At 73.6% G+C, this 56,233-nt stretch carries 52 protein-coding genes, 1 tRNA gene, 1 other RNA gene and 4 pseudogenes (1 of these 58 only partly in view); 18 read left to right on the top strand and 40 right to left on the bottom strand.

What is annotated here, in order from left to right; translation table 11 throughout:
- Positions 1-749: 749 nt before the first annotated feature.
- From AC0OLQ_RS06425 to AC0OLQ_RS06395, 7 genes are all read right to left on the bottom strand, one after another.
- The gene (locus tag AC0OLQ_RS06425) at positions 750-2,702 is read right to left on the bottom strand and encodes a vWA domain-containing protein (RefSeq protein WP_357337581.1); all 1,953 of its coding nucleotides are present in this window, start codon (positions 2,700-2,702) and stop codon (positions 750-752) included.
- 2 nt (positions 2,703-2,704) lie between these two features.
- Entirely contained in the window at positions 2,705-4,141 is a 1,437-nt protein-coding gene (locus tag AC0OLQ_RS06420) for a magnesium chelatase ATPase subunit I (protein WP_484530576.1), read from the bottom strand.
- A gap of 57 nt (positions 4,142-4,198) precedes the next feature.
- Positions 4,199-5,284 carry a hypothetical protein gene (locus tag AC0OLQ_RS06415; RefSeq protein WP_484530575.1) on the bottom strand — a complete coding sequence of 362 codons (1,086 nt, stop codon included), beginning with the start codon at positions 5,282-5,284 and terminating at the stop codon, positions 4,199-4,201.
- An 80-nt stretch (positions 5,285-5,364) separates the two neighbouring features.
- Positions 5,365-6,015: a response regulator gene (locus tag AC0OLQ_RS06410; protein ID WP_484530574.1), complete on the bottom strand. Its 651-nt coding sequence runs from the start codon at positions 6,013-6,015 to the stop codon at positions 5,365-5,367.
- Entirely contained in the window at positions 6,012-7,262 is a 1,251-nt protein-coding gene (locus AC0OLQ_RS06405) for a sensor histidine kinase (protein ID WP_484530573.1), read from the bottom strand. The genes AC0OLQ_RS06410 and AC0OLQ_RS06405 overlap by 4 nt, the downstream gene beginning before the upstream one ends.
- A 57-nt stretch (positions 7,263-7,319) precedes the next feature.
- Positions 7,320-7,817 carry a hemerythrin domain-containing protein gene (locus AC0OLQ_RS06400; RefSeq protein ID WP_484532286.1) on the bottom strand — a complete coding sequence of 166 codons (498 nt, stop codon included), beginning with the start codon at positions 7,815-7,817 and terminating at the stop codon, positions 7,320-7,322.
- 5 nt (positions 7,818-7,822) lie between these two features.
- Positions 7,823-8,791 carry an aldo/keto reductase gene (locus AC0OLQ_RS06395; RefSeq protein WP_484530572.1) on the bottom strand — a complete coding sequence of 323 codons (969 nt, stop codon included), beginning with the start codon at positions 8,789-8,791 and terminating at the stop codon, positions 7,823-7,825.
- A 113-nt stretch (positions 8,792-8,904) separates the two neighbouring features.
- On the opposite strand from AC0OLQ_RS06395, the gene mgrA reads away from it, so the two are divergent.
- The gene (gene mgrA, locus AC0OLQ_RS06390; RefSeq protein ID WP_484530571.1) at positions 8,905-9,894 is read left to right on the top strand and encodes an L-glyceraldehyde 3-phosphate reductase; all 990 of its coding nucleotides are present in this window, start codon (positions 8,905-8,907) and stop codon (positions 9,892-9,894) included.
- A gap of 10 nt (positions 9,895-9,904) precedes the next feature.
- Here mgrA and AC0OLQ_RS06385 read toward each other — a convergent pair whose 3' ends face one another.
- Complete coding sequence (locus AC0OLQ_RS06385) at positions 9,905-10,075, bottom strand: hypothetical protein (RefSeq protein ID WP_484530570.1); 171 nt, start codon at positions 10,073-10,075, stop codon at positions 9,905-9,907.
- Between AC0OLQ_RS06385 and AC0OLQ_RS06380 the strand changes: the two genes are divergently transcribed.
- Complete coding sequence (locus tag AC0OLQ_RS06380) at positions 10,065-10,265, top strand: hypothetical protein (RefSeq protein ID WP_484530569.1); 201 nt, start codon at positions 10,065-10,067, stop codon at positions 10,263-10,265. The genes AC0OLQ_RS06385 and AC0OLQ_RS06380 overlap by 11 nt on opposite strands.
- 41 nt (positions 10,266-10,306) lie before the next feature.
- Here the strand turns inward: AC0OLQ_RS06380 and AC0OLQ_RS06375 are convergent.
- The 8 genes and pseudogenes from AC0OLQ_RS06375 to AC0OLQ_RS06340 all read right to left on the bottom strand — a co-directional run.
- A pseudogene (locus AC0OLQ_RS06375) lies at positions 10,307-10,558 on the bottom strand (lytic polysaccharide monooxygenase); the annotation flags it as partial.
- A 51-nt stretch (positions 10,559-10,609) separates the two neighbouring features.
- Positions 10,610-11,413 carry an RNA-guided endonuclease InsQ/TnpB family protein gene (locus AC0OLQ_RS06370; protein ID WP_484532285.1) on the bottom strand — a complete coding sequence of 268 codons (804 nt, stop codon included), beginning with the start codon at positions 11,411-11,413 and terminating at the stop codon, positions 10,610-10,612.
- Positions 11,299-11,988 (bottom strand): helix-turn-helix domain-containing protein, encoded by a 690-nt coding sequence (locus AC0OLQ_RS06365; protein WP_484530568.1) that lies wholly within the window; start codon positions 11,986-11,988, stop codon positions 11,299-11,301. Before AC0OLQ_RS06365 ends, AC0OLQ_RS06370 begins: the two co-directional genes overlap by 115 nt.
- Entirely contained in the window at positions 11,985-12,563 is a 579-nt protein-coding gene (locus AC0OLQ_RS06360; protein ID WP_484530567.1) for an IS607 family transposase, read from the bottom strand. The genes AC0OLQ_RS06365 and AC0OLQ_RS06360 overlap by 4 nt, the downstream gene beginning before the upstream one ends.
- 28 nt (positions 12,564-12,591) lie before the next feature.
- A complete protein-coding gene (locus AC0OLQ_RS06355; RefSeq protein ID WP_484530566.1) occupies positions 12,592-12,870 on the bottom strand; it encodes a lytic polysaccharide monooxygenase in 279 nt (92 codons plus the stop codon).
- Between the two features lie 133 nt (positions 12,871-13,003).
- Positions 13,004-13,735, bottom strand: a complete 732-nt coding sequence (locus tag AC0OLQ_RS06350; protein WP_484530565.1) for a zinc ribbon domain-containing protein — start codon at positions 13,733-13,735, stop codon at positions 13,004-13,006.
- Positions 13,681-14,256 (bottom strand): hypothetical protein, encoded by a 576-nt coding sequence (locus AC0OLQ_RS06345; RefSeq protein ID WP_484530564.1) that lies wholly within the window; start codon positions 14,254-14,256, stop codon positions 13,681-13,683. Before AC0OLQ_RS06345 ends, AC0OLQ_RS06350 begins: the two co-directional genes overlap by 55 nt.
- Positions 14,253-14,870 (bottom strand): IS607 family transposase, encoded by a 618-nt coding sequence (locus AC0OLQ_RS06340; protein ID WP_484530563.1) that lies wholly within the window; start codon positions 14,868-14,870, stop codon positions 14,253-14,255. Before AC0OLQ_RS06340 ends, AC0OLQ_RS06345 begins: the two co-directional genes overlap by 4 nt.
- A gap of 216 nt (positions 14,871-15,086) precedes the next feature.
- On the opposite strand from AC0OLQ_RS06340, the gene AC0OLQ_RS06335 reads away from it, so the two are divergent.
- Complete coding sequence (locus AC0OLQ_RS06335; RefSeq protein WP_484530562.1) at positions 15,087-17,249, top strand: DUF4153 domain-containing protein; 2,163 nt, start codon at positions 15,087-15,089, stop codon at positions 17,247-17,249.
- A 158-nt stretch (positions 17,250-17,407) separates the two neighbouring features.
- On the top strand, positions 17,408-18,475 hold the full coding sequence (locus AC0OLQ_RS06330; protein ID WP_484530561.1) for a glycerophosphodiester phosphodiesterase family protein: 1,068 nt from the start codon (positions 17,408-17,410) through the stop codon (positions 18,473-18,475).
- Between the two features lie 53 nt (positions 18,476-18,528).
- Here the strand turns inward: AC0OLQ_RS06330 and AC0OLQ_RS06325 are convergent, their stop codons facing one another.
- Positions 18,529-18,870, bottom strand: a complete 342-nt coding sequence (locus AC0OLQ_RS06325; RefSeq protein WP_484530560.1) for a VOC family protein — start codon at positions 18,868-18,870, stop codon at positions 18,529-18,531.
- 64 nt (positions 18,871-18,934) lie between these two features.
- Between AC0OLQ_RS06325 and AC0OLQ_RS06320 the strand changes: the two are divergent.
- A pseudogene (locus AC0OLQ_RS06320) lies at positions 18,935-19,315 on the top strand (DUF4184 family protein); the annotation flags it as partial.
- Between the two features lie 315 nt (positions 19,316-19,630).
- Here the strand turns inward: AC0OLQ_RS06320 and AC0OLQ_RS06315 are convergent.
- The 3 genes from AC0OLQ_RS06315 to AC0OLQ_RS06305 all read right to left on the bottom strand — a co-directional run bounded on the left by AC0OLQ_RS06315 (position 19,631) and on the right by AC0OLQ_RS06305 (position 21,265).
- On the bottom strand, positions 19,631-20,116 hold the full coding sequence (locus tag AC0OLQ_RS06315; protein WP_484532284.1) for a hypothetical protein: 486 nt from the start codon (positions 20,114-20,116) through the stop codon (positions 19,631-19,633).
- A 395-nt stretch (positions 20,117-20,511) separates the two neighbouring features.
- Positions 20,512-20,584, bottom strand: a tRNA-Ala gene (locus AC0OLQ_RS06310).
- Between the two features lie 90 nt (positions 20,585-20,674).
- Complete coding sequence (locus tag AC0OLQ_RS06305) at positions 20,675-21,265, bottom strand: YqgE/AlgH family protein (RefSeq protein WP_357337517.1); 591 nt, start codon at positions 21,263-21,265, stop codon at positions 20,675-20,677.
- A 131-nt stretch (positions 21,266-21,396) separates the two neighbouring features.
- Between AC0OLQ_RS06305 and AC0OLQ_RS06300 the strand changes: the two genes are divergently transcribed.
- Complete coding sequence (locus AC0OLQ_RS06300) at positions 21,397-22,200, top strand: S-methyl-5'-thioadenosine phosphorylase (RefSeq protein ID WP_484530559.1); 804 nt, start codon at positions 21,397-21,399, stop codon at positions 22,198-22,200.
- Positions 22,201-22,309: 109 nt separating this feature from the next.
- The gene (gene mdlC, locus AC0OLQ_RS06295; protein WP_484530558.1) at positions 22,310-23,905 is read left to right on the top strand and encodes a benzoylformate decarboxylase; all 1,596 of its coding nucleotides are present in this window, start codon (positions 22,310-22,312) and stop codon (positions 23,903-23,905) included.
- Positions 23,906-23,908: 3 nt separating this feature from the next.
- On the opposite strand, the gene AC0OLQ_RS06290 is transcribed toward mdlC, so the two are convergent.
- The 10 genes from AC0OLQ_RS06290 to pruA all read right to left on the bottom strand — a co-directional run bounded on the left by AC0OLQ_RS06290 (position 23,909) and on the right by pruA (position 32,641).
- Positions 23,909-24,889 (bottom strand): hypothetical protein, encoded by a 981-nt coding sequence (locus AC0OLQ_RS06290; protein ID WP_484530557.1) that lies wholly within the window; start codon positions 24,887-24,889, stop codon positions 23,909-23,911.
- Between the two features lie 38 nt (positions 24,890-24,927).
- Entirely contained in the window at positions 24,928-25,380 is a 453-nt protein-coding gene (locus tag AC0OLQ_RS06285) for a hypothetical protein (RefSeq protein WP_484530556.1), read from the bottom strand.
- 118 nt (positions 25,381-25,498) lie between these two features.
- Positions 25,499-26,176 carry a hypothetical protein gene (locus tag AC0OLQ_RS06280; protein ID WP_484530555.1) on the bottom strand — a complete coding sequence of 226 codons (678 nt, stop codon included), beginning with the start codon at positions 26,174-26,176 and terminating at the stop codon, positions 25,499-25,501.
- Between the two features lie 84 nt (positions 26,177-26,260).
- Positions 26,261-26,636: a transfer-messenger RNA gene (gene ssrA, locus AC0OLQ_RS06275) on the bottom strand.
- Positions 26,637-26,740: 104 nt separating this feature from the next.
- On the bottom strand, positions 26,741-27,220 hold the full coding sequence (gene smpB / locus AC0OLQ_RS06270; protein WP_148431525.1) for an SsrA-binding protein SmpB: 480 nt from the start codon (positions 27,218-27,220) through the stop codon (positions 26,741-26,743).
- A gap of 136 nt (positions 27,221-27,356) precedes the next feature.
- Entirely contained in the window at positions 27,357-28,232 is an 876-nt protein-coding gene (gene ftsX, locus AC0OLQ_RS06265; RefSeq protein WP_484530554.1) for a permease-like cell division protein FtsX, read from the bottom strand.
- Between the two features lie 65 nt (positions 28,233-28,297).
- Positions 28,298-28,978, bottom strand: coding sequence for a cell division ATP-binding protein FtsE (gene ftsE, locus AC0OLQ_RS06260; RefSeq protein ID WP_262286553.1), 681 nt, complete (start codon positions 28,976-28,978; stop codon positions 28,298-28,300).
- 118 nt (positions 28,979-29,096) lie between these two features.
- Positions 29,097-30,218 carry a peptide chain release factor 2 gene (gene prfB, locus AC0OLQ_RS06255; protein ID WP_357337484.1) on the bottom strand — a complete coding sequence of 374 codons (1,122 nt, stop codon included), beginning with the start codon at positions 30,216-30,218 and terminating at the stop codon, positions 29,097-29,099.
- 101 nt (positions 30,219-30,319) lie between these two features.
- Entirely contained in the window at positions 30,320-30,835 is a 516-nt protein-coding gene (locus AC0OLQ_RS06250; protein ID WP_484530553.1) for a PadR family transcriptional regulator, read from the bottom strand.
- A 177-nt stretch (positions 30,836-31,012) separates the two neighbouring features.
- On the bottom strand, positions 31,013-32,641 hold the full coding sequence (gene pruA, locus AC0OLQ_RS06245) for an L-glutamate gamma-semialdehyde dehydrogenase (protein WP_484530552.1): 1,629 nt from the start codon (positions 32,639-32,641) through the stop codon (positions 31,013-31,015).
- A 427-nt stretch (positions 32,642-33,068) separates the two neighbouring features.
- Here pruA and AC0OLQ_RS06240 point away from each other — a divergent pair, with 427 nt between their 5' ends.
- Positions 33,069-34,091, top strand: a complete 1,023-nt coding sequence (locus AC0OLQ_RS06240; RefSeq protein WP_484530551.1) for a hypothetical protein — start codon at positions 33,069-33,071, stop codon at positions 34,089-34,091.
- Between the two features lie 12 nt (positions 34,092-34,103).
- On the opposite strand, the gene AC0OLQ_RS06235 is transcribed toward AC0OLQ_RS06240, so the two are convergent.
- Complete coding sequence (locus AC0OLQ_RS06235) at positions 34,104-34,613, bottom strand: DUF6912 family protein (protein ID WP_484530550.1); 510 nt, start codon at positions 34,611-34,613, stop codon at positions 34,104-34,106.
- A 207-nt stretch (positions 34,614-34,820) separates the two neighbouring features.
- Between AC0OLQ_RS06235 and AC0OLQ_RS06230 the strand changes: the two genes are divergently transcribed.
- Positions 34,821-35,048: a helix-turn-helix transcriptional regulator gene (locus AC0OLQ_RS06230; protein ID WP_484530549.1), complete on the top strand. Its 228-nt coding sequence runs from the start codon at positions 34,821-34,823 to the stop codon at positions 35,046-35,048.
- Between the two features lie 101 nt (positions 35,049-35,149).
- Positions 35,150-35,774: pseudogene (locus AC0OLQ_RS06225) on the top strand (Rv3235 family protein).
- Between the two features lie 172 nt (positions 35,775-35,946).
- Here the strand turns inward: AC0OLQ_RS06225 and secA are convergent.
- Entirely contained in the window at positions 35,947-38,853 is a 2,907-nt protein-coding gene (gene secA / locus AC0OLQ_RS06220; protein WP_484530548.1) for a preprotein translocase subunit SecA, read from the bottom strand.
- 160 nt (positions 38,854-39,013) lie between these two features.
- On the opposite strand from secA, the gene AC0OLQ_RS06215 reads away from it, so the two are divergent.
- Positions 39,014-40,180 carry a GNAT family N-acetyltransferase gene (locus AC0OLQ_RS06215; RefSeq protein ID WP_484530547.1) on the top strand — a complete coding sequence of 389 codons (1,167 nt, stop codon included), beginning with the start codon at positions 39,014-39,016 and terminating at the stop codon, positions 40,178-40,180.
- Positions 40,177-41,283, top strand: coding sequence for a GNAT family N-acetyltransferase (locus AC0OLQ_RS06210; protein WP_484530546.1), 1,107 nt, complete (start codon positions 40,177-40,179; stop codon positions 41,281-41,283). The genes AC0OLQ_RS06215 and AC0OLQ_RS06210 overlap by 4 nt, the downstream gene beginning before the upstream one ends.
- Positions 41,284-41,353: 70 nt before the next feature.
- Here AC0OLQ_RS06210 and hpf read toward each other — a convergent pair whose 3' ends face one another.
- The 5 genes and pseudogenes from hpf to mtrA form a co-directional block, all read right to left on the bottom strand.
- A complete protein-coding gene (gene hpf, locus AC0OLQ_RS06205; RefSeq protein ID WP_484530545.1) occupies positions 41,354-41,998 on the bottom strand; it encodes a ribosome hibernation-promoting factor, HPF/YfiA family in 645 nt (214 codons plus the stop codon).
- A gap of 250 nt (positions 41,999-42,248) precedes the next feature.
- A pseudogene (locus AC0OLQ_RS06200) lies at positions 42,249-42,901 on the bottom strand (ComF family protein).
- 49 nt (positions 42,902-42,950) lie between these two features.
- Positions 42,951-44,744 (bottom strand): LpqB family beta-propeller domain-containing protein, encoded by a 1,794-nt coding sequence (locus tag AC0OLQ_RS06195; RefSeq protein WP_484532283.1) that lies wholly within the window; start codon positions 44,742-44,744, stop codon positions 42,951-42,953.
- Positions 44,745-44,800: 56 nt separating this feature from the next.
- Entirely contained in the window at positions 44,801-46,552 is a 1,752-nt protein-coding gene (gene mtrB / locus AC0OLQ_RS06190; RefSeq protein ID WP_484530544.1) for an MtrAB system histidine kinase MtrB, read from the bottom strand.
- 13 nt (positions 46,553-46,565) lie between these two features.
- Positions 46,566-47,255 (bottom strand): MtrAB system response regulator MtrA, encoded by a 690-nt coding sequence (mtrA, locus tag AC0OLQ_RS06185; protein ID WP_046564340.1) that lies wholly within the window; start codon positions 47,253-47,255, stop codon positions 46,566-46,568.
- Between the two features lie 211 nt (positions 47,256-47,466).
- Here mtrA and AC0OLQ_RS06180 point away from each other — a divergent pair, with 211 nt between their 5' ends.
- The 5 genes from AC0OLQ_RS06180 to AC0OLQ_RS06160 are packed head-to-tail and all read left to right on the top strand — an operon-like array spanning position 47,467 to position 52,535.
- The gene (locus AC0OLQ_RS06180; protein WP_484530543.1) at positions 47,467-48,306 is read left to right on the top strand and encodes a hypothetical protein; all 840 of its coding nucleotides are present in this window, start codon (positions 47,467-47,469) and stop codon (positions 48,304-48,306) included.
- Positions 48,303-48,959, top strand: coding sequence for a DUF4129 domain-containing protein (locus tag AC0OLQ_RS06175; protein ID WP_484530542.1), 657 nt, complete (start codon positions 48,303-48,305; stop codon positions 48,957-48,959). The genes AC0OLQ_RS06180 and AC0OLQ_RS06175 overlap by 4 nt, the downstream gene beginning before the upstream one ends.
- Positions 48,956-50,242, top strand: coding sequence for a DUF4350 domain-containing protein (locus tag AC0OLQ_RS06170; protein WP_484530541.1), 1,287 nt, complete (start codon positions 48,956-48,958; stop codon positions 50,240-50,242). The genes AC0OLQ_RS06175 and AC0OLQ_RS06170 overlap by 4 nt, the downstream gene beginning before the upstream one ends.
- Before the next feature lie 11 nt (positions 50,243-50,253).
- A complete protein-coding gene (locus tag AC0OLQ_RS06165; RefSeq protein ID WP_484532282.1) occupies positions 50,254-51,228 on the top strand; it encodes an AAA family ATPase in 975 nt (324 codons plus the stop codon).
- On the top strand, positions 51,225-52,535 hold the full coding sequence (locus AC0OLQ_RS06160) for a DUF58 domain-containing protein (protein WP_484530540.1): 1,311 nt from the start codon (positions 51,225-51,227) through the stop codon (positions 52,533-52,535). Before AC0OLQ_RS06165 ends, AC0OLQ_RS06160 begins: the two co-directional genes overlap by 4 nt.
- Here AC0OLQ_RS06160 and AC0OLQ_RS06155 read toward each other — a convergent pair.
- The gene (locus AC0OLQ_RS06155; protein ID WP_484530539.1) at positions 52,513-53,466 is read right to left on the bottom strand and encodes a stage II sporulation protein M; all 954 of its coding nucleotides are present in this window, start codon (positions 53,464-53,466) and stop codon (positions 52,513-52,515) included. The genes AC0OLQ_RS06160 and AC0OLQ_RS06155 overlap by 23 nt on opposite strands.
- Before the next feature lie 35 nt (positions 53,467-53,501).
- Here AC0OLQ_RS06155 and AC0OLQ_RS06150 point away from each other — a divergent pair, with 35 nt between their 5' ends.
- Positions 53,502-54,485: an RDD family protein gene (locus tag AC0OLQ_RS06150; protein WP_484530538.1), complete on the top strand. Its 984-nt coding sequence runs from the start codon at positions 53,502-53,504 to the stop codon at positions 54,483-54,485.
- Positions 54,486-54,494: 9 nt separating this feature from the next.
- Here AC0OLQ_RS06150 and efeB read toward each other — a convergent pair whose 3' ends face one another.
- The gene (gene efeB / locus AC0OLQ_RS06145; protein WP_484530537.1) at positions 54,495-55,796 is read right to left on the bottom strand and encodes an iron uptake transporter deferrochelatase/peroxidase subunit; all 1,302 of its coding nucleotides are present in this window, start codon (positions 55,794-55,796) and stop codon (positions 54,495-54,497) included.
- A gap of 24 nt (positions 55,797-55,820) precedes the next feature.
- On the bottom strand, positions 55,821-56,233 hold the final stretch of the coding sequence (gene efeO, locus AC0OLQ_RS06140) for an iron uptake system protein EfeO (RefSeq protein ID WP_484530536.1). 718 nt of this gene lie beyond the right edge of the window; the window shows 413 of its 1,131 coding nt (coding positions 719-1,131); its start codon lies off the right edge, out of view; its stop codon occupies positions 55,821-55,823.

Raw genomic sequence — 56,233 nt, 5'->3', positions numbered from 1 at the left:
GGGGATCATCCAGCGCGCGGGGCCGGGGGGCCGCTTCGTCGCGCCGGGACCATGTACAACGACCGGCCGCCCAACCATCATTCCGGGCTCAGCGCACCCACCTCGGCGGGCAGCCCCGGGGGGGCCGGTCACCCTGTCGGGCGGGGCGTCTTCCTCAGCCGTTCACCCGGATACAACGACCCCCGCCCGCCCGCCATTCCGCCGCCAGGGTGCCGCCGACCACCCCACGAACCGGACACCCCGCCCAGACCGATCCCGTCGGTGGAACGCTATGGAGGTCACCGGGCCCCGGAGACATACATGGCATTCCACTCACCGCCGAGGCGCGGGCGGGAACCGGACATACACCCCAGACCGCGGTCGACCCCTGGCCTGCCAGCTCGGCAACGGCCCCGCCGACCGGGCGGCCGGGCGTGATCGACTCCAGATCGCCGAGGTGGGGGCATTAGGCACGCGCTGATACCGCCACCTCGGCGAGCAGGAGTGGATCAAGCAGCCATGGCGCGGAGGCCCCGGCTAGGTGGCGGTGTGCGCCCACCCGGACACCCCCACCACGCCGAGCAGGAGTGGATCAAGCAGCCGTGCGGCGCGGAGGCGTCCCCGCCAAGTGGCGGTGTCCGGCCCACCCGGACACACACCACGCCGAGCCGGAGTCGATCAAGCAGCCGTGGCGCGGAGGCCCCGGCCAGGTGGCGGTGTCCGGCTCACCCGGACACCGCCACCATTCCGAGCCGGAGTGGATCAAGCGGTCAGCGGGGGCCGCGGCGGGCGCGGAGGTAGTCGGAGACGACGTACTCGCCCAGGTCGTCGAGGTCTGGGGTGAACATCCGGCCCTTGGAGCGGCGGGCCACCGCGTCCACGAAGCGGCGCAGGCCCGGGTCGTCGCCGAGCATGAACAGGTTGAGCGTGGCGCCGTACCGGGTCAGCTTGTCCACCTCGCGGATGGTCGCCTCGATGGTTTCCGGCAGCGGCGGCCAGTGGAAGTACGCCTCGCCGTCCTCCGGGTCGAGGTGAGCGGTGGGCTCGCCGTCGGTGACCACCAGCACCACCGGCTCGGCGCCCGGGTGCCGGCGCAGGTGCCGCCCGGCCAGCCGCAACGCGTGCTGGAGGTTGGTGCCCTGCTCCATGTCCGGCTCCACCGCGGCCAGCTCCTGCTGGGTCAGCGGCATGGCCTCCCGGCCGAACCCGACGATCTGGAGGGCGTCCTGCGGGAAGCGGGTCGCCATCAGGTGCGACAGGGCCAGCGCGGTCTGCTTCATCGGCCCCCAGCGCCCCTGGGAGATCATCGAGTACGACAGGTCGACGCAGAGGGCCACGGCCGCCGACGCCCGCCGCTCGGTCTCCATCACCTCGAAGTCCTCGACCGCGAGCTGCACCGGCACCCCGGGGCCGGCGCGGCGGACCGCGCGGGTGAGGGTGCGCACCACGTCGATGGGCTGCTCGTCGCCGTACTCCCACTGCCGGGAGGCGCCGCTCACCTCGCCGGCCGCGCCCGCGGAGCGCAGGTCGTGCTGGCCGCGCGGGCCGGCGGTCAGGTCGGCGAAGACCCGGCGCAGGGCGGTCCCGGCGAGCCGGCGTAGCGCCTTCGGGCTGAGCGTCAGCCCCTCGGCGTCCCGGGTCACCCAGCCCTGCCGGCGCAGCTCGCGTTCCAGCTCCCGCAGCCGGCGTACGTCGTCGGCGGCGTCCCGGCCCAGCGTCCGGGCGACCGCGTCGACGTCGACGTCGTCCAGGGTGGCGCCGGGGTGGTCCTGGTCGAGGGAGTCGAGCAGCTCGTCCAGCTCGGCGATCTCGCCGAGCGCGCCGGTGGCCTCGCCGTAGCCGAGCGGCTGGTCGCCGCGGACCCGCTCGCCGCGCTGCCAGTTCAGGTCGGGGCGCAGCGACCGCAGGTGGGCGTCGAGCTGGGACAGCTCCCCGGCCAACTGCTCGCCGAGGGACTGGCGCATCAGCCCGGCCAGCTCCTCGCGCTGCCGGTCGGAGAGCGACCGCATCAGCCGCTCCCCGGCCGCCGAGCGCCGGGCCAGCACGTCGACCAGCTCGTCGACGTCCTTCGGCCGCTCCGGGAAGAACTCGCCGTGCCGGCGCATGAACTCGGCGAACGCGTCGGTGGTGTCCTCCGACCGGGCATGCCGGGCGAGCAGGTCGTTGAGGTCGCGCATCATCTCGGCGAGCTGCCGCTGGGTGGCCGGGTCGGCGGCGGCCCGCGCCGCGTCGCGCAGGCCGGCGAAGCGCTGCTCCAGCACGTCGCCGCGTAGCCCGTCGAGGATCCGCTGGTAGCTCTGCCGCGCCTCGTCGCTGGCCCAGTCGTAGCCGGACAGCTCCTCGACGGCCCGGGCGGTCGAGCGGGGCAGGTTGTCCAGCACCGCCTCGGCGAACCGGGCGTCGTCGCCGTCCCGCCCACGCAGCTCCTCCCGCTCGGCGGCGAGGGCCTGGTCGAGCAGCGCCTGGGCGCGGGTCACCGCGCCGTCCAGGTCGCCCCGGCGCAGCGCCTCCCGGCGCAGCCGGCGGGCCCGGGCGGCCAGGTCGTCCAGGCCGCCCCGCCCCTGCGGTCCGCGCCGCAGCAGGTCGCGCAGCGACTCTCGCAGGCTGCCGCCGGCGAGGACCTCCGCGCCGACCGCGTCCACCGCGGCGCGTACGTCGTACGGCGGGGCGAGCGGGTCGGGCCCGCCGCGCCACTGCCCGTACCGGAACCGGTTGCCGGCCATGGTCAGCCCCGGCCGCCGTAGACGGTGCGCCCGGACTCGGTGACGTCCTTGCCCAGGCGGCGGGTGAGGTGCAGCCCTTCCAGGACGAACTCGATGCCGGCGGCGGCCTCCGCGGGGGTGGGCGCGTCGCCGAGGCCGAGCCGGTCGAGCACCTTGGCCAGCCCGGGCACGGTGCCGACCTGGCGGAGCAGTTCGGCCGAGGAGACCAGCTCGCCGGTCTCGATCTCGCCGCCCTCGGCGACCAGCGCGGTGAACCCGGAGAGGTCCAGCCCGGCCAGCCGGTCCCGGAACGCCTCGGCGGTGGCGGTCCGCAGCAGGTGGCCGAGGACCTCGATCTCCCGCCCCTCCTCACCGCTCTCGAACTCGACCTTGCCGCGCAGGGTGGAGGTCACCGAGACGGCGTCGCCGACCCGGGCGACCGGAGCCTCCTGGGCGGAGGTGGCCAGCAGGCCGGCGCGGCGCAGCGCGGCGGCGGCGACGGTCTCGGCGGCGGCGATGGCGAACCGGGCGGAGACACCGGAGCGCGGGTCCACGGACGGCGACTCGCGGACGGCGCGGGCGAACCGGGCGAGCACCTCCAGCACGTGCTCGGGGACGGTGGCGACCAGGTCGGCCTCCTGCCGGATCAGGGCCAGCTCCAGCTCCAGGTCGAGCGGGTAGTGGGTACGGATCTCCGCGCCGAAGCGGTCCTTGAGCGGGGTGATGATCCGGCCCCGGTTGGTGTAGTCCTCCGGGTTGGCGCTGGCCACCAGGAGCAGGTCCAGCGGCAGCCGGAGCTGGTAGCCGCGGACCTGAATGTCCCGCTCCTCCAGCACGTTGAGCAGCGCCACCTGGATCCGTTCGGCCAGGTCGGGCAGCTCGTTGACGGCGAAGACGCCCCGGTTGGTGCGGGGCACGAGTCCGAAGTGGATGGTCTCCGGGTCGCCGAGGGTACGCCCTTGGGCGAGCCGGATCGGGTCGACGTCCCCGATCAGGTCGCCGACGCTGGTGTCCGGGGTGGCGAGCTTCTCGCCGTACCGCATGGAGCGGTGCAGCCAGCCGATCGGCAGGTCGTCGCCGCGCTCGGCGACCAGGGCGCGGGACGCCGGGGTGAGCGGGTGCATCGGGTGCTCGTTGAGTACCGAGCCGGGGATCACCGGGGTCCACTCGTCGAGCAGCGCGCCGAGCGAGCGGATCAGCCGGGTCTTGCCCTGGCCGCGCTCGCCGAGCAGCACCATGTCGTGGCCGGCGAGCAGGGCCCGCTCGACCTCGGGCAGCACCGTGTCCTCGTAGCCGACGATGCCGGGGAAGCGCTCCTCGCCGGCGCGCATCCGGGCGAGGAGGTTGTCGCGGAGTTCCTGCTTGACCGTGCGGTAGTCGTGGCCGGAGGCCCGCAGCTCGCCGAGCGTGCCGGGCAGGTCGGCGGGCGGGACCGGGGGAACCTGGTTGGGCGCAGTCACCCGACCAACGCTATCTCGGCCGGGTGACCGCGCGCCGCCTTCCGGACGGCCGGACCGTCACGGACGGGGGTCGGGCCGCCCGCAGCGGGCGCAGGCGCCCCGCCGCCGCAGGTGGTACGCCAGGGTCGCGGCCCCGAGCGCGACGCCCCAGAGGGGCCAGAGCAGCATCGGCGCCGAGGCGAGGCTGAACCCGCCGGTCATCCGCCAGAAGTCGGGGTTGCTTATCAGCCCGAGCGTGGCCGCCGTCACCGACACCGCGACCAGCGTCGCCGGGGCGACCGCCAGCCTGATCGGGACCCGCCGGCCGGCCAGTCCCACCATCCAGCGGGGGAACCGCTCGCCCCAGGGGCGGACCAGCCCGAGGGTGAGGATCGCCCCGACGGTGGCGAATCCGCCCAGCCCTGCCCCGGCCCAGACCAGCCCGGTCTCCTGCATCTCGGCGAGGAAGTCCCGGGAGATGCCCAGCGGGATGCCGGCCGCCCAGGCGAACCGGGTGAGGGCGTAGCAGAAGGGGATGACGGCGGCGGTGTAGGCGGCCCAGCGCCCCCAGCGGGCGGCCGACGCGGGTGAGGTCCAGCCCCGTTCGTCGTCGTCCCGCCCGCAGGCCGAGCAGGTACCGGCGGTCCGCCGCTGCCAGAGCAGCAGCGCCCCGGCCAGCAGGAGGCCGCCGACGAGCGCGGCGCACCGGGCGGCCAGCGGCCAGTCGAAGACCTGCCCGTAGTCGACCGGCGGCCAGCCGAACGGTGCGCCGATGATCAGCATCGGCAGGTAGCCGAGCACGACCAGCACCCGGGCGTCCGGGACGACCACGGTCAGCGCGAAGGCGACCGCCCAGCCGTAGCCGAGCAGCAGCGTGCGGGGCAGGCCGGGCCGGCGTACCGTCGCCGGGCCGCTCATGGCGAGGGCCGCGACCGCCGCGAGCAGCAGCACCCCGGCGAAGAGTGGGGCGCCGACGTCCACCGGCACCAGCCGGAGCAGGCTGACGTCGCCGCCGTGCGGGTCGTTGGCGCCGAACGGGTAGCCGGCGCCGGTCAGCGTCGAGACCAGGGCGAGCACGCCCCAGCCGCCGAGCCAGGCCGCGGCGAGCGGGGCGGCCAGATCGAGCCGCGTCCGGGCGGCCCGAGGGGTTGGGGAAACGGTCATTGTCGTCATGCCCTCAGCCTCAGCCGGCCGGGCCCTGGATCCCTCCCGCGCCGGGGTGGACCGCCTCCCCCAGGGAGCGATCAGCCGGTCGGCACCACGAAACCCGACTCGTACGCGGCGATCACCGCCTGGGTTCGGTCGCGCACGCCCAGCTTGGCCAGCACGTTGCCGACGTGCGTCTTGACCGTCTCCACGCCGACCACCAGCCGGTCGGCGATCTCCGGGTTGGACAGCCCGGCGGCCATCAGCCGCAGCACCTCGCCCTCCCGCTCGGTGAGCCGGGCCGCCCGCAGCCCGTCGGAGCCCCGGCCGCCGTACGCGCCGGCGAGCCGGCGGATCGCCGCCGGGAACAGCAGCGACTCGCCGGCCGCCACCACCCGGATCGCCTCCACCACCTCGGCCGGGCGGGCCCGCTTGAGCAGGAAGCCGCTGGCGCCGGCGCGCAACGCCTCGTAGACGTACTCGTCGTTGGCGAACGTGGTGACCACCAGGACCCGGGGCGGGTCGGCGGAGGCGGCCAGCAGCCGCCGGGTGGCCTGGATGCCGTCGATGGCGGGCATCCGGACGTCCATGAGCACCACCCGCGGGCGCAGCTTCGCCACCAGCGGCGGCACCTCGGCGCCGTCCGCGGCCTCGCCGACCACCCGCAGGTCCCGCTGGGCGTCCACGATCGCCCGCAGGCCGACCCGGATCAGCTCGTCGTCGTCGACGATCAGCACGTCGATGGTCACCCGGTCTCCCCCCTCGGCGCCGGCAGGGTGGCCCGGACCCGCCAGCGGTCGCCCTCCGGGCCGGCGGTGAACTGCCCGCCGAGCAGCAGCACCCGCTCCCGCATGCCGTCCAGGCCGCGCCCGCCGCCACCCGGCCCGGTGGTGCCGCGCAGCCCGTTGACCAGCTCGATCTCCAGACCTCCATCGGGTACGGCCACCCGCAGTTGCACCGGCCCCCGGCCGTGCCGGGCCGCGTTGGTCAGCCCCTCCTGCACGATCCGGTAGCCCTCCCGGGACACCACGGCGGGCAGGTCGGCCAGCGCCCCGCTGACCCGGGACTCCACGGCCAGCCCGGCGGCCCGGGTGTCGGCGACCAGCCGGTCCAGCCCGTCCAGGGTGGCCTGCGGCGCGGTGGGTGCGGGCGCCCGCCCGTCCTCGGTCTCCCGGAGCAGCCCGAGCATGTGGTCCAGGTCGTCCATCGCGCGGCGGCTGGTCTCCTCGATGGCGCGCAGCGCCCGCCGGGTGAAGTCCGGGTCGGTGTCGAGCAGCTCGCGGGCGGCGCCGGCCTGGAGGGTCGCCACGGTCAACGCGTGCCCCACCGAGTCGTGCAGCTCGCGGGCCAGCCGGTTGCGCTCGGCCAGCCGGGCGGACCGGGCCTCGAGGGCGGCGATCCGCTCGGCCTGCGCCGGGCCGAGCAGCACCGGGGCCATCGAGGCGGCGAGCGCGCCCAGCCCGGCGACCGCGTAGCCGAGCGCGACCAGCAGGGCCAGCCCGGCCAGTCCCGCCGTGACCGGGCGGCCCGGGTCGAACGGGCCGAAGCGGTCGCCGGGGGCGGCGCCGGTGTCCACGCCGACCAGCCCGGCGAGGAAGACCAGCGCCATGGGGAACGCGCTGATCGCCGCGAACAGCAGCAGCGCACCGGTGAGCAGGTGCAGCGCGATCCAGAGCGCGGCACGCAACCGGGTCTCCCGGTCGATCCGGTGGCCCGGGGCGGGCTCGGGCAGGTCGGCCGCGAGCAGCGCCCGGGCGGCGGCGATCTCCAGCGCCCGGCTGCCGGCCAGAAACACCGGCACGGCGGCGAGCACGGCGGCCACCAGCAGCAGCCCGACACCGACCGGGCGGGGCACGTCGCCGGTGCCGAGCAGTTGCGCGAACGCCGCGGCGAGCAGCGCGTACGGCAGGGCGAGCACCCCGCCGAGGAGCAGGAACACGGCGCGCCGCCAGGTGCTCCCGCGCACCAGCGGCGCCAGCACGACCGGGACCGTCACCCGGTCATTCTGCCGCCGCTAGCGGTCCACCGACTCCCCCGCAACGGGGAGATCGGGTCAGCGGTGCTCCTGGACGTACTTCTCCGGGTCCTTGTCGCGGAAGGGCAGGTTGCGCCCGTTCTTGTGCTCGCCGTAGAACCTCAGCCAGCGCGCCCCCAGCTCGGCCCGCAGCTCGACGCCGGCGTGCCGGCGGAAGTCGGGCAGCGCCTCGTCCTCCTCCTCGGCCAGGTGCTCGCTGTTCTCCCGGCGGGCCCGCCCGACCGCCGCCCACCAGGCGTCCGAGCCGACCTCGTGCAGCTTCGACTCGGCGATGGCGTCGCGGATCTTGTTGTGGTCGCCGATGGCGTCCTCGGTCTCCTCCGCGCCGTCGTCGCCGTGCTTGACGAGGTGCGGATAGAGGATCGCCTCCTCCGCCTCGGCGTGGATGTCCAGGTGCAGGGCCAGCGCCTCCCAGATGGCCAGCAGTTCGGCCGGGTCGCGGGCATCGTCGAGGCGGGCGAAGCCGCGGCGGAAGGCGGCGTGGTCGTCGAGGATCAGTGCGGTGATGTCGTCCATGGTGGTCACTTCCCGATGCGGGCGCGGATCATCTTGGGTACGGCGGCCAGCCCGGTGAGCGGGCGGAACGCGTGGGCGGCGGTGACCAGCGCGGCGTACTCGTCGTCGGCCAGGTCGATCTCGGCGGCGGCCGCGTTGCGCTCCATCTGCTCCACCCCCGACGCGCCCGGGATGGCCACCACGGAGGGGTGGCGGAGCAGGTACGCCAGGGCGATCTGGCTGGGAGTTGCGTCGTGCGCGTCGGCCACCTCGCGCAGGGTGGCGATCAGTTCGGTGCCGCGGTCCAGGTTCTCCGGCAGGAAGTACGGGTTGGCCCGCCGGACCGCCCCGGCGGGCGGGTTCCTGGCGTCGTACCGGCCGGAGAGGAAGCCCTGCCCCAGCGGGCTGTACGCGATGACGATCCGGCCGGCCTGCTCCGCGTACGGGATCAGGTCCTTCTCGGGGCCGCGGTCGACCATGCTGTAGCGGACCTGGTTGCTGAGCACCCGGCGGCCCAGCGCGGCCTCGGCGAAGCGCCAGCGGCGCAGGCTGTAGTTGCTGACCCCGACCTCGCCGACCAGTCCGACGTCCTGGAGCGCGCGCATCCCCCGCATGGTGGTGGTGTCGGCGACCACCGGGTTGGGCTGGTGCACCTGGTAGAGGTCGATGCCCGTGACGCCGAGCCGGGCGGCCGAGGCGACCGCCCGCTGCTGCACCACCGGGGCGAGCGGCAGCACCGGAAAGACCTTGCTGGCCACCACGACCTTGGCCCGGTCGTCGCCGAGCGCCGCGCCGAGGATGCGCTCGCTGCGGCCGAAGCCGTAGATCTCGGCGGTGTCGAAGAGGGTGACGCCCAGGTCGAGCGCCCGACGGACGATCTGGGCCGCCCGGCGTTCGTAGTCGGGGCCGTAGCCCCACTCGCGCGAGCCGAACTGCCACGTGCCGAGGCCGATCTTGGAGATGGGCTTGGCGGTGTCGAGCGGGACGTAGCGCATGGACTCGAAGCTACCCAAGCCGGCGGAGCGGCACGCCCGTTCCGGCGGGCACCGGCCGGGAGCCGCCACCTCCGCTCCGACCCGGGCGCCGGCCCGCGACTAGGGTCGAGGACGTGACCTACCTCGCCAGCGAAGACCGTTACGACTCGATGATCTACCGGCGCAGCGGCCGGAGCGGCCTGCGCCTGCCCGCCATCTCGCTCGGGCTGTGGCACAACTTCGGGCCGGACCGGCCGTACGAGCGGCAGCGGGACATCGTCCGGCGCGCCTTCGACCTCGGGATCACCCACTTCGACCTGGCCAACAACTACGGCCCGCCGCCCGGCGCCGCCGAGGAGAACTTCGGCCGGCTGCTCGCCACCGACCTGAAGCCGTACCGGGACGAGCTGGTCATCTCCAGCAAGGCCGGCTATCTCATGTGGCCAGGCCCGTACGGCGAGTGGGGCTCGCGCAAGTACCTGATCTCCTCGCTCGACCAGTCGCTGCGCCGGATGGGGCTCGACTACGTCGACATCTTCTACTCGCACCGGTTCGACCCGGACACCCCGCTGGAGGAGACGATGGGCGCGCTGGACGCCGTCGTCCGCTCCGGCAAGGCGCTCTACGTCGGCATCTCCAACTACAACTCGGAGCAGACCGCCCGGGCCGCCGAGATCCTCCGCGAGCTGGGCACGCCGCTGCTGATCAACCAGCCGTCGTACTCAATGCTCAACCGCTGGACCGAGACCGACGGGCTGCTGGACACGCTGGAGCAGGCCGGTGCCGGCTGCATCGCCTACAGCCCGCTGGCGCAGGGCCTGCTCACCGACCGCTACCTGGGCGGCATCCCGGCCGACTCCCGGGTGCGGACCAGCGTCTTCCTCAACGAGAGCGACCTCAGCGAGGAGAAGATGGCCACCATCCGCGAGCTCGCCGCGGTCGCCGAGCGCCGCGGCCAGAGCCTGGCCCAGCTCGCGCTGGCCTGGGCGCTGCGCGACCCCCGGATGACCAGCCTGATCATCGGGGCGAGCAGCGTCGCCCAGCTGGAGGGCAACGTCGCCGCGCTGGACAACCTCGACCTCGGCGTCGACGAACTGGCCGAGATCGACCGCCACCTGGGCTGACGCCCGGCGGTCACCAGATCCGGCGGCGGCCGGCGCGGTGGTTGCGGACCCCGCACGGCCGGCCGACCGGCACGCTGCCGGCCTGCCGCAGCCGCAGCGCCACCAGGACCGCGAGCAGCACGGTGACCCCGGCCGCCGCGCCGACCACCAGCGGCCGGGGGACGCCGGCGGTGTCGCTCACCGCCGCCACCGGCACCCCCGCCGCCGGGTCGCCGGCCCCACCGCCGGTCGCGGCCCTCGGCACGGCACGCGGGGCCGCCGCGCTCGCCGGGGCCGCCGCGCTCGCCGGGGTCGGCGTCGACCGGCCGGTACGCGGCCCGGACGCCGCCCCGCCGGACGGCGACCGGAACACCACGTCGGAGCAGGAGTAGTAGGTGTCCTGGGTGTTGGAGTTCTGCCAGATCGTGTAGATGATGTGCCGCCCGGTGCGCCCGGTCGGCAGCCGCCCCGGCAATTGGTAGGCGCCGTCGCGGATCGGCGGGTCGGTGACCGTGAGGAACGGCTTCTCCTCCAGGTCCGCCCAGGTCAGCGGCCGGTTCGGGGCGTACGAGGCGGTGGTGGCGTAGAACCGGAACGTGCCCTTGTGCGGGATCGTGCTGCGGTAGCGGAAGGTGTGCCAGGCCCCGGCGGTGAGCGTGGTGGCCGGCCAGTCGGTCCGGGGCAGGTCCAGCCCCCGGTACGCCGACAGCCCGCCGCTGCACAGTTCCGTTACCTCTCAGTGCACTCTAGTGAGCACACGATTGGTAGTCTCGCCTTGCGGTGAGACGGTCCCGGTCTGACCCGCTGTGGCGGTGCCGGGTTCACGCTTCGCTGCCACCTGCCCGCGTACGCGGGTCTTCTGGTTGGCTCCACGTGCTGCCACCGGGCCACTCCCGGCGGTGTCGTACTCAGCCGCCAGAGCGGCCAAGTTGAGGGCGGCGTTAAGGTCACGATCTATGGCCAGGCCGCACGTCTGGCAGGTGTAGGTGCGCTCGGACAGGGCCAGTTTGGTTTTCACCGCGCCGCAACCCGAACACGTCTTGCTCGATGGATACCAGCGGTCGGCGACGACAAGCCGACCACCGTTCCACTGCGTCTTGTAGGTGAGTTGCCGGCGCAGCTCGCCGAAGCTGGCGTCGGCTATGTGCCGGGCCAGGCGCCGGTTACGCAGCATCCCGGCGACGTTGAGGTCTTCCATCACGATCGCGCCGTGCTCGCGGGTGAGGCGGGTGGTGAGCTTGTGCAGGCTGTCGCGGCGCAGGTTCGCCACCCGGGCGTGGGCCCGAGCGAGCCGGGCAGAGACGCGCTGCCACCGGCGCGAAGGGCGCTGGCCGGTGCGCCGGTCCGGGCCGGCCTTACGCGACATTGACCTGCCGAGTCTGCGAAGGCGGCGCTGGGCGTCGCTAAGGTGGCGTGGGTTCGGCTCTAGTTCGCCGGTTGACAGCACGGCGAGGTGCTTGACGCCGACGTCGACACCGACCGTCGAGTCGGGACGGGCCGGTACGCGGACGACCCGCTCAACCTCGACGCAGAAAGACACATGCCACCGGCCGCCGTCACGCCGAACGGTGGCCGACATGATCCGGGCGGTGCCGTTGTCGATACGCCGGCCAGCTTTCGGGCGGACTCGTGTAGCTTCAACCGTCCCAGCCGGGGCAGCACCACATGCTTACGGTCCGACTCGACCCGGAGCGTGCCGGTGGTGAACCGCACGGTCGCTGTGGTGCGGCGGCGAGACTTAAACCGCGGGAAACCGACCGGACGGCCGGCCCGCCTACCGCTGCGGGAGTCCGACCAGTTCTTCAACGCGCGGGCGAGCGCGTCGAGGCCGGTGTTGAATGCTTCCTTCGAGCACTCCCGCCACCACGGCGCGACATCGGTCTTCGCGGCGTTCCACGCCTTACGCAACGCAGGCAGCGACCAGCTGACCGCCGGGGTCAGCAACTCCTCTGGCACCCCGTAGGTGCGTTCCGCGGCCCTCTGGCCCATCACCGCCTTCACCCGGGCCAGCGCCCAGTTGTGCGCGACCCGGGCGGCCCCGGCGTGCGCGAGCACGTCGCGCTCCTGTGTGGGGGTGAGGTCGAGGGCGAAACGGTACGCCTGGATCGTCTTCACGCCGGGTCCTCGGTGGCAGCTTCGATGGCACGGCGGACGCGGCTCGCCGCCGCGCCGCGGCCGTACAGGCGCACGCACAGCGACGTCAGGATCTCGGTCACGTCACCCACGAGGTCGTCGTCCACCTCGGCGGGGTCGACCACCAGGAGCCGGCGGCCCTGCGCGGCGAGAGCGGCCTCGACGTACTCGGCACCGAACCGGGCGAACCTGTCCCGATGCTCGACCACGATCGTCGAAACGGCCGGGTCACGCAGCAGCGCCAGGAACTCCTTGCGATGCCCGTTGAGCGCCGAGCCGACCTCGGTCACCACCCGATCCACGGCCAGGTGCCGCCCGGTCGCCCACATCGTGACCCGGGCGACCTGCCGGTCCAGGTCCGCCTTCTGCTCGGCCGACGAAACCCGGGCGTACACCACGACCTGCCCGGCGTCCGGGGCCGCGCCCGTTACCGGTTCACCGACCATGATGAGCCGGCCGAGCCGATACGTCGGAACGGGCAGCATCCCGGCCGCATACTGCCGCCGCGCGGTCACGTACGAGACACCAGTCGCCGCCGCCCACTCCTTCAAATTCACAGCAGCAACCATAGGGCGCTAGATGTCGCTATGGACCACCGACACGCCAGCAGTTCTTAACCCCGTCGGGGATGCGTTCCCGGTCCCGCCCGTCGATCCGGGCCACCCGGATGTTGTCCCACGCTCGCACGGTCGCCCCGGCGGCGATCGCGGCCCGGCAGGCCGGCGTGTCCGCCCGGCCACCCTCCGGACCGCAGGCCGCGGCCCGGCTCAGCGGGCTGGTGGGGGCGCCGTGCGCGCTCGCCGGCACGCCGGTGAGCAGCAGGGTCGCGGCGACGGCGGCGAGCGGGGCGAGCGGCCATGTCATCGACCTGCTTTCTACTACTTACTCTTAGTTGAGCGGTTCGGATAATTCGCTCTCCGCTCAGCTGTTGCCGGGCTGGAGTCCTGGACCGGCAGTCTGGTCCGGTGGCGATCGGTCCGGTCCTGCAGGATCTGCTTCACCTTGTGGTGTGGGGTGTGCAGGGCGATGTCGGGTAGCCGGCTCGGTGCAGGATGTTGATCGCGGCGTTCACGTCGGCCTGCCACACCACCCCGCACGAGGTGCAGTGAAACGGGTCCCCGCTGCGTCGGCCGAAGGCGCCGCAGCGGTGACAGGTTTGTGAGGTGCAGGCGGCGTTGAGGGCCTCGGCGGTGACTCCTTTGGTCCACGCGGCGAGACGCCGGTTGATGTTCTTGCCCAGCGTTTTGCGGCCGGTGAAGCGTTTGGTGAGATCCTCGGCGATCACGGTGCCGACCTTGTCCACGACCCGATGTACGGCGGTGAAGATCTCCGTGCGCATTCGCGCCCGGTGCCGGGCGGCCTGCCGGTCCCGCTTGATCGTGCCGAGATTGTTGGCCTTGATCCGGTGCGCTTTCGCGTCGTCGCCACGGAGCGCGGCGCTGTTCGCGATCGAGCGCAGCTTCGCCCGACGGCGGTTTCCTTCCTTCAACCGATCCGACTCGCGGGTGAGCAGGTCGCCGAGCTGTACACCGTGGGGCTGGCCGTCGGAGTCGGTGAGGGCTTCGGTGTAGCCCTTGTCCACGCCGACCGTCGCCTCGCCGCACGGCCGCTGCGACGAGCGCATCTGCGCCGCGTCGATCTGGTAGTGCACCTCCGCTCGGCCGCCGCGCAGGATCAGCCGCAAGGTACCCGTCGGCGCGACCGTCGTGGACAGCGGGATTTTGACCATCTTGCGGGGTATGAGGCCGGGAATTGCAGCCACAACCTGCCTCGGCCGTCAACGGGGGCGTTGTAGTTGTCGGCGCGCACCACGATCTGATCGTGCATGCGGTTGTAGCCACGCTTCCAGTGCTTGCGCATCTGCCGAGACAGGAACGGATCGTCAGCCCACTGGTCGGCCTTCAGCGCGGTGAACATCCGTTTGCGCTCAGCCGGATCGCTCGTGCGTCGGCTGATCGCCCGCCGGACGTCGACCTTGGCCGCCTCCAGGTTCGCGGCGATATCGGCCATGACGTCGCGGACGGTTTCCTTCCACGCATTCGCCAACACACCAAACAACGCGTGTGTGCCGTCGGCCAGCCACCGGTCCCGCACCTGCCGGCCTGTCAACCCAGACCCGACCCCGGCGATCGACCCGTAGCGCTGCCACACCTCGCTGCGCACCCGACCCAACCGGCGGGCCTGCTCCACCAGGGCAGCGTACTTGCCTGGGTTCATCGGGGCCGAGTAGGAGATGCGGGTGACCTTCACCGGTCATCCCCCACGGCGAGGTCCACCCCTTTGAGTTCCTTCTCGTAGCGGCGCAAACCGTCCAGCCGGCGCGAGAAGGCGTGCACGACGGCCAGGAGGTCCTCGACCAGCTCCTGCTGCGGGGACAGGGACTCCTGGTTGGCCACGACGATCTCGCAGCCGCCGCACGCCGCCAGATGCTCCAGCAAGTCGAACCCGAACCGGGCCAACCGGTCCTTGTGCGCCAGCACCAGCGTGCCAACCTCACCCCGGTCGACGGCGTCCAGCAACGCCAGGAATTTCTTGCGGCGAAGGTTCATCCCGCCGCCGACCTCGCTGATCCACTCGTCCACGGCCAGACCGCGAGCGAGGCAGAACTGTTGCATCGCCGCCACCTGCGAGGCCAGCTCGAACTTCTGACCCGGCGACGAGACCCGGCAGTACACCACAACCTTCCGCCGGTCGGCGTCGAAGCCCGGCCGCAGCACCCTGCGCACATCCGAATCGTCGAAGTACCGCTGTCCGGACGGCAGACGACGGGCCGTGATCCGGCCCTCCGCCTCCCACCGGCGCACCGTACTCACCGAGCGGCCCACCCGCTTAGCGAACTCGCCGATCCGATAAACACTACCCACGACAGTCGATTGTGGATAGCTCTAGGAAGGAAAGCAACCACTAGTAGCTGCTCCCGCGCACTGGTACGGGCGCGGGGCGGCAAAGGTTCGATCGGCGCGTCGGTGTGCCGCACTCCACGGCCGGCTCGGGTGTGCTGACCGAACGGACGGTCGGGGCGGCGGCGGAGCGGGGTCGGGCCCTACAGTGACGGCACCCCCGTGATCAAGGAGCGTGCCGTGTCCGAGCCGCCACAGACCCCAGACTCACCCAGACCCACCCCGGCGGCCGGTTCCGGAGCCGGCGACGTCCCCACCGACGTCACACCGCACCTGCTCGTCATGCCCGGCGTGGCGGGCGCGCCGCCCACGGTGCCGTGGCCCGGCCCGGAGGGGCAGCCCGCCTGGGCGATCCCGGTGATCGTGCCGCCCGGCACCCGCGGCTACGCGCTCTTCGTCCCGCTGTTGCCGGTGGCCGAGGGTGAGGCCACGTTCTCCGGACAGCCGCCCGCCCCGCGGGTGATCGTCCCCGCGCCGGGCGTGCCCACCCAGGCCGCCCCGCCGACCGTCGAGACCCCCACCCCGAACCGCGCGGCGGCGCTCCCGGCCGACCCCACCGCCGAGGCCGAGCCGGCACCGGCCACGAAGGCCGAGCCGGAACCCGAGGCCGCGCCCACGCCGGCGACGGCGACGGCCGCAACCCCGGCCGCCGGAGCAGCGGCGACCGGCCCGCAGGCGCCGCCGCCCACCGCGCCCACCGCGCCCGCCCCGGGCGCCCCACCGCCCGCCGCGGTCCCGGCCCGGCCGGCCGCCGCGCCGCCGTATCCACCCGGGATGCAGCCCTGGGGCGGCTACCCGGCTTCGCCCGGCTGGACGCCCCGGCCGCGGACCCCCCGGACCTCGTTCCTCGGCGCCCGCTGGCCGGGTCCCAAGCAGGCCACCGGCCGGGCGGTCCCGCTCGCGGTGCTGGCCGGCGCGCTCGGCACCGCGTTCTTCGTGCCGCTGAGCCAGGTCGGCATCGGCTGGTTCCTGGGCTGGCTCACGCTGACCCTCGGCGTGCTGGTCGCGGTGCGCCGGCGCACCGCCGAACTGCCCCGCGCGGAGCGGCTGATCCGCGGTGGGTGGGCGGCGGCTGCGCTGGTCCTGCTCGGCGTGCTGGCCTTCCGCAACGCCTGGTGGCTGGTGACGTTCTGCGTGCTCGGCGCGCTGGGCTGCGCCACCCTCGCGATCGTCGGCGGCCGGCTGGTCCGCTCGATCCTGTTCGGCCTGCTCGCCGCGCCGTTCGCGGCGTTCCGCGGCCTGCCCTGGGTGCGGCGGCACGTCACCGCCTCCCCGGAGGCCGGGACGGTCCGCAAGGTCACCGGCTCGGTGGTCGCCACCGTGCTGGTGCTGGTGGTCTTCGGCAGCCTGCTCTCCTCGGCCGACGCGGCCTTCTCCGAGGTGCTGAACGCCGTCGTGCCCGAGGTCAACGTCGGTACGGTGTTCCGCTGGATCTTCCTGGCCGCGGTCGGCGGGCTGATCGCCGTCGCGGCGGTCTACACCCTGGCCGCCCCGCCCGACCTGTCCACCGTGGATCGGCCGAGCACCCGCCGGCTCGGCGTGCTGGAGTGGGCGCCGGCCATCGGAGCGCTGACGCTGCTCTTCGTGGGCTTCGTGATCGTGCAGTTCACCGTGCTCTTCGGCGGCCAGCGGCACGTGCAGAAGGTCGCCGGGCTGAGCTACTCCGAGTACGCCCGCAGCGGTTTCTGGCAGCTCCTCTTCGTCACCCTGCTGACCCTGGCCGTGCTGGGCGGGGTGAGCCGCTGGGCCAGCGGCGAGCGGCCGGTCGAGCGCCACCTGCTGCGCGTCCTGCTGGGCCTGCTCAGCGTGCTCAGCGTGGTGATCGTGGTGTCGGCGCTGTCCCGGATGTGGACGTATCAGAAGGTCTACAGCTTCACCGGCGAGCGGATCTTCGTGATGGCGTTCGAACTGCTGCTCGGCGCGGTCTTCCTGATGATCCTGGCGGCGGGCGTGCGGTGGCAGGGCCGGTGGATCCCGGGCACCACGGTGGCGCTGGCCGTGGCCATGCTGCTCGGCCTCGCCGTGCTGAACCCCGAGGACTACGCGGCGAAGCGCAACATCCTCCGGTACGAGCAGACCGGCAAGATCGACGCCTGGTACCTGCGGGCGCTCTCCGCCGACGCCACGCCCGCGCTGACCGGGCTCCCCGACCCGGTCCGCCGCTGCACGCTGAGCTGGATCGCCGACGACCTCGAGGAGTCCGACCCCTGGTACGCCTGGAACCTGGGCCGGTACCGGGCCCGCCAGGCCCTCGACCGGGTCGGGCCGGACGCGATCGGTGGTCCGAAGGACTGCCGCCGGGCCGACCAGTTCGACCTGCCCAAGTCCCGCCGTACCCGGTGACGCCGCCGGCCGGGCCACAGCGTTCCGTGGCCCGGCCGGCGGCGCACCCGGCGCGTCCGCGAACGTTCACCGCCCCCTCACGTCAGGGCCACGACGGACACCGACCCCGCACCTACCTTCGGCTGCGCGAACGTCAACCGAGACAGCGGAGGTTTGCCATGTCCGTCCGTCAGCTCATGACGGTGCTGGCCGTCGGGGCGGTGCTGGCCGTGCCGACGGCCGCCCACGCGGCCCCGGTCACCGGCCCCGGCGTGCTGCCGCAGAAGACCCACTTCGACCTGCAGGCGCACCGGGGCGGGATCGGGCTGACCACCGAGGAGACCCTGGCCGGTTTCGCCAAGGCCATGCGCCTCGGCGTCACCACGCTGGAGCTGGACACCCAGGTCACCCGGGACGAGAAGGTGGTCGTCACGCACGACCGGCAGGTCAGCGCGCAGAAGTGCCGCGACACCGGCCCGGTGACCCCCGGCGACCCGCAGTACCCGTACGTGGGGAAGTACGTCAAGGACCTGACCCTGGCCCAGATCAGGACCATGGACTGCGGCTACCAGCAGCTGCCCGGCTTCCCGGAGCAGGAGCAGATCGCCGGGGTCCGGATGGCCGAGCTGCGGGACGTGCTGGGCCTGGTGAAGAGCTGGCGCGCCCACCAGATCACGCTGAACATCGAGACGAAGGTGGAGGCCGGGGCGCCTGAGCAGACCGCCCCCCGCGAGCTGTTCGTCCGCCGGGTCTTCGAGGAGATCCGCGCCTCGGGCATCGAGGACCAGGTCACCGTCCAGTCCTTCGACTGGGGCGCGCTGCGGGTGATGCACCGGCTCGCGCCGCGGTGGCCGCTGGTGGCGCTGACCAACTACGACTTCCTCCAGGTCGGCAGGCCCGGCGCCTCGCCCTGGCTGGGCGGCCTGGACGCGGACGACTTCGGTGGGGACTTCGTGCGGGCGGCCGCCGCGATCCCGGGCGTGACAACCCTGTCCCCCAACTACGGCTTCCCGCAGAACGGCACGGTCGCCGACCCGGCGTTCCGCTTCTACCCGGACCCGAAGATGATCGCCGACGCGCACGCCCGCGGCCTGAAGGTCGTGCCGTGGACCTGCGACGACCCGGCCACCGTGGCGGCGCTGATGGACCTGGGCGTCGACGGGATCATCACCAACTACCCGGACCGGGTCCGGCAGCTCATGGCCGAGCGCGGCATGCGCCTGCCGAAGGCGTACCAGCCGCGCTGAGTCCCGGTGGAGGCGTCCGTCCGGCGGGACGGACGCCTCCCTGGCTCGCCGGGTCAGGCTGGGCCGCCGCCGAATCCGATCTCGTTGCCGTCCGGGTCGCGGAAGATCGCCTTGCAGACGCCGTTGTCGTAGGTCTCCCGCTCGGCCGGCGTCAGGCCACGCTCGGCGATCTGCGCGAGGCGGGCGTCGAGGTCGTCGACGAAGACGGTGTGCATGGCGTGCCCGGCGTGCTCGGGCCGCACCTCGATGAACAGGTACCGGTGCTCGGCGAGCTCCCACACCGCCTCGGTGTCGTTCGGCAGGAACGCGGGCGGGGCGCCGAGGAGTCGCTCGTACCAGGCCGCCGCCACGCGGTAGTCGCGGACGGGCAGGCCCGCGAACAGATCTACGGTCATGCGCCCATGCTAGGGACCGGGTGAGGCCCCCACCGCACCGTCGAACTGGTGTAGAGAAGAGCCCGTGCCGCTGACGTTCCCCTCACACGCCGCGCTGCCGCTGCCGCTCAAGCTCTGGCGGCCCGGCTGGTTCGACGGGGTGGCCCTCGTCGTCGGCTCGGGCGCGCCGGACCTGGCGTACGCCCTCGACGGCTCGGGGCTGCCCGTGTTCCCGCTCTCCCACCAGCCAGCCGGGCTGGTGCTGTTCTGCCTGCCCGTGACGCTGCTCTGCGCGGCGCTCGTACGCCGGTCGGCGCCGGCCGTCGCCGCCCACCTGCCGTCCCGGCCCGCCGCGCTGGCCCTGCGCGACTACGGCCTGCTGGGCGTGTCCCGGCCCCGCCTGGCGGTCAGCGCCCTCTCGGCCGTGCTCGCGGCCGCGACCCACCAGGCGTGGGACCGGCTGACCGAGGACGCGCCGCTGTTCGACTGGGCCTCGACCGTGCTCGGCGCGCTGGGCGCGCTGGCCCTCGCCGGGCACATCGGGCGTCGCGGGCTGCTGCGGGCGTGGCACGGCGAGCCGCCGTCGGCTCCGGCGCGGCCCCGGCTGTTCTGGACCGTCGCGGTCGCGGTGACCGCCGCCGGGGCGCTGGTCGCCGCGCGGCTACCGGGCGCGTTCCTGCCGCACACCACCGGGGCCCGGCTGATCGGGGCGCTGGCACTCGGCCTGATGGCCGGCGCTGCCGCGACCGGACTGCTCGGAGCCCGCGGCCGTCATCCGCCGTCAGGGCAGCTGCGGATCGGCCAGCAGCACCACCCGATCCGCTGCCACGTCGAACCCCAGCACCGGATGCGGGTAGTCGCCCTCGGGAGACATCAGGACCGGTTTTCCGAGCCGACGGCCGATGACGGCGAGGAACCCACACAACAGGTCGAGCCGTTCCTGACCTTGCAACTCCCGCAGGTCGACGTCGAAGTCGATCTCGACCGCCGCGTACATGCGGAAGATCGCCAGGACTCCGGGGTCGGGCCACACCCGCAGGCTCGGCCACTCGGCGTCCGGCGGTCGGGCCAGCACGTCGGCTGCCGGCGGAAGCGGCAGGACCGTGTCACCCTCCGCGTATTCCCACGCCCAGCCCTGCGTATGGACAAGGTCGAACACCGCCTGCCAGTCCTCCACCGAAGCGCCTTCGACGCGCAGGTCCGGAAGGGAACCCATCAGGCCCGGGTCGAAGAAGTTCTTGACTTCCTCCCACACGAGGTCGGGCACCCCGTCATACTGCCGCGTTTCGGGCCGGCCGGTTGCCTACAGATGTGCTGAGACTTTGGGATTAGGCGGCAGCTACCGGTCCCTCGCCTTCCGCACCAGGACAACGACCCCGTACAAGACGGCAGCGGCAAGACCACCGATCAGAGCACCCCCGAGAGCGCCCCCGGTGCGGGAGCCGTCCGCGATCGAGTCCAGCGCGATGTGAGTGAATGTCATGGACGGCAGGGTACTGAAGCGGATCAGTTGTTGAGGCCCCTCGGTGGGGCCGTGGGCTTGCCTCCTGCGGCGCTCGCAACACCGCCGGCCGGCCCAACTGGCCCGGCCCCATGACGCGCATTGAAATGACAAACGCCCTGGTGAGGATCATCTCCCTCACCAAGGCGTTTCGCTAAGGGTGGAGCCGAGGGGACTCGAACCCCTGACCCCCACACTGCCAGTGTGGTGCGCTACCAGCTGCGCCACGGCCCCTTGCGGTCGTCCCCGGTCGCCCGGGCACGGAGAGAACTATACACACGCCGGTCGGCATGGTCATCTCGCGGGGGTCCCCCGGCCGGTGCCTCAGTTCAGGGCCACATCCGGCGGGAAGTGGGCGACCGCCGCCATCATGCCGCCCTGCCGGCGCAGCACCATCGGCCAGAGATCGTCCGGGCGGTCGACGAACGCGTCGCCGGGGAGGGCGTCGAGCACGAACCAGGACCCGTCCTCGATCTCCCGCTCCAGCTGCCCGGCGCCCCAGCCGGAGTAGCCGGCGAAGACCCGGATCCCGCCGACGGCGTCGCGCAGCTTCTCCGGGTCGACCGAGAGGTCGACGGTGCCGACCGCGCCGGAGACCCGGTGGAAGCCCTTCACCGGCTTGATCGGGTGGCGCATCCGGGCCAGGCAGATCGCCGAGTCGGGCTGCACCGGGCCGCCCTCGAAGAGCACCGCGGGGTGTCGGGCCAGGTCGCTCCAGTCGCCCAGGACGTCGGCCACCGGGACCTCGGTGGCCCGGTTCAGCACCACGCCGAGGGCCCCGCCGGCCTCGTGCGCGACCAGCAGCACGACCGTGCGGTCGAAGTTCGGGTCCTTCAGCGCAGGCGTCGCGACCAGCAGCCGCCCGGTCATGGAATCCATGGCTCGGCCACCGATCGCCTGTCCCTCACCCTGCATGTCCGACACCCGTCAGCCGTACGCCGCGACCAGCCGCGCTGTCAACGCCATGCAAGGCACCATAGCCTGCGGTCCGCCCGGTGGCTAAGGTCTGACCGGCGGGTGATCGCGACGGATCGAGGGAGGGCCGAATGGCGGCTACGGCCGAACTGGCGGTGATCGGCGGGTCGGGTCTCTACGCCCTGCTCGACGGGGCCACCGAGCACGTGCTGGAGACGCCGTACGGCGCGCCGTCGGACCCGGTCACCATCGCCGAGGTGGGCGGCCGGCGGGTGGCGTTCCTGCCCCGGCACGGGCGCGACCACCGCTACCCGCCGCACCTGATCCCCTACCGGGCCAACCTCTGGGCGCTGCGCTCCCTGGGCGTACGCCAGGTGCTGGCGCCGTGCGCGGTCGGCGGGCTCCGGCCCGAGCTGGGCCCGGGCACGTTCGTGGTGCCGGACCAGCTCATCGACCGCACCAGCGGGCGGGACCAGACCTACTACGACCACGGCGCGGTGCACGTGTCGTTCGCCGACCCGTACTGCCCGGCCGGGCGGCGGACGCTGCTCGACGCGGCGGCGGGACGGGGCGTGCCGGCGGTGGACGGCGGGACGGTCGTGGTGGTCGAGGGCCCACGGTTCTCCACCCGGGCGGAGTCGCGCTGGTTCGCCTCGATCGGCGGCACGGTGGTCAACATGACCGGCCACCCCGAGGCGGTGCTCGCCCGCGAGCTGGCCCTCTGCTACACCTCGATCGCCCTGGTCACCGACCTGGACGCGGGCGTCGAGGCGGGCGGGTCGGTCACCCAGGAGGAGGTCTTCCGGGTCTTCGCGGAGAACACCGACCGGCTGCGCGGCGTGCTCCTGGACGCGGTCGCGGCGCTGCCCGCCGAGCGGGACTGCCGGTGCGGGCAGGCGCTGGACGGGATCAAGCTCCCGTTTCCGCTGCCCTGAGCGCCGGGAAGCGCCCGAAAAGTCGACCTCGGCCCGATAGATTCGGCTGGTCGGGGAACTGATCACCGGGCCGTCTCCGGCAGGTGCGGGGGACGGGAGGCAGCCGGCCATGGCAACGGTCCGCGACACGACCTACGACCTGCTCCACGCGCTGGGCCTGACCACCGTCTTCGGTAATCCCGGCTCCACCGAGGAGCCTTTCCTCCAGGACTTCCCGGCCGACTTCCGCTACGTGCACGCGCTGCAGGAGGCCTCGGCGATGGCCATGGCCGACGGCTACGCGCAGGCCACCGGCCGTCCCGCGCACGTGAACCTGCACACCGCCCCGGGCACCGGCAACGGCATGGGCAACCTGGTCACCGCCTGGCACAACAAGACGCCGCTGATCGTCACCGCCGGCCAGCAGAGCCGGCAGATGCTGCTGATCGAGCCCCGGCTGGCCAGCCCCCGGGCCGTCGAGCTGACCCAGCCGTACGTGAAGTGGGCGCACGAGCCGACCCGCGCGCAGGACATCCCGGCGGCCTTCATGCGGGCGTACGCCTCGGCGGTGCAGCCCCCGGCCGGGCCGGTCTTCCTCTCCCTGCCCATGGACGACTGGGACCGGCCGGCCGACCCGCCGCCGCAGGTGCGGACGGTGGCCACCCGGATCGCGCCGGACCCGGACCGGCTGCGTGGCTTCGCCGCCACGCTGGCCGCCGCCCGCGCCCCGGCGCTGGTGCTCGGCGCCGCGGTGGACCGGGCCGACGCCTGGCCGGCCGCCGTGGCGCTGGCCGAACGGCTGGCCGCGCCGGTCTGGGCCGCGCCGGCGCCGGAACGGGCCGTCTTCCCCGAGGACCACCCGCAGTTCCGGGGCGTCCTGCCGTACGCGATCGGCCCCCTGGCCGAGACGTTGGGCGGCCACGACACGGTGCTGGTGGTCGGCGCTCCGGTTTTCCGCTACTACCCGTACGTGCCGGGCGACTACCTGCCCGGCGACGCCCGGCTGCTGCACGTCACCGACGACCCGGACGAGGCGGCCCGGGCCCCGGTCGGCGAGAGCCTGCTCGGTGACCCCGGGCTGGCCATGAACGGGCTGGTGGAGCTGCTGCCGCCGACGGACCGGTCCGCACCGCCGGCCCGGGACGACCCGGCGCCGGCCGAGCCGGCCGACCCGCCGAGCGCGGACGCCGTCTTCGCCGCGCTGGCCGCGTGGTGGCCGGCCGACGGGGTGCTGGTGCAGGAGTCACCGTCGAACCTGGCCGCCCTGCGCCGCCGGCTGCGCGTCAGCCGGCCCCGGTCGTACTTCACGATGGCCAGCGGCGGTCTGGGCTTCGGCCTGCCGGCGGCGGTGGGCATCGCGCTGGCCGAACGGGACACCGGGCGCGGCCGGCCGGTGGTCGCGGTGGTCGGCGACGGCTCGTTCCACTACTCGGTGCAGGCGTTGTGGACCGCCGCGCGGCTCGGCCTGCCGCTTCCCGTCGTGGTCCCGGTCAACCAGCAGTACGCGATCCTCAAGGCGTTCGCGGACCTGAAGCACACGCCCGGGGTGCCGGCGCTGGACCTGCCCGGGCTGGACGTCGCCGCGGTGGCGCGCGGCTACGGCTGCGCGGCCGAGGTGGTGGAGTCGCCGGACCGGCTCGGCCCGGCGCTGGACGCGGCGCTCGCCGCCGACCGGCCGACCGTGCTGCCGGTGCCGATCAGCACCGACGTGCCGCGGATCCTTTAGCGGTCAGCGGCGCACGACGAGCGGCGTGCCGCTGGCCACGTCAAGCACCGTCCGGTCGCCGAGGGGCGCCTTCAGCGTGACGCTCACCGGCTTCATCACGAGCTGCATCGTGCACGGACCGGTCGAGCGGACCACCCCGGCGCCGAGGACCACCACGTCGTCCCGCTCCAGCACCAGCGGGGTCGGTTCCCCGTCGCAGGCACCCGTGCCGACCCGGTAGTCGACCCGGTTGCCGGTGACCGCCCGCAGATCCAGGGCCGCCACGAAACCGTCGTCCACCGGGCGGCTCGGCGCGGCCCCCTCCGGCGCGCTCCCGATCGCGCTCGGCGCGACGGCGAGGCGGGCCACCGGCACCCGGAGCCCCTCCACGGTGAACAGCCAGGCCGGCACCGTGGCCTCGCCCCGGCTGGTCCGCACCGAAGCGCTGCCCAGCGTCACTCCGGTGACCGTCAGCGGCACGCACGGGGTGGCCGCCTCGGTGGCGACCGGCCCGTCCGGGCCGGGCTCGATGGTGGGGCCACCCTTGGGCCGCGGCGCCGGCGCCATCGGCCGCCCGTCGCACGGCGGCGGGTCGCCCTGGTCCAACTGGGCGTACGCCTCGGCGCCGCTGACCAGCGGGACGCGCAGGGTGCCGTCCGGGAAGCGGATCGTCCCGTCGGCGGGGCGGGCCGCCGGCAGCTCGACCTGGTCCCGGTACCAGCCGTTGAGGAAGGCCTGCTTCGTCTCGTCGGTGAAGCCGGGGTCGCCGGCCAGCACGGTGGCCTCGCCGAGCGGGACGTACCCGCTGCGCCAGGCAGGGCCGGGGCGCCACGCGTCGGCCACCTCGGTGGCCCGCCGGCCGAACGCCTCCCAGCGGTGGTCGGGGCCGGAGACCGCCGGACCGCTCGGGTCGGCGGCCGGCGGGCCGGCCGGGTCGGCGCCGGGCGCAGCGCAGCCGGCCACGACCAGGAGCGGCAGCCCGAGCAGGGCGAGAGAGCGACGCATGCCGGTTGGACGCGACGCCTCCCCGGCAGGTTCCCCGGTCAGTCCTCCCCGCCCAGGTCGGCCTGGTACGCCTCCCAGAGCAGGTCCGCGCCGCGCTGCCGGTGCCGGTCGAGCGCCCGGAGCAGGTTCCGGGCCTGCTCCCGCAACTCCTCGGCGGGCACCGCGGGGAGCCGCGCCGCGTGCTGGAGCGCGGCGATCGCCGCCGCGATGGCGGCGTGCTCGCCGGCCAGCAGGCGTACGCCCCGGTCCAGGCGGGGCGCCTGGTGGAGCAGTTCGGCGTAGAGGCCGGCCGGGCCCTCGGTGGCCCGGACGTGCTCGGCGAAACCGTGGCCGAGTGGGCCGAGCCGGCCGATCAGGTGCTCCCGCCAACGCGGCTCGGCCGGCGCCGAGGTGAGCGCCCGGGCGAGGGCGCGCAGGTCGCCGGGGAGGGCGGGCCGGGGCCGGGGCACCGCGGTGACGGTGGACGGCTGCTGAATCGGACTGGTGACCATGGGCACCTCCCGCACTGCTGCGCTACCGCGTACAGCGATGGTGAACCCGGGTTCCCGACCTGTCCAGAAGGGGCGGGCGCCTCATCTGCCCCAGCGGCCCCTGCTGTCCCAGCAGCCCCTAAAGCCCCAGCGGATTGCCCGCCATGGTGCGCAGTTGACCCGCGAGGGCGTGCGCGTCTGCGTCCCGGCCCTGGTCCGGCCGGCCCGCGGTGATCGCGTCGGCGAGCGCCCGCAGCTCGTACGGGGGCAGGTTGCCCAGCCCGGGGCCCCGCAACGGGATGGTGACCCGCCGGCCGCTGTCCCGGTCCCGCGCGATCAGCGTCGGCACCCGCACCACCCCGTCGTCCCCGACCCGCTGGGCGAACGCGCCGCCGCGCACCTCGGCGGTGGCCAGGTCGACGGTGGCCAGGTCGACGGTGCGGGTGCCGAGCGCGCCACGGACCGAGGCCCGGGTCCCGTCCAGCCAGGCGGCCGCGCGCAGCACCCGCAGCACGAGGTAGAGCCCGAGCAGCAGGAACGGCAGCCCGCAGAGTCCGGCGTAGCGCAACGGCGCGGGCGCGGCCGTGGCGCCGTCGTGCAGGTCGGGTGGAAGCAGATCGGGCGGCAGGTCCCGGACGTCCTCGTACGAGGGGACCGGGTCGCCGAAGCCGGTGACCCGGCGCAGCAGACCGTCGGCGACCACCGGCAGCAGCACGAAGGCCGCGCCGAAGGCGCTCAGCAGGACACCCACCACGGCGGCCACGGCGCGCTGGCCGGACGCCGCGCCGACGGAGAGTCGGATCCGCTCGTTGGTCACAGGCGGCAGCCTAGAGCGCCGGCACAACGGGCCTGGACACGACTGTGCGCCCCGGTCCGGGTGGACCGGGGCGCACAGGTCAGGTGGTGGAGGTGCCGGGAATCGAACCCGGGTCCTTCGCCGCCTTGTCAGGGCTTCTCCGAGCGCAGCTCGCTGTGCCTCTACTCGGCCCCACCGATCACGCGAGCGAGTCGGTGTGACGGGCCCAGTCGCTGATTAATCTCGCCGCACGGACCCCGCGACCGGGTCCGGTTGGCCAGCCTTCTAGCTGATGCCGGCTAACTGGGTCGAAGGCGCTCCCAGGCCGACAGACTTGCTACTCGCCTCAGGCGGCGAGAGCGAAGTCAGCGCGATTGTTCTTGGCGCTTATTGGTTTCCGACGAACGATTCTCGAGACGACGTCGGCTTCCTCGGCTCGCTTCCCCTGCCGCAACGTACGAAGTCGAAACCAGTCACCCCCTCGACGGGCTGCCCCTGTCGGCAGCATCACCAAGCCTAACGCCTGGCGCAACCGGATTCATTCCGAGGCCCGCCCCAAGGTGGGACCCGGACAAACCGGAAGTTTCACTCACTCATGCCCTTGCCACGCCGGCCCACCACCCGGGCGATCTCCCGGTCGGCGTCCCGCTTGGCCAGGTCCTGACGCTTGTCGTACGACTTCTTACCCCGGGCCAGGCCGATCTCCACCTTCGCCCAGCCGTCGGAGAAGTAGACCTGCAACGGCACCATGGTGAGCCCGCTCTCCTTGGTCTTGCCGATCAGCCGGTCGATCTCCAGCCGCTTGAGCAGCAGCTTCCGGGTCCGCCGGGGCTCGTGGTTGGTCCAGGTGCCCTGGGTGTACTCCGGGATGTGCATGCCGTGCAGGTAGAGCTCGCCGTCACGTTCCTGGGCGAACGCGTCGACCAGCGACGCCCGCCCGGCCCGCAGCGACTTGACCTCGGTGCCGGTCAGCGACATGCCCGCCTCGTACGTGTCGAGGATGGCGTAGTCGTGCCGCGCCTTCTTGTTGGAGGCGACCACCTTGCGACCCTTTTCCCGTGGCATCGGCGCCACCTCCTTCCCGGTCCGTCCACGGCCACCCACCGGCCGCGGAGCGAGATCATGCTACCCAATGACAAGGACCCTCCCGCGCCGATTATTTCCGGCGCGGGAGGGCCCTCGGAGAGCCGTACGGCGAGAACTAGACCCGCAGGTAGAAGCGGAGCGTGACCCAGGCGGTGACGGCGCTGACCAGGCCACCGACGGCGGCCATCAGCGGGAACGTCAGGAAGATCTCGGACCAGGAGATCGGGGTGATCAGGCCCTCCAGGGCCGCCATCGAACTCCCCGCCGCAAGCGTCTTCAAGGCGATCAACGCGACCAGGCCGAGGAGCGAGCCGATCAGACCGGCGACCACCGCCTCCAGCACGAACGGCGCCTGGATGAACCAGTTGGAGGCGCCGACCAGCTTCATGACCGCGACCTCACGCCGCTTGCTGTACGCGGCCACCTGGATGGTGTTGGCGACCAGCAGCAGGGCAGCGATCGCCATCACGATCGCGACGGCGAGCGCGCCGTTCTGGAACCCGGTCAGCACGCCGAAGACCTTGTCGAGCAGCTTGCTCTGGTCGACGATCGTGTCGATGCCCTCGGAGGTCTTGTACTCGTCGTAGATCTTCTTGTACTGCTCCGGGTTGTTCAGCGTGAGCCGGAAGGACTCCGGGAGCTGGTCCGGCTTGACCGCGTTCACCAGGTCCGGCGCGTCGGCGTACATCTGCTGGAAGCGCTTGTACGCCTCGTCCTTGTTGACGTACGTGACCTCCTTGACCATCGGGTCGGCCTTGAGCTTCGTCTCGAGGTCGGTCCGCTGCTGTTCGTTGACGTCGGTCTTGAGGAAGATCGAGACCTGGACGTTCTCGTAGTAGAGGTCCTTCATGTCGCCGACCTTCTGGTACAGAAGGCCACTGCCGCCCAGCATGAACAGCGACACCGCCAAGGTGATGATCATGGCGAGGGTCATGGTGACGTTGCGCCACAGTCCGACCAGTACCTCGGTCAGGACGTACTTCATCCGCATCGGGATATTCCTCCGGCTCTCCGGCGTGAGGTGTTCGTCGTCAGGGTCTGCGAGTCGTCAGCGGCTCAGCCGTAGACGCCGCGGGCCTGGTCGCGCACGATGCGGCCGCTCTCGATCTCTACGACGCGGCGGCGCATCTGGTTCACGATGTTGGAGTCGTGCGTGACCATCACGACGGTCGTGCCGGTGCGGTTGATCCGGTCCAGCAGGCGCATGATCTCGATCGAGGTGTCCGGGTCCAGGTTTCCGGTGGGCTCGTCCGCCAGCAGGATCAGCGGCCGGTTCACGAACGCCCGGGCCACCGCGACCCGCTGCTGCTCGCCACCGGACAGCTCGTGGGGGTAGCGGTGCTCCTTCCCACCGAGACCGACCAGCTCCAGCACCTCGGGGACGACCCGGCGGGCGACCGCCTTGGTTTTGCCGATCACCTCCAGCGCGAAGGCCACGTTCTCGTAGGCCGTGCGGTTCGGCAGGAGACGGAAGTCCTGGAAGACGCAGCCGATGGAACGCCGGAAGTGGGGTCGCTTCCAGGAACGCATCGACGTGACGTCCTTGCCGTTGACGACGACCCGCCCCTTGTTGGGGGTGACCTCGTGCAGCAGCAGTTTGATGATCGTGGACTTGCCGGAGCCGGATGGACCGATGAAGAAGACGAACTCGCCCTTCTCGATCGAGACGGACACGTTGTCGAGCGAAGGCCGGGACGCCTTCGGGTACGTCTTCGTCACTTGCTCAAGCTGAATCACGGGTCGAGAGTCTACGCGGTGTAACCGGAGAGCCAAGCCCCCAGGCCCTTGGAAGCGCTTCGCGTCGTCGATTCAGCCGGTCAGACAGAGATCGATGACGCACTGCGTCCGAGGTCGATCACGCACCGTCAGCGATGAGCTGCTGCTGCTTCCGCCAGCGGATACCCGCCTCGATGAAGCTGTCCAGCTCGCCGTCGAAGACCGCGGACGGATTGCCCGTCTCCTGCTCGGTCCGGAGATCCTTCACCATCTGATAAGGGTGCAGAACGTACGAGCGCATCTGGTCGCCCCAGGAGCCGGCGGCGTCGGTCTTCAGGCCCTGGAGCTTGGCCTGCTCCTCCTGCCGCTTGCGCTCCAGCAGCCGGGCCTGGAGCACCCGCAGCGCCGAGGCCTTGTTCTGCAGCTGGGACTTCTCGTTCTGGCAGGTGACCACGATGCCGGTCGGGATGTGGGTGATCCGGACCGCGGAGTCGGTGGTGTTGACGCTCTGCCCGCCCGGGCCGGAGGAGCGGTAGACGTCGATCCGCATCTCGTTCTCAGGGATCTCGATGTGGTCGGTCTGCTCCACCACCGGCAGCACCTCGACGCCGGCGAAGCTGGTCTGCCGGCGACCCTGGTTGTCGAACGGGCTGATCCGGACCAACCGGTGGGTGCCGGACTCGACGCTGAGCGTGCCGAAGGCGTAGGGCACCTTGACCGTGAAGGTGGCCGACTTGAGGCCCGCCTCCTCGGCGTACGAGGTCTCGTAGACCTCGGTCGGGTAGCCGTGCCGCTCGGCCCAGCGCAGGTACATCCGGAGCAGCATCTCGGCGAAGTCCGCCGCGTCCACGCCGCCGGCGCCGGCCCGGATGGCGACCAGCGCCTCCCGGGAGTCGTACTCGCCGGAGAGCAGGGTGCGGACCTCCATCTCCTGGATGGCCTTGGTCAGCCCGGTGATCTCCGACTCGACCTCGGAGAGCGTGCCGGAGTCGGACTCGGCCTGGGCCAGCTCCAGGAGCACCCCGGCGTCGTCGAGCCGGGAGCGGAGGGTGCCGAGCTTGGAGATCTCGCCGTTGACGTACGACAGCTGCGAGGTCACCTGCTGCGCCTTGGCCTGGTCGTCCCACAGGTCCGGCGCGGAGGCCTCCTGCTCCAGGCGGGCCTTCTGCTCGCGCAGCTTGTCGAGGTCGAGCACGGCTTCGATGTTGCGCAGGGTGGCGTCGAGTTCCTTGAGCTGTTCGGCGTAATCGGCAGCGGTCACGACAGACAAGCCTACTGCGCGGGTGACGAGTGAGCTTGCGAGCCCCGCGGTCACGTGCGAAAAGTCAGCACCGCCTGTGCTGGCCGGGCCGGCGCGGGTGGTCAGCCGACGGGGGCGCTCTTGAGCCAGGACAGCGCGGCCCGGTGGTAGGCGACGGCGAACTCGAGCGCGCTGGCGTCGTAGTTGTCGCCTTCCTTCTTGGCGTTCTTGACCTGCTCACGCACCGCCGCCAGGGCCTCGGTGTGGTACTCGTTCGCCGAGGCGTACAGGTTCTTGAGCTGGCTCGCCGAGTGCAGGTTGCCGAAGGCGATCCGTAGCGCGATCGGGTTACGGATGGTGTCCCGGCCGGGGTTCTCGGCCAGCCAGCGGGAGAATGTCCGTTTTCCGGCCGCCGTGATCGCGTACGGCTGGCTCAACCGCGGCCCGGGCTTACCGAGCCGCACCATACCCTTCTCGGCCAGGACGGGTAGCTCCCGGTAGACCTGGCTGCGGGTCATCGACCAGTACGGCGCCAGCCGGCGCTCGGCGGCGGCCATCAGCTGGCCGCCTGTCATCGGGCCGTCGTGCAGCAGGCCCAGCAGGGCCGCCGCCGTCGGGTTGACTCCGGATTCCGCCATGCCCTCTAAGCTGCCACTTTGTCGGAGCTGGCGTCCAGGATTTGCCGTTTTCGCCACCCGTTGGGTCGTCCGATGTGCACTGTCGGCCGACGACAGTCCGCCGGGGACTTCCGGAGCCTCCCCCGGCCGGCCGGTCGCCGGTGACGCAGGGTGCGCCACCGGCGACCGAAAAGCAGGTCAGCCCATGTGCGGGTAGCCGTGGTCGGTCGGCGGGACGAAGGTCTCCTTGATCGTCCGCGGCGACATCCAGCGGACCAGGTTGTGCCAGGAGCCGGCCTTGTCGTTGGTGCCGCTGGCCCGGGCGCCGCCGAACGGCTGCTGCCCGACCACCGCGCCGGTCGGCTTGTCGTTGATGTAGAAGTTGCCGGCCGCGTACCGCATCTTCTCCGCCACCTGGTCGACCACCCGGCGGTCGGTCGCGAAGATCGACCCGGTCAGCGCGTACGGCGCGATCGACTCGGCCTGGTGGACCACCTCGTCGAAGCGGGCGTCGTCGAAGACGTGCACGCCGAGGATCGGGCCGAAGTATTCGGTGGTGAAGGTCTCGTGCGCGGCGTCCGAGCACTCGAAGAGGGTCGGCCGGACGAAGTAGCCGACCGAGTCGTCGGCGGTGCCGCCGGCCAGGATCTTGCAGGTGTCGTCACCCTTGATCAGCTCCAGCGCGGCGGTGTGCCGGCCGAACGCCTTGTCGTCGATCACCGCGCCGCCGAAGTTGCTGAAGTCGGTGACGTCGCCGTAGGTGAGCGAGTCGGCGGTGGCAGCCAGCCGGTCGCGCAGCCCACCCTCCCAGATCGACCGCGGGATGTACGCCCGCGAGGCGGCCGAGCACTTCTGGCCCTGGTACTCGTAGGCGCCCCGGATCAGCGCGGTATGCAGGGCGTCCACGTCGGCGCTGGTGTGCGCGACCACGAAGTCCTTGCCGCCGGTCTCGCCGACCAGCCGCGGGTAGCCCCGGTAGCGGGCGATGTTGTCGCCGACCGTCTTCCACAGGTGCTGGAAGACCTTCGTGGAGCCGGTGAAGTGGATGCCGGCCAGGTCCGGGTCGGCGAGCACGACGTCGGAGACCTCCTCGCCGCGCCCGGTGACCATGTTGATCACACCGGGCGGCAGGCCGGCCGCCTCGAACAGCCGCATGGTGAAGTGGGCGGCGAACTGCTGGGTCGGGCCCGGCTTCCAGACCACGGTGTTGCCGAGCAGGGCCGGCGCCGACGGCAGGTTGCCGGCGATCGCGGTGAAGTTGAACGGGGTGACCGCGTAGACGAAGCCCTCCAGGGGCCGGTGGTCGAAGCGGTTCCACACGCCCGGCGAGGACAGCGGCTGCTCGGCCAGGAGCTTGCGGGCGAAGTAGACGTTGAACCGGAGGAAGTCGATCAGCTCGCAGGCCGAGTCGATCTCGGCCTGAACCACGGTCTTGGACTGGCCGAGCATGGTGGCCGCGTTGAGGGTGTCCCGCCAGGGACCGGCGAGCAGGTCGGCGGCGCGCAGGAAGATCGCGGCGCGCTCCTCGAACGGCAGCGCCCGCCACATCGGCGCGGCGTCCTTGGCGGCCTGGACCGCGGCGCGGGCGTCGTCGTGGGTGGCGTGGCCGGTCAGGCCGAGCACGTGGGCGTGCTTGTGCGGCTGGACCACGTTGATCGGGTCGCCGGAGGCCATCCGCTGCTCGCCGGCGATGGTCATCGGCAGCTCGATCCGCTCGGCGGCCAGTTCGGCCAGCCGCCGCTGGAGCCGCTCCCGGTCGGCGCTGCCCGGCTCGTAGGTGTGGACCGGCTCGTTGCGCGGCTCGGGTACGGAGAACACGGCGTCCATCACAGGCTCCTGTGCGATCTCGACGGCGGTGGCGAAATCGGACCCGCAAGCACCGGCCGGGTGGCCGGGTGCCGGACACCGCGCGGCGGACCGGTCGCGGCGGCGGGACCTCGGCCAATTCTTCCATGCGAGGGGCCCGGCCCCACCTCCACCGCCCCTGTTCCGGCTGCGCACGCCGGCACACCCGGACGCACCGCCGCACACCGGACCGTAGGCGACAAGCCGCCCCCGCCCGACGAATCTCTGGGCCGGGCCGTTCCCCACCTGTGATCCGTCGCCGGCCGATCACCGTGAGGACCGGCCGAGCAGAGCTGGACCGGCCCGGCCGGCCGGCTCCGGAGCGGGACCGGGCGGGCCGCGTACGCTGGATGGCCGGTGACCTGCCCGGCCCGTCGCGGCCGATCCGGCGTCCGTCGAGAGGGAGACGATGAGCAAGCAGCCCGGCAGCTCCACGGCCGCGGAACCGGACCAGCCCGCCGCCGGACAGGCGGTCGAGGCGCCGGTCGAGTCCCCCGCGGAGGAGACCGTGGAGGCCGCGCCCGCCGGGGGCCGGCTCCCGTACGCGCCCGGCGCCCTCGTGCTGGCCGTGCTGTCGGTCGGCTGGCTGGCCGCCATGCTCTGGTCCACCCGGGCCGCGATCACCTCGGCCGCAGCCGGGGTCACCGCGATCAGCCTCTCCGCGTACGCCCTGCCCGGCGTGATCACCGCCGCGCTGACGGCCGGCGCCGCGGTCGCCCTGGCGGCGACCAACCGGCTGGGCCGGGCCACCCTGCGCTTCCTCGCCGCCGTCGGCGCCGGCCTGCTGGTGGGGCTCGCTGCCGCGGTGGCGGTCAACCTGACGTACGCCGACAACGCGACCACCAACACCATCGCCGGCACCACGGCCGCGGCGGCGATCATCGGCGGGGCGATGGCCGGGGCGCGCAACGCCCGGGCGGTCGGCGCCCTCGCCGCCGCCACGCTGGCCGCGCAGGTCTTCGTGGTGCTGTTCAGCCGCGCCCGGGACCCGCTCTCCGACCTGTTCGGCGCCGGGGAGACCCAGCAGTCGATGCTCGACGCCGCGAAGTGGGTGTCCCGGACGGAGTCCCTGCTCGCCGGGCTCATCGCCGGCCTGGTGGCGTACCTCTACCTGGCCTGGGCCCGGCGTCGCGACGAGCGGCGGGACGGGGTCGCCGCGGAGGTGCGCTGGCCGGCGTACCTGGTGGCCGGGGCCGGCGCGGGCCTGCTCCTGCTGCTCACCGAGGTGATCATCCGGGTCGGCGGGCGCGGGCTGCTCGACCTGGCCGCCGCGCTCAGTGAGGCCGACCAGGTGGCGCAGACGGCGCTCGGCACCTCGCGGGTGGACAACGCCATCTGGGTGCTCTTCGTGGGGGCGCTCACCGCGCTGATCCTGTTCGGCCGCACCCTCGGCCCGCGCGCCGCGGACGACGAGGACGAGTCCGACTCCTGACCCCCGCGGGCGTCAGGAGACCTGGCGCAGCAGCAGGTCCAGCTCGGTCACGTCGTACCACTCCAGCTCGTGGTCCTCGGCCCCGTCGACGGTGAACTGGGCGTCGGGGTCGCCGGCCTGCGCCTCGGCCACCACCTCGGCGGCGGCGGCCACGTCGTCGACCGCGCCCGCGCCGTCCACGTGGATCGCGGCGACGGACTTCACCGGCACCGGCCCGGCGAGCCGGACCACGCTCGACCCCAGTTCGCCGGCGATCCGGCCGACCGCGATGGCTGGCAGGTCCACCGAGACGACGACCCGCCGCCGGGGCGCGCCCGGATCGGCCCGGAGCAGCAGCAGCGCTTCCTGGGCGGCCCGGGTGAAGGCGACGTACTCCAGCTCCTCCTCGTCGCCCTCGGCGTACCACTCCCGCAGCTCCGGGGTGACCGCGTGCGCCCCCTCGCCGGCCAGGCCCTCCTCGCGCAGCCGGGCCAGCATGGGGACGGTCGCCGGCACGTACACCCGGACAAGCTCGTCGATCACCGGTCTCTCCCCGCCGTCAGGCCCGGCCGACGGACGCCGGCTCCGGGCGCCGATCATGCCGTACGCCGTGACCGTCATACACCCCGCACCCGCCGCGGAGAAGTTCCACGCCGGTGTGTCCCCCGGCCGGATTCGCCGTGCCGGGCCTGGGTCGACCCGGCTGGTGATGGCAAACTGAGGCAAACGAAGCCAACCCCGGGAGTCACCGTGGAGCCGAGGTTCCTGCTGCTGTCCGACGTGGCCGCCGAGCTGAACGTCTCGGACTCGCAGGTCTACCACATGGTGCGCAGCGGCGAGCTGCCCGCCATCAAGATCGGCGGCCGGGGCCAGTGGCGGGTGGAGCGCGCCCGGCTGGAGGAGTACATCGAGCGCAAGTACGCCGAGACCGCCGAGTGGGTACGCGGCAACCCGCTCACCGACCGCGACGTGGAGTGACCGCCAGGTGGCGCACGGGCATTGACGGTCGGCGTTGCCTGCCCGAGAATGAGAGCCTGTCGGAGGCAAACGAAGGCAAACGCAAGGAACTGGGGTTGAGGATGGTCGACACCCGCCGCCCGCTGGCACCGCGTCCCCCGGTCCGGCTCCGGCCGGCCCCGCCGCTCGACCCGCCCTGCACCGACCAGGACCCGGCCTGGGGCGACGCCTGGGGCAGCGTCGACCAGCTCGCTTTCGACCTCTTCGAGCCGCCCCGTCGCGACCCCGACCGCCCCGCCGACCGGGCCGCCGATCGCCCCACCCGCCGCGCCACCGGGTGGGCCGGTGACGTCCGGCCGGTGCCCACCGGGCCGGGGCGCTCCGCCGGGCCTCCACCGGCCGCCCTGGTGACCGCGACCCCCGAGGCCGCCCGCGCGGCGCACCGGTTCGTCCGCACCTTCCTGGAGATCGCCAACGGCTACCGCCCACCCGGGCAGCTCCGGCCGCTCTGCTTCCCCGAGGCCGCCACCCGGGTGACCGCCGAGCTGACCCGCGCCGCCCGCCGGGTCGGTCCGCACCGCCCGACCGGTCCTCCAGCTGCGCCGGCTGCGGGTCTGCGAGCCACGGGCGGGCGCGGTCGAGGCCGCCGCCGTGCTGGCCGGCACCGGCGGGGTGAGCTGGGCGATCGCGCTGCGCCTGGAACACCGCCGCGGCACCTGGCTCTGCACCGTCCTCGACGTCCTCTGAGCCCCGTCCCCACCCGCCCTTTCGGCGATCTTGCGGTTCGAGCCCGCACAATGCCACTTTTGTGGTTTTCGCCGGGGCACCAACTGCAAGATCGCGGAAGTGTCCGGGGGTGGGACAGGGACGGGCCCCGGCCGGTGGCCGGGGCCCGTCGTGCGTGCTGGGGCGGGGCGGGTCAGTTGCCGCCGTTGGGGGCGCCGTGGCAGCGCTTGTACTTGCGGCCGGAGCCGCACGGGCAGGGCGCGTTGCGGGACGGGCCCTCGCCGGCGCCCTCGACCTGCCCGGGGGCGGCCCGCCGGGCGGTGCTCGCCGCGACCGCCTGGCCGCTCATCCCGGCCGTCGACCGGCGCGGGGTGGCGGCGGCGGGACGCTCCGACGTCTCGGGGCGGCCGATGCCGAGCGCCGGCGCCTGCTCCTCGGCGCGCTCGAGGACCGGCGCGCCGCGACCGGCCTCGCCGTCGACGGCGGGCGCCGAGTATTGCAGGCCCTGCTGCTGCGGCGTGCGGTTGAGACCCTTGGCCCGGATCTCCACCGGCTTCTCCAGCAGCTGGACCTCCTCGGCCTCCGGCTCGGGCTCCTCGACCTGCACGTCCAGGTTGTAGAGGAAGCCGACCGTCTCCTCCTTGATGCCGTCCATCATGGTGGCGAACATGTCGAAGCCCTCGCGCTGGTACTCGATGACCGGGTCGCGCTGGGCGTACGCCCGGAGGCTGATGCCCTCCTGGAGGTAGTCCATCTCGTAGAGGTGCTCGCGCCACTTGCGGTCGATCACCTGGAGCAGGACCATGCGCTCGAGCTGGCGTACCGCCTCCTCGCCGAGCTGCTCCTCGCGCTTGTCGTACGCGGCGTGCGCGTCCTCCTTGAGGCGGGCGAGCAGGAAGTCCTGGTCGAGGCCGGCCCGGGAGCCCACCTCCTCCTCCAGCTCCTCGATGGTGATGCCCACCGGGTAGAGCTGCTTGAGGTTGGACCAGAGCTGCTCGAGATCCCAGTCCTCGGCGTAGCCGTCGCTCGTGGCGCCCACCACGTACGCGCCGACCACGTCGTCGATCATGTTGCGGACCTGCTCGGAGAGGTCCTCGCCGTTCAGCACCCGGAGGCGCTCGGCGTAGATCACCTGGCGCTGCTTGTTGAGCACCTCGTCGTACTTCAGGACGTTCTTCCGGATCTCGGCGTTCTGGCCCTCGATCTGGGCCTGGGCGCTCTTGATCTGGCGGGTGACCATCTTCGACTCGATGGGCACGTCCTCCGGGATGTTGAATCGCTCCATCACCGCCTCGACGGCACCGGCCCGGAAGCGCTTCATCAGGTCGTCCTGGAGGGAGAGGTAGAAGCGGGACTCGCCGGGGTCGCCCTGCCGGCCGGCGCGGCCGCGCAGCTGGTTGTCGATCCGGCGCGACTCGTGCCGCTCGGTGCCCAGCACGTAGAGGCCACCGGCGGCGGCCACCTCCTCCGCCTCGGCGTCGCAGGCCTGCTTCCAGGTGGGCAGGACCTCCTCCATCGCCTTGGCGTACTCCTCCGGCTGCTCGACCGGGTCGAGGCCGCGCTGGCGCAGCTCGTTGGCGGCGAGGAACTCGGGGTTGCCACCGAGCAGGATGTCCGTACCGCGGCCGGCCATGTTGGTGGCGACGGTGACCGCGCCCTTGCGCCCGGCCTGGGCGACGATCTCCGCCTCCTTGGCGTGGAACTTCGCGTTCAGCACGGAGTGCGGGATGCCCCGGCGGCGCAGCATGTGGGAGAGGATCTCGGAGTTCTCCACCGAGACCGTGCCGACCAGCACCGGCTGGCCCTGCTCGTGCCGCTCGGCGATGTCCTCGACCACGGCGTTGAACTTGGCCTTCTCGGTCTTGTAGATGACGTCCGCCCGGTCGAGGCGGACCATCGGCCGGTGCGTCGGGATGGTCACGACGCCGACCTTGTAGACCTTGTTGAACTCGCTCGCCTCGGTCTGGGCGGTGCCGGTCATGCCGGAGAGCTTCTCGTAAAGGCGGAAGTAGTTCTGGAGGGTGATCGTGGCCAGGGTCTGGTTCTCCTGCTTGATCTCCACCCCCTCCTTGGCCTCGATCGCCTGGTGCATGCCCTCGTTGTAGCGGCGGCCGTGCAGGATGCGGCCGGTGAACTCGTCGACGATGAGGACCTCGCCGTCGCTGACGATGTAGTCCTTGTCGCGCTTGTAGAGCTCCTTGGCCTTGATCGCGTTGTTCATGTAGCCGACGAGCGGGGTGTTGACCGACTCGTAGAGGTTGTCGATGCCGAGCCGGTCCTCGATCTTGGCGACACCGCGCTCGGTGATGGCGATCGTGCGCTTGGCGTGGTCGACCTCGTAGTCGCCCTCGCCGTCGGTGCCCGGCTGGAGGCGGGCCACCACGGCGGCGAACTCCTGGTACCAGCGGGCGGAGTGCTCGGCCGGGCCGGAGATGATCAACGGGGTCCGCGCCTCGTCGATGAGGATCGAGTCGACCTCGTCGACCACCGCGAAGAAGTGGCCGCGCTGGACCAGCTCGTCCCGCGACCAGGCCATGTTGTCGCGCAGGTAGTCGAAGCCGAACTCGTTGTTGGTGCCGTAGGTGATGTCGCACTCGTAGGCCGCGCGGTGTTCGCTGGCCGGCCGGTTGGGCAGCACCACGCCCACGGTGAGGCCGAGGAACTCGTGCACCCGGCCCATCCAGGCGGCGTCGCGCTCGGCCAGGTAGTCGTTGACCGTGATCACGTGCACGCCCTTGCCGGCGAGCGCGTTCAAATAGACCGGCATGACCGAGGTGAGGGTCTTGCCCTCACCGGTCTTCATCTCGGCGATGTTGCCGAAGTGCAGGGCCGCGCCGCCCATCACCTGGACGTCGTAGGGCCGCTGGCCGAGCACCCGGGCGGCGGCCTCCCGGCACACCGCGAACGCCTCGGGCAACAGGTCGTCGAGCGTCTCACCGTCGGCGAGCCGCTCCCTGAACTGGTCCGTCATGTCCCGCAGCTCGTCGTCGCTGAGGTTGACGTAGTCGTCCTCGATCGAGTTGACGGCGGCCGCGATGGCCTTGAGCCGGCGCACCATACGGCCCGCGCCCGCGCTAAGGACCTTTTCCAGAATCGACACGGATCAACGCTCCCCTAGACAGTCTCGAACCATCGTAGGCGCTCCGACGCGGCGATGGTCACTGGTGGCGGCGGTCCGGAGCCGCGAACCCGACATAACGCCGAGCGGGTGCGCTGACCGGCGGTAATCGGGTTACGCCGTACGCGAACGATCCGGCACGATGGCTCGGGTGGAGCCTGTGGAGATCATCGAGGACGGCCTGCTGCTGCGAGCCTGGCGAGCGGAGGACGCCGACGCGGTGTACCGCGCCTGCCAGGATCCGGACATCCAGCGCTGGACCACCGTACCTCGCCCGTACCTGCCCGAACACGCCCTCGGATTCGTGACCGAGATCAGCGCGACCGCCTGGGCGGAGGGCACCGGGACGCCCTTCGCGGTCTGCGACGCGGCCACCGGCGAGCTGCTCGCCTCCTGCGGGCTGGTCGCGATCAACCGGGGCCTCGACTCGGCCGAGATCGGCTACTGGACCGCACCCTGGGCCCGGGGACGGGGCGTCGCGGTGCGGGCCACCCGGACGGTCGCCCGCTGGGCGTTCGACGCGCTCAAGCTGCGCCGGTTGATCTGGCAGGCGGAGGTGGGCAACCACGCCTCCCGGCTGGTCGCGCTCCGGGCCGGCTTCCGGGTCGAGGGCGAGCTGCGGCTCGCCCACCCCGCGGTCGGCGGCCGCCCCGAGGGCTGGATCGGCTCCCTGCTCCCGGCCGAGCTGGCCGCGCCGGGCGAGCCCGTCCCGTACCCCCCGGACACCCTCCAGGCCCGGCGGGCGGCGGTCTTCGGCCGGCCCCAGCCGGTCCTGTTCGCCACCGCCGGCGCCACCGAGCTGCGACTCCGCCCCTTCGAGGAGGGCGACATCGACGCGCTCGTGACCACCTGCCGCGACGAGGAGACCATCCGCTGGACCACCGTGCCCCACCCCTACCAGCGCGAGCACGCCGAGGGCTTCCTGCGGGACGTCACGGAGGCGGCCTGGGCCCGGGGCACCGGCGCCTCCTACGCGGTCGCCGACGCCGAGGACCGGTACGTCGCCTCGATCGACCTGCGCATCTCCCCCACCAGCCCGCTCGTCGCCGACGTGGGCTTCATGACCGCGCCGCACGCGCGGGGGCGGGGCTACCTGCCGGCCGCGCTGACCGCGCTCTGCGCCTGGGGCTTCACCACGCTCGGGCTGGCCCGGGTCGAGTGGCGGGCCAACGTGGGCAACACCGCCTCCCGCCGGGCCGCCGAGAAGGCCGGCTTCACCGTCGAGGGCACCCTCCGCGGCGGCGTCCAGCACCGCGGGGAACGGCAGGACGTCTGGATCGGCGGGCTGCTCCCGCAGGACCTGCGGTGACACCGGAGACCATCGAGGCGTACGGGGTGCGGTTGCGGCGGGACCGGCTCACCGACGTGACGGACATGGCCGCCGCCTGCGCCGACCCGCTCACCCAGCGGTTCCTGCCCGGCCTGCCCGACCCGTACACCGAGGAGAGCGCCCGGTGGTGGATCACCGAGGGCGCACCGGCGGCCTGGGCCACCGGCGGCGCGGCGTACACGATCGCCGACCCGGTCACCGACCGGCTGATCGGCGCGGCCGGCCTCAGCCACCCTGTGGCGGAGCGCGGGCAGGCGGAGATCGGCTACTGGGTCGCGCCGTGGGCGCGCGGCCGGGGCGTCGCCACGGCCGCCACCCGCACGCTGGCCGAGGCGACCTTCGCCGCCGGAACCGTCCGGCTCGAACTGCTCACCCAGGAGGAGAACGCGGCCAGCCAGCGGGTGGCGCTGGCCGCCGGGTTCCGACCCGAGGGGGTCCGCCGATCGGCCGGTCAGGGTCGGGACGGTCGGCACGACCTGGCCGTCTGGGTACGCCTCGCCGACGACCCGCCCGGGCCGACCGCGCGGCTGCTGCCGGACCTGCCCGAGGGCCGGCTCACCGACGGCGTGGTGACGCTGCGCCGGCTCGCGCCGGCGGACGCCAAGGCGCTGTACCGGCTGCACACGCTGCCGGAGGTGGTGGCGAACCGGGTCCCGCCGGTGGCGTCGGACCGGGAGTCGATCGAGCGGCGCTGCCGCATGGCGGAGAGCCACTGGCTGGCCGGCCGCTCGGCCGACGTCGCGATCCTCGACGCGGCGACCGGCGCGGTGGCAGGCGGCTGCGCCCTCGTGTACGACGAGCCCGCCACCGGGCAGGGCATGCTCGGCTACAGCCTGCTGCCCGAGGCGCGCGGCCGCGGGCTCGCCACCCGGGCGGTGGGCCTGGTGGCCGCCTGGGCGTTCGACGTCGGACTGGCCCGGCTCTGGGCCGGCACCCGGCCGGAGAACGCCGCCTCGCAGCGGGTGCTGGCGAAGGCGGGGTTCCGCCGGGAAGGGCTGCTGCGCGGCCGGCTCCCCGGCCCGGACGGCACCCGCACCGACTCGGTGGTCTTCGGCCTGCTGTCGACCGACCGCACCCGCTGACCACGGAAGCCGTGGTGGTCGCCCACCACGGCTTCCGGCCGATGTGGTCCCTGCGAGGGGTGGTCAGGGGTCAGGTGTCGAGCGAGATGATCCCGTAGTCGTAGGCGTGCCGGCGGTAGACCACGCTCGGGCGGCCCGACTCCTTGTCCTGGAACAGGTAGAAGTCGTGGCCGACCAGCTCCATCTGGAACAGCGCGTCGTCGACCGTCATCGGCTCGGCGGGGTGCACCTTCGCCCGCGCGATGTGCCACGGCTGGTCGTCGGGCTCCTCGTAGCCGCCCTCGTCGGGCCGTTCCGCGACGGCGGTGGCCGTCCCGTGCCCGTTCAGCGTCGCCAGGCCGGGCCCGTCCAGATCGGCCACCGGCAGGTCGGCGGTGGCGGCGGCGACGGAGAGCGGCGCGTGCCGGCCGCGGTGCACCCGGCGGCGGTCGGCCGCCCGGCGGAAACGCGTGTCCAGCTTGGCTATGGCGGCGTCCAGCGCGCTGTAGAAATCGTGCGTGCAGGCCTCGGCCCGGATCACCGGACCACGCGTCACGCAGGTGATTTCCACCCGCTGGCAATGATCGGCCTGGCGCGGATTGCGCTCGTGGAACAACTCGACGTCCACGCGAATGAGTTTGTGATCGTAGCGTTCGATCTTCGCTAGCTTCTCGGCTACGTGTACCCGGTAATGGTCCGGCACTTCGACGTTACGGCCCTTGACCACGATGTCCACGTGACCTCCCTTGTTCGGACGGTCGTTCGGTCCGGATCTTCCGGTCGACAGCACCCAGGGAGAGCCCCGCTCGGCGTCGACCGGTACGTACGGCTACGCCTCCTTCCAGGCCGGGGGAAGGTTGGCAACCCTCCTACCCCCGACACGAAAACGCTAACGCCTGTTCGGCCACCAGTCACCCCCCGTTGCCGGGAGAGGCCGCGAAATTTAACAGCTCATACACCATGGGGTGAAACGGAAACACGAAGCGTCACCAATGGTGCCGCTTTTGCGTTGCGGCGAGCACGGCCGCGACCTTTGGCGTCATTCCCGCTGCGTGCAGGATGCGGCTCACCGCCGCCAGGTCGCCCCCGTGGTGACGATGTCGTCCAGCAGCACCACGGGCCCGGTCGCCCCACCGGCCCGGCGCAACCGGAAGGCCGCCTCGGCCGCGGCGGCCCGGCCGGCGCTGTCCAGCGCCACCGAGTCCGGCCGGGGCAGCGCGCGCAACGGCCGGAGCACGCGTACCGGCCACCCGGCCGCGCGCAACCGGACCGCCGCATGTCGGGTGAGCCGGTCCAGGTGGTCGCCGTACCGGGTGCGGGCCGCCAGCGCGGTGTCCGGCACCGCCACCAGGGTCACCGGGCGCCGCGAACCCACCGCCGCGGCGACCACCTCGGCCAGCAGCGAACCCAGCGGCCGGGCCAACCCGTGCCGGCCCCGCTCCTTGTACGCCAGCAGCCCGCTCCGCAGCGCGCCCGCGTACGGCCCGAGGGCGACACAGGGCGGCAGGCCGGGCGGGGCCGGATCGGGGCGGGTCGGCGCGGGAGTCAGCGCCTCCAGGTCACCCACGCAGGGTGGGCAGAAGCCCTGGCGCAGGCCGGGGACGCGCTCGCCGCAGCCGGCGCACCCGGCCGGCAGCACCAGGTCGGTCAGGTCCGACCAGAGCCCACCCAGGTCCGGCACCGGCGGCTCAGTAGAGGAAGAAGGGGGCGGTCGGGTTGGTCGCCCGGCTACCCGCCGGCACGTCCAGCACCTGTTCCCGCTTGATGATGTCGAACGGGTTGTTCCGGAAGGCCGCCCGGTTCGCCTCGTACATGTACGACAGCGACGGCAGCCCGCCGACGGCGCCGCCCGGATAGGCCGCCAACTGGGTCACCTCGGCGCCGATGTTCGTCTTGAGGGGGATCTCCTGGGCGCCGTCGACGGTCAGCTGGTGGATCGCCGGCCGGTCCGCCTCGTTGCCGGCCAGGACCAGCTCGTTCTCCGCGACCCAGTCGACCGCGGTGACCGCGGTGAGCAGGCTGACCAGAGGGCGCGGCTGTCCCACGCTGATCACGCCGCCGTCGACGCTGACCGCGGCGAAAAACAGGTTGCCCCCGCTGACCAGGGCGATCCGGTGTCCGTCCAGGGACCCGGCGACCGCCACGACCGGGCCGGGGACGGCCAGCGGAACCTGGTTCATCACGGCCGCATCGTCGAACCGGTAGAGCTTGCCGTCGGCCACCACCAGGCCGGCCGGGTGGCCCTTGTCCAGGGAGCGGAGCCAGGTGGGTCGGCCGATCGTGCCGAACGTCCGGCTGCTGGTGTTGAACACCGTCACCGGGTCCGGGCCGGAGCCGACCCGGAGCCGCTGCCGGCCGTCCGCCCCGGCCACCACCAGCGCGGCCAGCACCTGGTCGTCGGCGCGGGCGACCGCCGCCGAGACCACGTTCTTGTTGGCGTCGGGCGCCAGCGGTACGCCGACTCTCGGTTCGTTGCCGATGGCGAGCGGGCGGACGGCGCCGTCGTAGACGCTGAACCGCGCCGGGACGGCCCCGGCCGGGTACGCGACGTGCGCCGTCCGCTCCTGCTCGAGGTCGACGCTGAGCCGCTTCTGGTTCTGGATCTTCAGGTCGAGCTGACCGCTCAGCTCGGGCAGCGACCAGGCGAGCTGGGTGGCGAGCCGGGCGAGCCGCTTGTCGTCGGCCGCCGGCATGGCCAGGTCGACCTCCCAGTGCCCGTCCGAGCCGGTGGCGTTGTTGATCGGCCGGGTGCCGTCAGGCAGCCTGGTCACACCCTTGGCCAGCCAGTCGGAGGGGCCACCGGTCAGCCACTTCACCACCTCGGTGACCCGCCGCTCAGTCGGAACCGACGAGGGCAGGTAGCGCAGGTCGGGCACCAGCCGCGACTGGTCCGAGTTCCAGAAGTAGATGGTGCGCGAGCGGTAGTACTCGTGCAACGCCTTGTCGCTGATCAACAGGTCGTTCGGCACGTCGGTGAGGAGCAGCGCCGCGCCGGCCGGCTCGGCCCGGCGCAGCTGGAACACGTACTCAGTCTCGTTGGCCCCCGGCGGGGCCAGGGTGCCATCGGCGCGCAGCACACCGACCTGCTGCACCTTGACCGTGACCTTGCTGGTGCCCTGGTTGTTCGGCGGTGTGACCTCAGGCTTCTCCCGGAGCCGGACCACGGTCAGCTGGATCTCGCTGCTCTGCTTCTCCGTCAGCCGGCCCCGCGCCTCCGGCGCGACGAAGTCCTTGACTCGGCTGTAAGCCTGCTCACGCTCCCCGGCCGCGGCCGCCCGCAGGTAGTTCTCGATGAACGCGCCGGGCTCGGCGCTGTCGGTCGGGGTGGGCGGCCGGGCGGGGCTGCCGTTGAGCGCGCCGGCCTCGGCGGCCGGGCCCGAGCCGTCGACCTGAACCTCGGTCTGGTCCGGGATGCCGCAGCCGGCCAGCCCTGCCGGTAGCAGCGCGCCCGCTAGCAGCGCGGTCACCAGCCGCCGCCTCAGGACCGCCGCCTTCGTTCGCGACTGCGGGGCTCGCAGGACCGGCTCACTCCTCGCGCTCACGATGTCACCTGGGCCCGGTCCGTGCCCTCGGCCGGCCCGACGGCCAGCGCCCCGGCGTCGCTGCCCGGCCCGATGGCGAGCAGGCCGCCGTCGCGCGGACCGCCGAACGGCAGGGTGGCGTCGGCCGGCACCAGCCGCAGCGGTGAGGTGGTGAGCCGGTCCCCGGCGCGGGCGGGCAGCGTCAGCCGGAACTGGGCGCCCTGCCCGGGGGCGCCCCACGCCTCCAGCCAGCCGCCGTGCAGCCGGGCGTCCTCCAGGCTGATCGACAGGCCCAGCCCGGTGCCGCCGGTCTGCCGGGCCCGGGACGGGTCGGCCCGCCAGAACCGGTTGAAGACCAGCTTCTCCTCGCCGGGCTTGAGCCCGACGCCGTGGTCCCGCACGGTGATCGCCACCGCGCTCTGGTCGACGCCGAGGGTGATCCGCACGGGCTTGGCCTCGCCGTGCTCGACGGCGTTGCCGACCAGGTTGCGCAGCACCCGCTCGACCCGGCGCGGGTCCACCTCGGCGATCACCGGGCTGTCCGGCAGATCCAGCTCGAGGGCCACCCCGACCCGCTCGGCCAGCCCGGCGAGCCGCTCGGTCACCCGGTGCACCACCGGCACCAGGTCGGTCGGCTCGCTGTCGAGCATGGCGAAGCCGGCGTCGAAGCGGCTGATCTCCAGCAGGTCGGTGAGCAGCTCCTCGAACCGGTCCAGCTCGGCCTGGAGCAGCTCGGCGCTGCGCGCCACCGCCGGGTCGAACTCGTCCCGCTCGGCGAAGATCAGGTCGGCGGCCATCCGGACCGTGGTCAGCGGCGTCCGCAGCTCGTGGGAGACGTCGGAGGTGAAGCGGCGTTGCAGCCGGGACATCTCCTCCAGCCGGAGGATCTGCCGTTGCAGGTTGGTCGCCATCTGGTTGAACGAGGCGGCGAGCAGGGCCAGGTCGTCCTCGCCGTTGACCACCATCCGCTGGTCGAGCAGGCCGGCGGAGAGCCGCTGCGCGGTCCGGGCGGCCACCCGCACCGGGGTCACCACCAGGCGGGTGACCAGGGCGGCCAGCAGGCCGAGCAGGAGCACCAGGGCCGCGCCGGTGGCGACGACGGTGGCCCGGGCGTCGGCCGCCGTGGCGTCCTGCCGGGCCAGCGGTACGAGGTAGTACAGCTCCACCTGCCCGAACCGAGTCGGCACCGGCGAGCCGTAGACGAGGTACTTGGTGCGCTGGCCGCCGAGCGTGCCGGTGCGGATCTGGTGGGCGACATTGCCGGCGGCCACCGAGGCCCGCAGCTCCCGACTGATCAGCGGGCGGACCTGCACGTCCGGGGAGGTACGCGGCTCGATGTTGGTGAAATTGTCCGCGGTGATCGCCACCACCACGCCGCTGGTCTGCGCCGGGTCACCGCCGGCCAGGTAGTTGACCGTGCCGTCGATGGTGTCCTGGAGCTGGGCCTCCTGCGGCTGGCTGTAGAGGTTGAACTGCTTCGAGGCGTAGTCGCTGCCGTTGCGCAGCCGCAACAGGACGTCGGTCTCGGCGTTCTCCAGCAGGATGTTGGTGAGCTTGTCGGCGATCAGGTACGCGAACCCGCCCACGAGCAGGCTGGACGCCACGAGTGTGATGGTCACCACACGAACCTGGAGCGACCGCCGCCAGGTCTGGTGCACGCCGGCGGCCAGCCGGGCCGTACGGCCGGCCAGGACGCGCCACAACGCCCGCGCGGCGTGGAGCCGGCGGGACGCGGTGGTCGGCGAGTCGGGGGGCGGGGAGGTCACCACAGTGCTGACCAGGCTATCCGGTGCCCGCCTTGTAGCCCACGCCCCGAACGGTGAGGATGATTTCGGGTCGCTCCGGATCCGGCTCGATCTTGGCACGCAACCGCTGCACGTGCACGTTGACCAGGCGGGTGTCGGCGGCGTGCCGGTAGCCCCAGACCTGCTCCAGCAGCACCTCGCGGGTGAAGACCTGGCGCGGCTTGCGGGCCAGCGCGACCAGCAGGTCGAACTCCAGCGGGGTGAGCTTGACCTCCTCACCGTCCCGGCTGACCGTGTGCGCGGGCACGTCGATCGTGATCTGGTTGCCGGGCGGACCGATGGTGAGCAGTTCCGGCGCCACGTCCTCGCCGCGGCGCAGCCGGGCCCGCATCCGGGCCACCAGCTCCTTGGGCTTGAACGGCTTGACCACGTAGTCGTCGGCCCCGGACTCCAGCCCGAGCACCACGTCGACCGTGTCGCTCTTGGCGGTCAGCATCACGATCGGCACGCCGGACTCGCCCCGGATGGCCCGGGCCACGTCGATGCCGCTCATGCCGGGGAGCATCAGGTCGAGCAGGACGATGTCGGGCCGGCTGTCACGGAACGCGGCCAGTGCCCGTTCTCCGTCCGCGACGAAGGAGGGCACGAAGCCCTCGCTGCGCAGGACGATGCCGAGCATCTCGGCGAGTGCGGGGTCGTCGTCGACCACCAGTACCCGGGCTCTCATGGGGTTTATCGTTCCATCCCCGTTCGCTAGGAGGGTGCGCCGTCTTCACGGCACGGTAGCGCCGAGGGCGGTCCGGCACCACAGCTGACGGCGTGGCCGCCCGCGTGGCGCGCCCCGGCGGACGGGTCCACCGGACGCGGACGCGCCGTGCAACCATGATCCCTCGGGCGTGTCACCGCCCGCCACCTCCACCCGCTCGCCAGGAGTACCCGTGCCCGACGCCGGCCCGACCGCGGTGCTCCCGCGCCGCCCGCTGACGGTCGGCGAACTGCTCGACTCGGCCGTCCTGCTGCTGCGCGACCAGGCCCGGGTGCTCGTCCCTCTCGCCGTCGTGCTGGCCCTCGGCGAGCAGGCCCTGCTGCACCCGCTGCGGGTGCTGGCCGACGCCCGGCCGCCCGAGTGGTGGGTCGGCCCGGACCGGCTGGGCTGGTACTGGCTGCTGCTCGCGCTCGGCGCCGGGACCGAGGCGATGATCATCGCGCTGCTCGGCAATCCGGCCGCCCGGGGCGCCGGGGCCGGGCTGCTGGGCCGCCGCACCGGGCCACGCGAGCTGCTGCGCGGCGCCGGCTGGGGAGCCACCCTGCTGTTCGGAGCCGCGGTCGGGTTGACCGTGCTCCTCGCCGCGCTGGCCGGGCCGGCCTGGTTCGTCGCGTACGGGCTGCTCGGCGCGGTGGTGCCGGTGCTCGTGGTGGACCGGGTGCCGGCGTACCGGGCGCCGGGGCGGGCCCTGCGGCTGGCGGTCCGGGTCGGCGGGCGGGCCGCCGCCATCCGGCTGCTCGGTTACCTGGGCTGGTGGCTGATCCGGCTCGGCATCGGGCTGGGCGTCTACCACGGCCTCGGGCTGCTGGGCCTGTTCGACGTCGCCGCCTGGGCGCTGCCGGTCGCCACCGTGGCCTGGGTGGCGGTGAACGCGGTCGCGTACCCGGCGCTGGCCTGCCTGGACGCGGTGCTGCACCTGGAGACCCGGATGCGCACCGAGGGGCTGGACATCCGGCTGTCCCGCGCCCCGGCCGGCACGCCGGAACCCGTCCTGCTGGCGGTGCCTCGGTGAGCCGGTGGTGGACCGAGGCGGTCGCCGCGCTGGGGGACGCCGTACCGCTGCCGCTGGCCGCCCTGCTCCTGCTGGCCGGGGCGCTGCTGGTCGCGCTGACCTGGTACTTCTTCCCGGCCTGGGTGCCCCGCCGGCTGCCCCGGGTCGGCCGCCCGCGGCTCCCCCGGCTCCGGCTGCCCCGGCTGCGCCTTCCCCGGCTGCGCCTGCCTCGACTGCGCCTTCCCCGGCTACGGCTGCCCCGACTGCGGCGGCCGAAGCTGCGGCGGCGCCGGGCCCGGCTGGACGCGCCGGCGGTGCCGGTGCCCGCGCCCCGGGCGCCCGAGCCGGCGCCGGCCGCCCACGCCGGCCTCGCCGACCGGCTCGCCGCCGAGGGCCGGTACGCCGAGGCGGTCCGGGAACGGCTGCGCGAGATGGTCCGCCTCCTGGTGGCGCGGCAGCTCGTGGAGCCCCGCCCCGGGCTGACCGTCACCGAGCTGACCGCGGCCGTGGCGCGGGTCCGGCCCGGGGTGCGGCCCACCCTGCACGCCGCCGGAGCGATCTTCTCCGACCTCTGGTACGCCCAGCGCCCGGCCACCGCCGCTCACGACCACCGGATGCGTGACCTCGCGGCCGACCTGAGCCGCGAGCTGGCCGCGGAGGGGGAACGCCGGTGACCGCGACAGTCGACCCGGCCCGGACGGCGGCCCCGCCCGCGCCCCGCCGTCGGTGGCACCGGGTGCTGGCTCCGCTCGTGCTGGCCGTGCTGCTGATCGTGGCCACCCTGGTCCTGCACGCCGTGGACCAGCCCGACCCGACCGACCGGGGGTTCCTCTCGCCGGCCGGCACCGGCGACGACGGAGGCAGCCGGCTGGCCGAGGCGCTGCGCGCGCAGGGGGTGCCGATCCGCCGGGAGACCGACCCACGGCAGGCGCTGCGGGCCGCCGGAGCCGGCCCGAGCACCCTCTTCGTGCCCGCTCCCGAGCTGGTGCACCCGAGCACCCTGGCCGCCCTGAGCGTGCTGCCCGCCGGCAGCCGGCTGGTCCTGGTCGAGCCGTCCCGCCGGGTGCTGACCGGCCTGGCCGTGCCGCTGGCGCCGACCGACCGCCGGTGGGCCACCCGGGCCGTGCCGCCGGACGCCGACGGCACGGCGTGCCGGCTGCCCGAGGCGCTCCGCGCCGGCACCGCCGCCGTCGACCACCAGCGGTACGCGGGGCCGCCCGGCGCCGACCGGTGCTACGCGGGCGCGCTGCAGCGGATCTCCTGGGGCGCCGAGGTCGTGGTGATCGGGGCCAGCGACCCGTTCCGCAACGACCGGATCGACGAGTGGGGCAACCGGGCCCTCGCCACCGGTCTGCTCGGCGGTGACCGCCCGCTGGTCTGGCTCGACCTGCCCGGCCCCGAGGCGGGCCCGACCGGGCCGAGCTGGTCGCCGACCCCGGACGGTGAGAGCCCGCTTCCCCGGCCCACCGGTCGCTCGGATGACCAGGCGGACCCGCCACCGAACTGGCACAACCCGCTCTGGGACGCCTTCCCGCCCTGGTTCTGGGCCATGCTGGCGCAACTCGCCGTGGCCGGGCTGCTGCTGGTGCTCTGGCGGGCCCGCCGGCTCGGCCCGCCCGTGCCGGAGCCGCTGCCGGTGACCGTCCGCTCCGCCGAGACGGTGCTCGGCCGGGCCCGGCTCTACCGCCGGGCCGGCGCCCGCGACACCGCCGCCGGGACACTGCGCGCCGCCGCGCTGGACCGGCTGCTGCTCCGGCTCAACCTGCCCCCGGACGCGCCGCCCGACGAGGTGGCCGCCCAGGTCGCCGCCCACGCCGGGGCCGACCCGGAGCGGGTGGCCGAGCTGCTGCACGGCGCCGCCCCGGAGGACGACCGGGAGCTGCTGGAGCTGGCCCGCGACCTGGACGCCCTGACCCGTACCCTGGCCCCCCACCCGACCGAAGGAGATCCCCGGTGACCGGACCCGTCATCGCCGCCGCGTCGCCCACCGCGCAGCCCGACGCCCGCGCCGCCCTGCACCGGCTGCGCGCCGAGGTGGCCAAGGCCGTCGTCGGGCAGGACGCCGTGGTCACCGGCCTGGTCATCGCGCTGCTCTGCCGGGGGCACGTGCTGCTGGAAGGCGTGCCCGGGGTGGCCAAGACCCTGCTGGTGCGGACCGTGGCCGGCGCGCTGGACCTGGAGTCCAAGCGGGTGCAGTTCACCCCCGACCTGATGCCCGGCGACGTCACCGGGTCACTGATCTTCGACCCGCGCACCGCCGCCTTCACCTTCCGCGAGGGGCCGGTCTTCACCAACCTGCTCCTCGCCGACGAGATCAACCGCACGCCGCCGAAGACCCAGTCGGCGCTGCTCGAGGTGATGGAGGAGCGGCAGGTCTCCGTCGAGGGCGAGCGCCGCCCGCTGCCCGACCCGTTCATCGTGGCGGCCACCCAGAACCCCGTCGAGTACGAGGGCACCTACCCGCTGCCCGAGGCGCAGCTGGACCGCTTCCTGCTCAAGCTGACCGTGCCGCTGCCCGGCCGGGACGAGGAGCTGGGCGTGCTCCGCGCCCACCACGCCGGCTTCGACCCGCGCGACCTGCGCGCCGCCGGCGTACGCCCGGTCGCCACCGCGGCCGACCTGGCCGCCGCCCGGGCGGCGGTGCACGCGGTGCACGTGGCCGAGCCGGTGCTCGGCTACATCGTGGACCTGTGCCGGGCCACCCGGGTCGCCCCGGCGCTGGAACTGGGCGCCTCACCCCGGGGCGCCACCGCCCTGCTGGCCACCGCCAAGGCGTGGTCCTGGCTGGCCGGCCGGGACCACGTCACCCCGGACGACGTGAAGGCCGTCGCCCGGCCCACTCTGCGGCACCGGCTCCGGCTGCGCCCGGAGGTGGAGCTGGAGGGCGTGACCGTGGACGCCGTGCTGGACGCGGTGCTGGCCACCGTGCCGACGCCGCGATGACCTGGCGGGCGGGTCTCCTGCTCGCGGCGAGCGCGGCGACCCTGCCGGCCTGGCCGGCGCCCTTCGTCGGCGTCGCCGTGCTGACCGCGGCGGTGCTGCTGCTGGTCGCCCTCGACTGGACACTCGCGGCGCCGCTGCACGGGCTCACCGCCACCCGCGCCGGCGACCGGGCGGTCCGGCTGGGCGGCACCGCCACGGTCACCCTGCACCTGGCCAACGCCTCCGCCCGGACGCTGCGCGCCCAGGTACGCGACGCCTGGGTGCCGTCGGCCGGGGCGCGGCCCGACGTCCCCGCCGGGCGGCTGCTCACCGTGGCACCGGGCGGCACCGCCACGCTGCCGGTCCGGCTCACCCCGGCCCGGCGCGGCGACCGGCCCGCGGTGGCGCTGACCGTACGCTCGCTCGGGCCGATGAAGCTGGCGTTCCGGCAGCGCGGCGGCCACCCGGTCACGCCACCGTGGACGCTGCGCGTGCTGCCCCGCTTCGACTCCCGCCGGCACCTGCCCGAGAAGCTGGCCCGGCTACGGGTCATCGACGGCGTACAGGTCACCCGGGGGCGCGGCCACGGCACCGAGTTCGACACCCTCCGCGAGTACGTGGTCGGCGACGACGTGCGCTCGATCGACTGGCGGGCCAGCGCCCGCCGCTCCGACGTGCTGGTGCGCACCTGGCGGCCGGAGCGGGACCGGCGGCTGGTCTGCGTGCTGGACACCGGCCGCACCTCGGCGGTCCGGCTCGGCGACGAGCCCCGGCTGGACACCGCGATCGACGCGGCGCTGCTGCTCACCGCGCTGGCCGCCCGGGCCGGCGACCGGGTCGACCTGCTCGCCGCCGACACCGCGATCCGGGCCCGGGTGACCGGCAGCGGCCGGCCCGCACTGCTGACCCGGCTCGTGGACGCGGTCGCCCCGCTGGAACCGGCGCTGGTGGAGACCGACTTCGAGCTGATCGCCGGGGAGGTGCTGCGCCGGGAACGGCAGCGCAGCCTCGTGGTGCTCTTCACCGCCCTGGAGGCCGGCGCGCTCGGCGAGGGGCTGCTGCCGGTGCTGCCCCGGCTCGCCGCCCGGCACCGGGTGGTGCTCGCGGCCGCCCACGACCCGGTGCTGGCCGGGCTCACCACCGCCCCGCCGACCGGCCCGGACGACCCGTACGCCGCCGCGGCGGCCTGGCGGGCCCTGGCCGAGCGGGACCGGGTCCGGGCCGCCCTGTCCCGGCACGGGGTGACCGTGGTGGACGCCCCGGCCGACCGGCTCGCCCCGGCGGTCGCCGACACCTACCTGCGGCTCAAGTCCCTCGGCCAGCTCTAGCCGCCTTGCGGCCGAGGAGCAAGGCGTACGCCAGGAAGGCCAGCCAGACCGTGGCGCCGATCGCCACCCGGACGGCGGCCGGCAGCGGCGCCGGGGTCACGAACGCCTCCAGCAGCGCGGAGACCGCGAACAGCCCGACCATGCCGGCGGCGACCACGATGGCCGAGCGGCCCGCCTCCGCGACCGCGCGGCCCCGGCTGAGCTGCGCCGGCGGCGCGATCCAGGCCCACGCGGTCCGCAGCCCGACCCCGGCCGCCACGTAGATGCCGGTGAGTTCCAGCAGACCGTGCGGGGTGATCATGCCGAAGAACACGTCCGCCCGGCCGTAGGCGATCATCACTCCGCCGACCACGCCGATGTTCAGCGCGTTCTGCCAGAGCAGCCAGAACACCGGCACCACCAGCACCCCGGCGGCCAGGCACTGCGCGGCCAGCCAGGCGTTGTGCGTCCACAGGTGGAACGCGAAGGTCGGCGCGGTGAACTCGGTGTAGTAGCCGGCGAAGCCGGAGTCGACGAGCTGCCGGGCCGCCTCGGCGCCGATGAACGCGGCGGCGGTGTCCGGGTGGCCGGCGACGAACCAGATGAGGAAGGCGGTCAGCGCGCTGAACCCGGTCGCCACCGCGCACCACCAGGGCCAGGCCCGGTAGAGGGCGGCCGGCAGGTCGGCGGCGAGGAATCGGCCCACCGCCGCCCAGGAGGGGCGGGGACGGCCGGTGATCCGGGCCCGGGCCGCGAGCACCAGGTGGGAGAGGCGGCCGACCAGGACCGGTTCGGGGGCCCGGCTGCGCAGCGCGGAGAGGTGGGTGGCGGCGCGCTGGTAGAGCGCCACCAGCTCGTCGACCTCGGCCGCGTCCAGCCTGCGCCGACCGGTCAACTGCTCCAGCCGCCGCCACTCGGCCCCGTGCTCGGCCACGTACGCGTCGAGATCCACTCGTCCTCCCCCGTCCGGCGCCCATAGTGTTCACTGTGCGAGTGCGCGCGCAACCACCCCCACCGACACCGTGGGCCGACGCCGGTCTGATCAGCGGCGAGGCGGTGGAGCTGGACGTCCGGGCGGCCCGGCTGGGCTCCCGGGTGCTCGCCCTCCTGATCGACCTGGTGGCCCAGCTCGTGGTGGCGCTGCTGCTCGGCGCGGGCCTGTCGGTGCTGGTGGTCAGCCTGCCGCGCGACCTCATGGACGCCGCGCTGGCCGGCGCGTTGCAGCTCGTGCTGCTGGTGCTGGTGCTGGTCGGCTACCCGGTGCTGATGGAGCGCTTCGCCGGTGGCCGGACGCTGGGCAAGCTGGCCGTGGGGCTGCGGGTGGTCCGCGCCGACGGCGGCCCGGTCGGGGTCGGCCAGTCGCTGACCCGGGCGCTGGTGGGCGTGGCCGTGGAGTGGCCCGGGCTGGTGCTGCCGCTGCTGAGCTGGGCCGCGAGCGTGACGGTGATGCTGACCGACCCGCGCGGGCGGCGGCTCGGCGACCTGGTCGCCGGCACGCTGGTGGTGCACACCCGGGGCGCCGGGGCGTGGCGTGCGGCCCCGCCGCCGGTGCCGCCGCTGCTCGGCTGGGCGGCCACCCTCGAACTGAGCCGGGTGGACGACGGGCTGGCGCTGGCCGTCCGGCAGTACCTGGGCCGGTTGCACCAGCTCGCCGCGCCGGACCGGACCCGGCTGGGCCGGGAGCTGTGGGCGGAGGTCGCGGCGGTCACCTCGCCGCCCCCGCCGTGGGCCGCGCCCGAGTGGGCGTACCTGGCCGCCGTGCTGGCCGAGCGGGGCCGCCGGGCCGCGTACCGGCTGGGGCGAACCCGCGCAGTCACCGCCACGCTCTGGCCCGAGCTGGCGCCCGCGCCGGCCACGTCGCTCCCGGCGCCGGCCCCGAGCACGCTGCGGCCCGCCGCGCCGGCCCGCGCCGTCCCCACCCAGCCCGATCCGGTACGCGGACAGTCCACCTCGGTCCGGGCGGAGCGCTGACTTCGCCGCTCAGGAGAAGAGCGCCCGGCCCCACCAGTCGGCGGCGTCACGGACGCCGGGCGGGCAGGCGAACAGGCCGCTGGAGACGTGCCGCAGGTATTCGTTCATGGCGTCGTTGCGGGCCAGCCGGGTCTGGATCGGCACGAACTGCTTGCGCGGGTCCCGCTGGTAGGCGATGAAGAAGAGCCCAGCGTCGAGCCGGCCCAGCCCGTCCGAGCCGTCCACGAAGTTGTAGCCGCGGCGCAGCAGGCGCGCGCCGTCGTTCTGGTCCGGGTGGGCGAGCCGGACGTGCGCGGTCTCAGCGATCACCGGCTCGCCGTCGTCACCCTTGGCGGCGAAGTCCGGCTCGTCGAACTCGGCACGCCCGCCGAGCGGCGCACCACTGCCCTTGGTCCGCCCGACGATCATCTCCTGCTCGGCCAGCGGGCTGCGGTCCCACGTCTCGACCAGCATCCGGATCTTGCGGGTGACCAGGTAGGACCCGCCGGTCATCCAGTCCTGGCCGTCGCCGGGCTGGGCCCAGAGCTGCTCGCGGAGCAGGTCGGCGTCCTCCGCCTTGAGGTTGGCGGTGCCGTCCTTGAATCCGAACAGGTTGCGCGGGGTGGCCTGCCCCCGCGACGTCGACGACGTACGCCCGAAGCCCAGCTGCGACCAGCGGACGCTGACCACGCCCATGCCGATCCGGGCCAGGTTGCGGATGGCGTGCACCGCCACCTGCGGGTCGTTGGCGCAGGCCTGGACGCAGATGTCGCCGCCGGAGAGTTCCGGCTTGAGCGCGTCCCCGGCGAAGTGCGGCAGGTCGGCCAGGGCGGCGGGCCGCTTGTCGGCGATGCCGAACCGGTCCCGGCCCTGGACGTCGCGGAACAGCGTCGGGCCGAAGCCGACCGTGATGGTGAGCTGCGACGGTGGCAGCCCGAGCGCCTCGCCGGTGTCGTCCGGCGGGGCCTCCGGCACGCCGTCGACCGCGCCGATCAGACCGGCGTCCTTGCCGGCGGTCATCCGGGCCGCGGCGGCGCTCCACTCCTGGAGCAGCGCGACGAGCCTGGCCCGGTCCTTGGTGATCACGTCGAACGCGACGAAGTGCAGCCGGTCCTGGGCCGGGGTGACGATGCCGGCCTGGTGCTCGCCGTGGAACGGGACCGCGCCGGCCGCCGTCTCGGTGGCCGACGCCTGGTCGCCGCCGCCGAACAGCGCGCCCGCGCCGACCGCCACCCCGGCGACGCCGGCCACGCCGGCCCCGGCCAGGGTGATGGCCCGGCGCCGGGACACCCCGGTCCCGCGGGTCGCTTCGTCGGTGCTCGGCTCGCTCATCACGTCACCTCCGGGAAGGGGTCGTCAGCGGGCGACGACCGCGGCAACCTTGCTGATCGGCTCGGCCAGGGCGTTGATGCTGTCCGACAGCTCCTTGAGCTCGGCCTTGCTGAGCTGGGTGTGCAGCTTCCAGCCGTCACCGGCCCGGTGCTTGCCGAGGGCGGTCTCGACGTTGGCGAACTCGGTGTCGAGCTGCTTGACCAGGTCGGGCGAGCGCTGCTCCAGGGCGGGGCGCAGCGCGGCGATGGCCGCCTTCGAGCCCTCCAGGTTGGCGTTGAAGTCCCAGAGGTCGGTGTGCGAGTAGCGCTCCTCCTCGCCGGTGATCTTGCCGCTGGCGACCTCGTCGAGGAGCGCCTTGGCGCCGTTGGCGAGCTGGAGCGGGGTGAGCTTCTCGGCGTTGGCCTTGGCCACGATCGCCTTGACGTCGACGAGGAGCT

Source organism: Micromonospora sp. Utrum1 (assembly GCF_057197805.1).
Note: the sequence above shows the minus strand (reverse complement) of the source record. Positions and strands in the feature narration are given on the sequence as shown.

Bases quoted from the DNA above. Each gene is read 5' to 3' on its own strand.
- AC0OLQ_RS06425 (WP_357337581.1), bottom strand. From the start codon at position 2,702: ATGGCCGGCAACCGGTTCCGGTACGGGCAGTGGCGCGGCGGGCCCGAC.
- AC0OLQ_RS06415 (WP_484530575.1), bottom strand. From the start codon at position 5,284: ATGACCGTTTCCCCAACCCCTCGGGCCGCCCGGACGCGGCTCGATCTG.
- AC0OLQ_RS06400 (WP_484532286.1), bottom strand. From the start codon at position 7,817: ATGGACGACATCACCGCACTGATCCTCGACGACCACGCCGCCTTCCGC.
- AC0OLQ_RS06395 (WP_484530572.1), bottom strand. From the start codon at position 8,791: ATGCGCTACGTCCCGCTCGACACCGCCAAGCCCATCTCCAAGATCGGC.
- AC0OLQ_RS06355 (WP_484530566.1), bottom strand. From the start codon at position 12,870: ATGACATGGCCGCTCGCCCCGCTCGCCGCCGTCGCCGCGACCCTGCTG.
- AC0OLQ_RS06350 (WP_484530565.1), bottom strand. From the start codon at position 13,735: ATGGTCAAAATCCCGCTGTCCACGACGGTCGCGCCGACGGGTACCTTG.
- AC0OLQ_RS06330 (WP_484530561.1), top strand. From the start codon at position 17,408: ATGTCCGTCCGTCAGCTCATGACGGTGCTGGCCGTCGGGGCGGTGCTG.
- AC0OLQ_RS06325 (WP_484530560.1), bottom strand. From the start codon at position 18,870: ATGACCGTAGATCTGTTCGCGGGCCTGCCCGTCCGCGACTACCGCGTG.
- AC0OLQ_RS06305 (WP_357337517.1), bottom strand. From the start codon at position 21,265: ATGCAGGGTGAGGGACAGGCGATCGGTGGCCGAGCCATGGATTCCATG.
- AC0OLQ_RS06300 (WP_484530559.1), top strand. From the start codon at position 21,397: ATGGCGGCTACGGCCGAACTGGCGGTGATCGGCGGGTCGGGTCTCTAC.
- mdlC (WP_484530558.1), top strand. From the start codon at position 22,310: ATGGCAACGGTCCGCGACACGACCTACGACCTGCTCCACGCGCTGGGC.
- AC0OLQ_RS06290 (WP_484530557.1), bottom strand. From the start codon at position 24,889: ATGCGTCGCTCTCTCGCCCTGCTCGGGCTGCCGCTCCTGGTCGTGGCC.
- AC0OLQ_RS06285 (WP_484530556.1), bottom strand. From the start codon at position 25,380: ATGGTCACCAGTCCGATTCAGCAGCCGTCCACCGTCACCGCGGTGCCC.
- smpB (WP_148431525.1), bottom strand. From the start codon at position 27,220: ATGCCACGGGAAAAGGGTCGCAAGGTGGTCGCCTCCAACAAGAAGGCG.
- ftsX (WP_484530554.1), bottom strand. From the start codon at position 28,232: ATGCGGATGAAGTACGTCCTGACCGAGGTACTGGTCGGACTGTGGCGC.
- AC0OLQ_RS06250 (WP_484530553.1), bottom strand. From the start codon at position 30,835: ATGGCGGAATCCGGAGTCAACCCGACGGCGGCGGCCCTGCTGGGCCTG.
- pruA (WP_484530552.1), bottom strand. From the start codon at position 32,641: ATGGACGCCGTGTTCTCCGTACCCGAGCCGCGCAACGAGCCGGTCCAC.
- AC0OLQ_RS06240 (WP_484530551.1), top strand. From the start codon at position 33,069: ATGAGCAAGCAGCCCGGCAGCTCCACGGCCGCGGAACCGGACCAGCCC.
- AC0OLQ_RS06215 (WP_484530547.1), top strand. From the start codon at position 39,014: ATGGCTCGGGTGGAGCCTGTGGAGATCATCGAGGACGGCCTGCTGCTG.
- mtrA (WP_046564340.1), bottom strand. From the start codon at position 47,255: ATGAGAGCCCGGGTACTGGTGGTCGACGACGACCCCGCACTCGCCGAG.
- AC0OLQ_RS06160 (WP_484530540.1), top strand. From the start codon at position 51,225: ATGACCTGGCGGGCGGGTCTCCTGCTCGCGGCGAGCGCGGCGACCCTG.
- efeB (WP_484530537.1), bottom strand. From the start codon at position 55,796: ATGAGCGAGCCGAGCACCGACGAAGCGACCCGCGGGACCGGGGTGTCC.